This window comes from Streptomyces antioxidans (assembly GCF_000968685.2).
In the GTDB taxonomy this organism is placed as follows: Bacteria; Actinomycetota; Actinomycetes; order Streptomycetales; family Streptomycetaceae; genus Streptomyces; species Streptomyces antioxidans.
The window spans coordinates 56,217-96,667 of record NZ_LAKD02000002.1; the positions used below are offsets into that span (position 1 = coordinate 56,217).

Consider the following 40,451-nt stretch of genomic DNA (forward strand, 5'->3'; position numbering starts at 1 on the left):
AGCTCGATGAAGAAGTCCAGCGCGTCCAGGGGGAGTTCGGTGCCGGTCCGGTCGTGGCGGGTGATGCTGTCCGCCTCGACCAGCCAGTGGTCCAGGGCGAGGACCTGAGCGGCGAAGCGGTAGGTCACCGCCCCGTCGTCGCTGGTCACGGCGTAGCGGCCGTCGGGGCCGAGGAGCTCGGGCGTGAGCAGGCGCTCATGGGTGAACTCGGCGAGGGCCTTGCGGATGAGGAGGCGGCCCGCCCGGTCCCATAGGTCGGGGGCGAGGTGGGCGACGGCGTCGCGGGGGCTCATCGGGTCACTCCTTGGGCGTCGCGGGTGGTGTGGGTGGTGTGGGTGTCGCGGTCGGCCCGGTTGGTCTGAGTGGTCTGGGCGTCCCGGTCGGTCTGTCCGTCCCGACCACCCCCGTCGTCCCGACCACCCCCGTCAGCCCGTGTCCCCCGTCCCCTCCGTACCGCATCCGCGGCAAGCGCCGCGCGCGCCGTCTCGAATCGCTCGCGGGTGCAGATGCTGAGGTACGCGTCCTTCTCGGGTTTGGCGATCCGCTCGACGATCTCGAAGCCCACGGCCGCGTTGAGCGCGTGCACCGCGTCGTTGCGCACATCCGGCTCCACGACCACGCGCCGGACGTGCGGGTCGGAGAAGCAGAACTCCATGACGGCCGTGATCACGGCGAGGGTGAAGCCGTGCACCGGGGTGTCGGTCGGCGCGCACAGGAAGTGCATGCCGACGTCCCCGGGCCGGGACGGGTAGAGACCGGCGAGTTCCACCCGCGACGGGTCGTAGCGCTCGGCCAGGAACGCCGGGCGCCCCTCGTGCAGGCCCATGAACGCGTCATGGTGCGGATGCTCGTGGATCCTGCGGTACTCGGCGGCGACCTCCGCCTCGTCCGCCTCCCGCATCATCCAGTACGACGCCTTGGGGTGGGTCACCCAGCCGTGCAGCAGCGCGGCTTCGGTCGCCGGGTCCAGGTCGCGCAGGGCGAAGGTACCCAGGCGCGAGTCGGTGTGCTCGAAGAACGGCGAGGGGGTCATGACACGGCTCCTTCCGGTGCGCCGAACTCCTGGAAGGCGATGGACTTCTCCACCGGATAGTGCTCCCGCCCCAGCAGCTCACGGATGATCCACGAGTTGCGGTACGGGCCCATGCCCAGATCCGGGGAGGTCAGGCTGTGGGCGTGGGTGGCGCCGTTCTGGAGGAAGATGCCGCGCCCGGTGGTGTCGACGCTGTAGTTGCGGGCGACGTCGAAGCGGCCGTGGCGGTCCCAGCGGACGCGGTCGCGCACCGGGTCCAGGAAGGCGGGCACCTGGTAGCGGTAGCCGGTGGCCAGGACGAGGCCCTGGGTGGTGAGCGAGAAGTCCCGCTCCTGCTCGGTGTGGCGCAGCCCGAGGGTGTACGTGGCGGACTGCTCGTCGTACGCCGCGTCGGTGAGCGCGGTGTTGGTCAGCATTCGCGTGGGTACCGGGCCGGTCACGCTCTTCTGGTACAGGAGGTCGAAGATGCCGTTGATGAGGTCGGCGTCGATCCCCTTGAACAGGCCCTTCTGCTCACCCTCCAGCCGGTAGCGGGTGTCCTCGGGCAGCGCGTGGAAGTAGTCCACGTACTCGGGCGAGGTCATCTCCAGGGTGAGTTTGGTGTACTCCAGCGGGAAGAAGCGCGGGGAGCGGGTCACCCAGTTCAGCCGGTAGCCGTGGGTGTCGATGTCGGCGAGCAGATCCTGGTAGATCTCGGCCGCGCTCTGGCCGCTGCCGACGATGGTGATGGACTCCTTGGACTGCAGTGCCCGCTTGTTCGCCAGGTAGTCGGTGTTGTGCAGCAGATCGCCGCCCAGGCCCCGGCACACCTCGGGCAGATACGGCGGGGTGCCGGTGCCCAGCACCAGGTGGCGGGCGCGGTGGGTGGTGGTCTCGCCGCTGGCGGGGCGCAGGGCGCGCACCGTGTAGAGGCCGTCGGCCTCGTCGTACTCGACGCCGGTCACCTGGTGGCCGAAGCGGATGGACGGGAGCTTCGCGGCGGCCCAGCGGCAGTAGTCGTTGTACTCGGCGCGCAGCGGATAGAAGATCTCGCGTATGTAGAAGGAGTACAGCCGCCCCGATTCCTTGAGGTAGTTGAGGAAGGAGTACGGGGAGGTGGGATCGGCCAGGGTCACCAGGTCGGCCATGAACGGGGTCTGGAGGGTGACGCCGTCCAGCAGCATGCCCGGATGCCAGTCGAAGTCGGGCTTGCTCTCCAGGAACAGCCCGTCGAGTTCGTCGATCGGCTCGGTGAGGCAGGCGAGGCCCAGGTTGTAGGGGCCGAGCCCGACCGCGATGAAGTCATGGGTGTGCGGGGTGGGCACGAGGATCTCCGGCGGGGGTGAGGGGGCTCAGCTGGCGCGCGAGTGGCGGGGTCCGCCGAGCTCGGGCTCGATGTGGAGGGCCAGGTACTGACCGGCGTGTTCGGCCAGCAGGTCGAGGACGTACGCGATGTCCCTCAGCGAGGTCTCCGGGTTGAGCAGGGTGAACTTGAGGTAGTGACGGCCGTCGACGACGGTCCCGGCGACGACCGCCGCACCGGAGGCGGCCAGCGCCTCCCGGGCGTGCAGATTGGCGCGGTCGACGAGGTCCGGGTTCAACGGCCCGCCGGACGGCGGTACGTAGCGGAAGACCAGCGTGGACAGCTGGGGCTCGGTGACCACCTCGTAGCGCGGATCGGTGTCCAGCAGGGACCATGCCCCGGCGGCCCGCTCCACCACCTCGTCGAAGAGCGCCCCGACGGCGTCCGCGCCCATGATCCGCAGGGTCAGCCAGAGCTTGAGCGCGTCGAAGCGGCGGGTGGTCTGGATGGACTTGTCCACCTGGTTGGGGATCAGTTTCCGGGCGCTGCGCTCGGGGTTGAGGTAGTCCGCGTGGTACGTGGCGTGGCTGAGCGTGGCGCGGTCGCGGACCAGGACGGCGCTGGAGCTGACCGGCTGGAAGAAGGACTTGTGGTAGTCCACGGTCACCGAGTCGGCGCGCTCGATGCCGTCCAGGAGGTGGCGGCGGGTCGGGGAGGCCAGCAGCCCACAGCCGTACGCGGCGTCCACGTGCAGCCAGGTGCCGTGCCGCGCGCTGAGCTCGGCGATCTCGGGCAGCGGGTCGATGGAGCCGAAGTCGGTGGTGCCCGCGGTGGCCACGACGGCCATGACGATCAGGCCCTCGCGGCGGCAGCGGTCCAGCTCATGGGCGAGGGAGACGGTCCGCATCCGGCGGTCCTGGTCGCAGGGGACCGGGATGACGGCCTCGTAGCCGAGCCCCAGGATGGCGGCGGCCTTCTGGATGGAGAAGTGGCTGACCTGGGAGGTGAGGATGCGCAGCCGGGGCAGGAGCGCGGATTTGGCGATCGTCTCGCCGGCGGCGACGGCCTTCTTCTCGGCCAGGGCGCAGGCCTCGTCGCGGGCCAGCAGCATCGCCTGGAGATTGGACTGGGTGCCGCCGCTGGTGAAGATGCCGTCCGCGGCCTCGCCGAGGCCGATGCGCTCGGCGGTCCAGTCGATCAGCCGACGCTCGATCAGGGTGCCGCCGGCGCTCTGGTCCCAGGTGTCGAGCGAGGAGTTGACGGCGGAGAGTACGGCCTCGCCCAGCAGTGCGGGGATCACCACGGGGCAGTTGAGGTGGGCCAGATAGCGCGGGTGGTGGAAGTAGACGGCGTCCTTGAGGTAGACGCCCTCCAGCTCCTTGAGCGCGGCGTCCGGATCGCCGAGCGGGCGCTCCAGGTCGATCGCGGAGACCTCGGGGGCGAGGTCGGCGGGGGTGACGCCGGTGAAGGGGCGCTCGGTGCGGGCGACGGTGGCGGCCACCAGGCTGACGCCGTCGGTCACGGAACGCCGATAGCGTTCCGCCGTACGGCCGTTGAAGAGGTGGGCCCTGCCATCCGCCGCCCCGGGTATCGGCTCCGGCGACGGGTCCTCAGCGGTCTGCGCGAGGAAACTCACGGTCTGTCCCTTCTGGAAACGAGCATGCGGGCGTGCGGATGGCCCGGGCATGCGAATGGGTGGGGGGAAGCGGCCCGCGGGCTGTGGGGGAGGGGTGGCCCGCGGCCTGACGGCACGGTGGGCGTGCGGGGGCGCCGGACCTGGCGGCGGGCGCGCCGGGGGCGCGCCGAGCGGCCGGCCGCCTGGCGTCCAGCGGTCGGTCCTGTGCGGTCCTTGAGACGGATTCAGTTGTGGGGTTGGGCTGTGCGGTGTGGTTGTGGATCCGGCTGTGGGGCGGAGAGCGGGTACGGCGGTGGGGGGTCAGTCGTCGGTCGCGGGGCCGGTGCCCGACACGGCCTCCTCGACGAGCTGCTCCTCACAGGCGCCCAGCCGCCAGTAGCCGGTGAAGGTGACCGCCTTACGGTCGACGCCGCGCTCGCGCACCAGGTGGCGGCGGAGCGCCTTGACCGTTCCGGCCTCGCCCGCGATCCAGGCGTACGGCGTGCCGGAGGGCAGCTCGGCCGCGCCCACCGCGTCCAGCAGCAGGGCGGAGCGCGGGGTGCCGGGGGCCACGGCGTCCCGGACCAGCCAGGTGATCTCGGCTTTCGCTCCGGTGTGCAGCTCCTGGATGTCGTCTGCGTGCTGGACCTCGAGCCACACCCGTACGGGGAAGTCGGCGGGCAGCCATTCGAGGATGCCCGCGATGGCGGGCAGCGCGGTCTCGTCGCCGGTGATCAGGGCCCAGTCGGTCCCTGACGGCGGCCGGAAGTCCACCCCGCCGTTGTCCTCCACCACCGGGCCCAGCAGGGTGACGCGGTCGCCGGGCTCGGCGCGCGCGGCCCAGCGGGCGGCCGGGCCGCTGTCGTGGTGCAGCGCGAAGTCCACGTCGATCTCGTCGGGGTCGCGCCGCTGTTGGCGCACCGTGTACGAGCGCATGATGCCGCGTTCGGCCGGGTCCATCGCCCGCCAGGTGGTGAACCAGCCCTCCCCGGCCTCGACCGGCACCACCGGGGCGGGCTGGCCGGGGTGCGGCAGGAAGAGTTTGAAGCGCTGGTCGCGGCCGCCGCTGGTGAAGTCCTTCAGACAGGTGCCGCCGAAGGTGATCCGCGCCATGGACGGTCCGAGCGAGCGGGTCCTTACGACCCGCGCGTCGAAGAACCGGAACGGTACGGCGGTGGTGGCGGTCTTGATGGCTGCGGTGGTCATGGGAGGAGGGTCTTCCCTTCGCTTGCCGTGGGGAGGCCGGGGCCAGCCGGTCGGCTGACCGTCAGCTGACCTTCTTCGCGTCCTGGATGGCCTTGGTGAGGGATTCGACGAACGGGGCCGCGCCGGCGTACGAGAAGCGCGGCTCGCTGCTCCAGGGGGTGATCTGACCGGCCTTGACCGCGGCCAGCTTGGACCAGGTCGGCTTGGAGGTCAGGTCCTTGGGCTGGAGGGTCGCGGTGCGGTTGTCGAGGAAGAGCACATCGGCGTCGTACTTGTCGGCGTTCTCCCAGCTGAGGCTCTCAAAGTAGCCGCCCTTGTCGGTCTTTTGGGGGACGACGAAGTCGACGCCGAGCTCGCTGAAGTAGATCAGGTCGGCATTGATCTTCGGGTTGGAGACATAGAAGAGATCGGCGCTGGCGGAGCACGCCATGACCTTGATCTTGTGCGATTTGACGGTTTTGCGCAGGGTCTCGGCGGCCTTCTCGAACCGCGCCTTGGCGTCGGTGACCTTCTTGGCCTTCAGATCGGCGCCGAGCGCCTCGGCCAGCGCGGCGTAGCGCTTGATGGGCTCGAGCATGGAGACCCGGCCGGTGGCGATGGCGGCGCTGGGGGCCAGTTGCAGGATCTTCTTCTTGCTGTCGTCCGGTATGTAGAAGAGCGCTCCCGGGTCGTACATGTTGGTGATCAGCAGATCGGGGCTGAGCGAGGCGTACTTCTCGACGTTGAACTGCCCCCAGGTGTTGCCCAGGGACGTGGCCTGGTCGACGGGGAAGTCGCCCGCCTGGACGTCCGGCTTGCCGTTCTTCAGCGTGGTCGGGCCGAAGACGCCGGTGATCTGCTTCTCGATGCCGAAGTCGTAGAGCGCGGCCGCCGCGGCGATGTAGGCGACGATGTGCTGCGGCCGGCCGTCGAGGCTGATCTTCTTCTTGCGGTCATCGGTGAACGACCAGGAGCCGCCGCCGTCGTCACCGCCGGAGCCCGAACCGCCGTTGTCCCCGCAGGCGGTGACCAGCGCTCCGAGTCCGAGGGCGCCGCCAGCGGCGAGTAGACCGCGGCGGGAGAGGGGGAGTGCTCTGGCCTGGCGCATGAAGGTGCTCTCTCTCGATGCATACGGGGACGTGGTCACGGGACGGCAACCCGAAGACGTAGTTAGGCTAACCTAACCAACCTGTTTGTCCAGTGGGCGGGGTCGTTCCGAACCTCACATCGAGGGGTTCATACGGCCGTTCAGCGCGGAATCACAGGTCCAGCACCAATCGCGGGCCACGGCACCGTGAGACGCAGATCATCATCGTCTCGCCCGAGGCCCGCTCCTCGTCGGTGAGCACGGAGTCATGGTGGTCCACCTCCCCCTCGACCACGTCCGTCTCACATGTGCCACAGGTGCCCTCCTCGCAGGAGTACAGCACCGGTACCCCCGCCGCCTCGACCGTGCGCAGCACGCTGCGCTCCGGCTCCACGGTGAGCGTCAGCCCGGAGCGGTTGAGCACCAACTCGAAGGCCCGGCCTCCCGGTTCGCCGCCCGCCCCGTCGTCACGGGGCTGGAAGCGCTCGGTGCGCAGGGACCCCTCGGGCCAGTCGCGGCACGCCGCCTCGGCGGCCTGGAGCAGCGGCTCGGGGCCGCAGCAGTAGACGAGGGTGCCGGGACCGGCCGGGGCGGTGCCGGACCCGGCCGGAGCGGTGTCGGGGTCTACCGGGGCGGTGAGATGCGGCACGAGGTCGAGCGGCCCCTCCTCGTCCTGTGGCACCAGGCACACCTTGTCCCCGTGCCGGGCGGCGAGCTCGTCCGCGAAGGCCATCGAGGCGCGGGTGCGCCCGCCGTACAGCAGCCGCCAGTCGGCGCCCGCGGCCTCGGCGGCGGCCGTCATGGGGAGGAGCGGGGTGATGCCGATGCCGCCCGCGATGAACAGGTAGTGGGCCGCCGGGCGCAGCGCGAAGTGGTTGCGCGGCCCGCGCACCCGCACCGTGCTGCCCTCGGTGAGGGCGTCGTGCACATGGGCGGAGCCGCCGCGCCCGGCGGGGGCGCGGAGCACCGCGATCCGCCAGGAGGCGCGGTCGGCGGGGTCGCCGCACAGCGAGTACTGCCGGGTCGGGCCCGTGTCGAGGACGAGGTCGAGATGGGCGCCGGGCGCCCAGTCGGGGAGGTCGCGGCCCGCCGGGTGGCGCAGCGTCAGCGCCACCACATCCGAGGCCACCTCCTCCCTCCGGGCCACGAGCAGGGTGTCCTCGTACTCGCCGCCGGGGTTCATGAACGGGGCTCCTTACGGTGGCCGGTGGGCTGGTGTTCAGAGGGACCGGCGGGATGGTGCCCGCTGGGGTGGGCGAGCATCCACTGCCACAGCTCGACCGGGTCCTCGGCGGTGCGCTCGGCGCCGCAGTGGCAGATCCCGTGCAGTACATCGGTGCCGGGCAGCCAGTCGATCCGGTACACCTCGGCCGTGGGCGTGCCGCTCGTCGGCCTGTCGCCCGCCGCCCACCCGTCGCCCGCCGCCACCCTCAACGGAGGCGCTGCGCGCCGCTCGTTCATTTCGCGGCCACCAAGGGCGCGGTCTTCTCCCCTTCCGCGGCGAGGCGGGCGAGGATGCGGCGCGCGGCCAGCCCGCCGGTGTCGATGTTGATGCTGAGTTCCTGATAGCCCTCGCGCTCGGTGTCCAGCGCCTTCTGGAGCACGTTCAGCGCCGCCACGTCCTGGAGCACCACGGTCCGGTTGAGGTCGTGGAGGAAGGTGGAGACCTCCTCGTCGTCCCGCGCGAAGTCCCGTGAGACGGCCCAGAAGTCGTACACATGGCGGTCGGTGGACGGGGTGATGGCGTAGGTGATCTCCACATGGAAGGCGTGGGGATCGGAGCCGTCCGGCTCCGGCACCACCCCGACCGGGGCGATCCGGCTGTGCAGCAGATACAGACAGGGCGCGTGGTACTCGATGTCCTGCCAGCGGGTGATGCGGCCCTCGATGCCGGTGGAGCGGGCGTAGAAGGGCGGACACTCGGCGTCGTCCATGTGCCGGCTGACCCGGACGACGCCCGCGCCCTCGTCCACCTCGGTGGTGATCGGGGTCTCGGCGACCTCGGGGGTGCCGATGTAGCCGCCGTGCAGATACGTCTCGTGCGAGAGGTCCAGCAGGTTGTCCACCAGCAGGCCGTAGTCGGCGTCGATCGGCTCCATGCCGCCCACCGTCGTCCAGCGCGGACCGGCCAGCCACGGGGCGCGCGGCACCGCGCCGGGGTCGGCGAGCGCCGGGTCCCCGATCCACACCCACACCAGCGAGTCCCGCTCGACCACGGGGTAGGAGCGGACCCGGGCGGTGCGCGGAACGCGCTTCTGACCCGGTACGAACACACAGCTGCCGCCGGTGTCGTAGGTGAAGCCGTGGTAGCCGCAGACGACCGTGTCACCGTCGAGACGGCCGGCGGTGAGCGGATAGCGGCGGTGTACACAGCGGTCGGCGAGCGCGATGACCTTGTCGTCGGACTCGGCGCGGTAGAAGGCGATGGGCTCGTTGAGGATGGTGCGCCCCAGCAGCTCGCGGCCGATCTCGCGGCCGTAGGCGGCGACGTACCACTGGTTCTTCGCGAAGGCGGTCATGCGTGCCAGCGTGGTGACGCCCGTCACGTACGGGCAACGGCCCTTCCACTGAGTGGAAGGGCCGCTGGGGGGAAGGCCGCTGGGTGGCAGGGCCGCGGGGAGGTGTCCGCGGTGGACCGCCGGGCGGGTCAGCCGCCGAACTGCCAGAAGACGGAGTGGTTCAGCGTCAGCAGGACGATCAGCAGGACGACATCGGCGATGCCGAGGGTGATCCCGAGCAGTGCCCGGCCCCTGCGGTGGGTGTCCCGGGCGATCGCGAGCGTCCCCAGGACGATCGCGCAGGGCCCGAAGACCGCGTTGAACAGCAGCAGACCGATCAGACCGAGCACGAAGGAGGCGACTGCCATGCCGTCGGCGTCCCGGCGCGCCCGGACCGGGGAGATGCGGGACGGTGCGGTGAGTGCCATGGGTCTCAGCTCCCCTTGTGTCCGGTGCGTTCGCGGATGAAGAAGACCAGCAGCCAGGCGCCGATGGCGCCCGCGGCGGCGAGGAAGAGGGGGAGCGGGGTGTGCGCCGCCGCCCCCAGAAGCACTCCCATCAGGGCGAGTGCCGCGACGATGAAGAGCATGGGTGCCTCTTTCGAAGTGACGATCGGGATGCGGTTGGCGTGCGGGCCGTCATCGTTGGGTGAACACTTGGAAGCACAACTGTTCACTGAGTTTTAGAGTACCCCGCCGAAGCCTGGAAAAATTCAGCGAACGGCTGTTTACTGAATGATGTGAGTCACAGGTGCGGGGTCCGGCAGGCCCAGAAGGAGAAGACGCGGCGCGCGCTGATGGACGCGGCGCTGCGGCTGCTGGAGGACCAGAGCCTGAGCAGTCTGGGGCTCCGCGAGGTCACCCGGGCGGTGGGGGTGGCGCCGGCCGCGTTCTACCGGCACTTCCGGGATCTGAGCGATCTCGGTGTCGCGCTGGTCGAGGAGAGCCTGGGCAGCCTGCATCACATGATCAACGCGGTGCTGGCCGGTCAGGAGGGTGACGAGGAGCGGATCGAGGCCGCCGTCGACGCGGTCGCCGAGCATGTCCGCCGCTACCCCGCCCACATCCGCTTCATCGCACGCGAGCGGCACGGCGGGGTGCGCGCCGTGCGCGAGGCCATAGCCGCCGAGCTGGACCGGTTCGCGGACGAGGTGGCCACCGCCTTCTGTCCGCAGCTCCCGGCGGAATCCTGGCCACCGGAAGATGTCCGGATGCTCGCGGAGCTGTATGTGGACCATATGGTGATGACCGCCACGGCGTTCCTGGAGGCGCAGGCCGACCACCCCGGGGCCGCGGAGGAGCGGAAGGTGGCCGCCACGGCGCGCAAGCAGCTGCTGCTGATCAGCCTCGGGCGCCACCACTGGCACGACGAGTGATCTCCACGCCGTAGTCGCCCGCCGCGTCCCGGTCGGTGACGTGGACGCGTATCCGTATGCCGTTCGCCTCGGTGTCGAAGGTCTCGCCGGGCGCGTAGGCCGCGTCGCTCAGTCCGGGGTGGACATTGCGCTCCTTGGTGCAGCCGCGGCCGTGGGGGGTGGAGTCCACGATGCTGACCGGGCCGCCGCCGGAGTCGACACCGGTGTTCACCCGGGAGATCAGCACCCCGGGCTTGCATATGGCCTCGTCATTGCCGCCGGTCGCCCGCGCCTCGATGGCGTAGCCGCTGGACGGCGAGACGGGGACGAAGACCATCTTGGTCCCCTCCGGGCGGCTCAGCGGGGACAGGGTGTGGGCGAAGACACCGGAGCGGGCGGCGCACGCGATCTGCCGCGGGCCGAGCCAGCCCAGCTTCCACTTGTGCCAGGCCAGCAGGTCGTTGCCGGGTCCCCAGTCCTCGGACATCACATCCCAGTGGCCCGCCTTGTCGCCGCCGGCGTGGGTGTAGAGGTCGGGCAGCCCGAAGACATGGCCGTTCTCATGGGGCAGGACGCGGAAGCCGGTGCGGCGCAGCGAGCCGGAGCCGTCGTCCTGGCGGCTGTAGACGAAGGAGACATTGGCCAGCGGAACGCCGTCGGCGGCCGGGGCGCGCTGGTTGTCGGCGTAGGTGACGGACAGCACGGCATGCGCGGCCGGTGGTCCGGCGTTCGGGGTGACCAGGATGTTCACCAGGTCGTAGCGGCGGAAGTCGACCTTGGGGTCGGCGGACTTGGCGATGTCGGCGACGAGTTTCCGATAGCCCGGGTCGAAGGGGCTGCCGCGCTTGATGCCGTAGGCGCGGAACGGGTGCGGCATCCGCAGCCAGTGGGTGATCGGCATCGCGGGGCGGTAGTCCAGCCGTCCGTACGAGCTCTGCGCGAACCATCGGGTGGTCTGGGGGAAGAACTCCTCGAAGCGCTCGCGGGCGGTGCCCTGGCCGCGGACATCGGGGAAGTCGATCATGAGGTTGAGGGCGTGGACGGTGCCGGTGCTGTGGCTGTAGCCGCGGCCGGTGGGTATGCCCTCGGCCATCTGGAGCCCCGGTCCTGAGGCGAGGGCGCAGGGCGCGAGCGAGCCGAGGGCCGGGCGCGCGGAGGGCGCCGGGGCCTGCTCGGGGGGCGCGGGGCGCTCGGGTCGCGGAACCGCCGCCGGGGCGGCCATCGCCGCCGTGAGCACGGCGGCGATGGCGAACGCGCTGCCTCTGCGGGGGCGGCGTATTCGTATGCGGGGGCGGGCGGTCCCATGCGTCTGGTCCATTGCCGACCACGGTGTGACGGTGCGGACCGGGGCGCCCGTGGGGTGCCGCCGAACGGCGGAATGACCTGCTCCGTCCGGGCGGCGGGGGTGTTGCGAGGGTGTGAGGCAGGTCACCTACGGACCCGGAAATTCCGGGGACTCATTCCCCGTTTAACCGAGCGAACGCATAAACGGGGACTCACTCCCCGGAAAAGTTGAAGCTCGAAAAAGTTGAAGCCCGAACGTCATGGCCGGGGTGCGGCGCCGCCGCCAAGCCGCCGGAGCACCGGCCACCGAGAACCGTACGCGTGGAAGCCGTACGCAGAAGGGAGTGCTGTCATGGCCGCCGACACGACGACCGCGAAGTCCGCACAGCCCCGGCTGCGCGCGGACGCCCTGCGCAACCGGGAGCGCATTGTCGCCGCCGCCCGAGAGGTGATCGTCGAGTGCGGGGCGGATATCCCCCTCGATGAAATCGCTCGACGGGCAGGGGTCGGCAATGCCACGATCTACCGGCACTTCACGGACCGCCGTGAGCTGATCCACCATGTGGCGCTCTCGGTGATGTCCCGTGTCGCCGGCCAGGCCGAATCCGCCCTGGCCGAGGAGGCCGACAGCTTCTCGGCGCTGCGGCGCTTCGTCCACGCCGCGGCGGATGAGCACATCGGCGCGCTGTGCCTGCTGCTCTCCGACGGCCTCGACAAGGAGCACCCTGATCTCATCGCCACCCGCGACCGCCTTGCGGCCGGTGTCGAGGCCCTGACGGGGGCCGCGAAAGCCGACGGCAAACTGCGCACCGACATCGGCGTCGGTGACCTGATGGTCGCGCTCAACCAGCTCACCAGGCCGCTGCCCGGCAGCGCCTGTGTGGACTTCGAGCCCTTTGTGCACCGGCATCTGCAGCTGTTCCTGGACGGTCTGCGCACCCCGGCGCGCTCGGAACTACCCGGAAAGTCCGTGACCTTGGAGGATCTGCGACACAGGCCGTGACCGTGACATAAATCGCACGCGGCCGATCCCGGAGCACCGCTCATTCCGCGCACGTTGACAGGTCTTCCTTACGTGCGTCGGCGTCTCTCGCCATCTCTTACCCAACACCCTGTGCCGGTCTGACCTTGATCGGCCCCTTACGTCCCGTTTCTCACTCTCCGCACCGCTAGGTAGGCCCACCCATGCCTGAAACGGCTCAATTCGTCGATCCCCGGCGCTGGAAAGCGCTGATATTCATCGCCCTCGCCCAGCTGATGGTCGTGCTCGATGCGACCATCGTGAACATCGCGCTGCCCAGTGCCCAGGCCGATCTCGGCATCTCCGACGGCAACCGGCAGTGGGTCATCACCGCCTACGCCCTCGCCTTCGGCGGACTGCTGTTGTTCGGCGGCCGGGTCGCCGACCTGTGGGGACGGAAGCAGACCTTCATCGTCGGTCTGATCGGCTTCGCCGCCGCCTCGGCCGTCGGCGGCGCCGCGCTGAACACCGGCATGCTGCTGGGCGCGCGCGCCCTCCAGGGTGCGTTCGGTGCGCTGCTCGCGCCCTCCGCGCTCTCGCTGCTCGCGGTGATGTTCACCGACCCCAAGGAGCGCGCCAAGGCGTTCGGTGTCTTCGGTGCCATCGCCGGTGGTGGCGGTGCCGTCGGTCTGATCCTCGGTGGTGTGCTCACCGAGTACATGGACTGGCGCTGGACCTTCTTCGTGAACATCCCGTTCGCCATCATCGCCGCGATCGGCGCGGTCGCCGTGATCCGCGAGCCGGTGGAGAGCCACAACTCGTCCCGGCTGGACATCCCCGGTGTGATCCTGGCCACCACCGGTCTGGTCTCGCTGGTCTACGGCTTCACCCGCGCCGAGTCCGACGGCTGGTCCGCGGGGCCGACCGTCGGTCTGTTCGTCGCCGCGGCCGTGCTGCTGCTCGCCTTCGTGGTCGTCGAGTCGCGGGTGAAGGCTCCGCTGCTGCCGCTGCGCGTGGTCGCCGACCGCAACCGCGGCGGTGTCTACGCCTCGCTGGCCCTCGCCGTCATCGGCATGTTCGGCCTGTTCCTCTTCCTCACCTACTACATGCAGGTCGTCAAGGGGTACAGCCCGGTCAAGACCGGCTTCGCCTTCTTGCCGATGGTCGCGGGCATGATCACCGGCTCGACGCAGATCGGTGCCCGGCTGATGACCCGCGTCCCGGCGCGGCTGCTGATGGGGCCGGGCTTCCTGGTCGCCTCGGTCGGCATGCTGCTGCTGACCCAGATCGACCTGGACACCTCGTACCCGGCACTGATCCTGCCCGGGTTCCTGCTGCTCGGTCTCGGCATGGGTACCGCCTTCATGCCCGCGATGAGCCTGGCCACGCATGGTGTCCAGCCGCGTGACGCGGGGGTCGCCTCGGCGATGGTCAACACCTCGCAGCAGGTTGGCGGCGCCATCGGCACCGCGCTGCTGAACACGATCGCGGCGAGCGCCACCACCGAGTACGCCAAGTCGCATGCGGCGGGCGCCCCTTCGCGTACGGCGCTGCAGCTCCAGTCGATGGTGCACGGCTACACCTCCGCCATCTGGTGGGCGGTCGGCATCCTGGCGCTGGCCGCGGTCATCGCCATCACGTTCGTCAACGCCGGACAGCCGAAGGGCGGCGGCGCGGTCGCGGGCTCCTCCGGTGAGGGTGCGGCGGAGGACGCGGTTCCGGTGATGGCTCACTGATGCGCTGACGCCCGCTCGCTGGACTGTCCCGTTGGACTGTCCGTATGCGGTCTGACGTCGTCAGGTGAGGGCCCCGCTCCTCGAGGAGGAGCGGGGCCCTCGTGGGTGTGGCGCCTCGGGGCGTCAGCGCAGCCAGGGGAGGTCGGCGCCGACCGGTTGGAGGCCGTCCGCGATGATCTGGCATATGGCGCCGAACTGCTCGACCTGCTCGGGGGTGAGCCGGTCGAAGATGGCCGTCCGTACGGCGGTGACATGGCCGGGGGCGGTGTCCTGCAGCACCTTGAGCCCCTTGTCGGTCAGGACCGCGTTCTGTCCGCGCTTGTCGTCGGGGCAGTCCTCGCGCCGGACCCAGCCGTCCTTCTCCATGCGCGCGATGGCATGGGACAGCCGGGAGCGGGTGATCTTGGCCGCCTCGGCCAGTTCGGTCATCCGCATCCGGTGGCGGGGCGCCCAGGAGAGCTTCACCAGCAGGCCGTAGTAGACGTGGGGCATGCCCGCGTCACGCTGCAACTGGCGGTCGAGGTGGTCCTCCAGGAGCATGCTCGCCTGGACATACGCCTGCCAGCTGCGCTGTTCATCGTCGGTCAGCCAACGCGGCTCGTCGGCGTCTGAGGGGGTTTTCATGGCGTCGTCCACGCGTCCATTCTAGGGAATTCTCTTTGAAGCTTAAATAACTGTGCACTACAGTGATAACAACATGCTTGATACTTCAAGCATTTTGGTGAGGTCTGTCGACTGACGAGGAGTCCTCATGTCCGCGCTCGACGGGCGCATGCCCGCGCTCTACCTCAGCCATGGTGCTCCGCCGCTCGCCGACGATCCGGTCTGGCCGGGACAGCTCGCCGCCTGGGCCGCCGGGCTGCCCCGGCCCAACGCCATTCTCATGATCTCCGCTCACTGGGAAGAGGCTCCCCTGGCCATCGGCGCCACCCAACAGGTGCCTCTGGTCTATGACTTCTGGGGCTTTCCTCAGCACTATTACCAGGTGCGGTACGCGGCGCCGGGTGCCCCCGAACTCGCCGAGCGGATCCGCAAGACGCTGCGCACGGCGGGTACCCCGGTACAGGACATCCCCGAACGGGGGCTGGACCACGGGGCGTATGTGCCCCTGGTCGAGATGTATCCGGAGGCCGACATCCCGGTTCTCCAGGTCTCGATGCCGACCCTCGACCCGCGGAAGCTGATGGAGATCGGCCGGAAGCTGGCGCCGCTGCGGGACGAGGGCGTCCTGATCGTCGGCAGCGGCTTCTTCACCCACAACCTGGCCGCGCTACGGCATACGGGCCCGATGCCGCCCAGTTGGTCGGCCGAGTTCGACGACTGGGGGCAGCGGGCCCTGGACGCGCAGGACATCGACGCGCTGCTGGACTTCGAGCACACGGCCCCGGCGGCGGGGCTCGCCCATCCGCGCATCGAACACTTCGCGCCGTTGTTCGTCACGCTGGGCGCGGCGGAGGCGGAGCCGCGCGGCCAGCGGAGCGTGATCGACGGGTTCTGGATGGGGCTGGCGAAGCGGTCGTTGCAGTTCGGGTGAGGGGGAGCGGGGCTTCAGGGGCGGGGTTTCAGCGGGTGTGGTTGCTCAGCGTTGCTCAGTGTTGCTTAGCGGGGTGTGGTTGGGCGGGTGCGGCGCGGTGGGGTGTGGCTGAGCGGGCGCGGCCGGGCCGGGGCTCGTGCGTCAGAGCGCCGGGTCGATCATCGCGCAGGCGTGCAGCGCGGCGGCCAGGGCCGTCGGGTCCGTGCCCCGGGCGACATCGAGCGCGGTGTCGGTCAGCTTGATGGCGTGCTCATCGCCGTGCGCGGCGGCGCGGGCGAAGACCTCCTCGGGGGTGACGCCCGCCACGGGTGGCAGCCGGTCGGCCGGGAGCGGTTCCCGCGGCGCGTACACCGCCGTGACCGCCGCGCTCGCCGCCCATGCCGCGTCCAGGCTCGGCGCCCACAGCTCGCGCGGCAGCGCGGGCAGGGCGCGCAGGACGGCGTTGGGCGCGGTGGCGGCGTGGACCAGCATGATCGGTTCGCCGTGGCCGTGGGTGGCGTAGCGATGGGTCGCGGCCCGTACGAGCTCGGTGAGGCGTCTACGGGCCTCCTCGTGCTGGTCGGCGGGGTTTTCGGGACCCTCGGGCGCCGCGGAGCCATTCGGGCCGTCGGGGTCCGGGCCGGGAGTGGGGTCGGCCGTCCGGCCGGGCTGCGGGGCGGCGGGCGGCCAGGTGGGGAGGGCGGTGAGCCGGGCCAGCCGCTCCCGTATGCCCCCGCTCTGGTCGGCGATCGGCTCCACGGCGGCCAGCGCGTCGGCCGCCGACCCGGAGGCGGGGCCCGGCCGCTGGTGGAGGGGCGGCAGCGGGGCGTGGCGGGCGGCCCAGTAGCCGAGGGCGTGGGCCAGCTCGGCGGTGCGGGGAGCGGTCGTGGTGCCCGGGTCGTCCAGGAGGGTCCGTACGGCGTGGCCGACGCGGATCACCGGATGGGTCGCGCCGCCTGCGATACCCGGCAGCAGCCGTGGCCACCACACGGTGAGCACGTCCTGCCAGGGGCGGTCGGCGAGCTCCCGGTCGAAGTGGGCGGGCCAGTCGGCGAGCCGGCGCGGATCGCCGAGCGCCTGGCGCCAGTTCCGCTCGGTGATCGGGGCGTACGGGCGCGGCATCTCCTCCAGCTTGTGGCGATAGTGGTCCAGCCAGCGGTGCACGGTGCGTCCCTGGCCGTGGCGCACCAGTGCCTCCACGGCCATCGGCGCGTGATTGCTCAGCCAACCGTGACGCTCGGGGCCGGAGGCATGCAGTCGCTCGAGGGCTTCGTCCAGGGTTCCACTCGTGTCGTCTGTCATGGCCTCACGCTAGGGAGGGCGGGGCGGCGCCGGAACGGACCGGGGACGGAAGCGTGCGGGGACCAATGACCTAAGCCGGGCCGTCGGGTCGTCGGGCCCTCGGTTCCGGGGGCCGGTCCTCCGGGGGCTGGAGGTCACTCCCGGGCGCGTTCCGCCCGTACGTGGAAGACGTAGAACGACATGCCCAGCATCATGAGCCCCGCCCCCAGCCCGATCCCCGAGGCCCGGTACACCGAGCCCCCGCTCACGGAGTGCAGAAAGCCGATCGCACAGCCGAGGACCGTTCCGTAGAGCACGGCCCGGAGCTCCGGCATCAGGCCCCGCGTCATCCTGCCGAGGGCGTAGCAGAGGGCTCCGACCACCGCCGCCGAGAACACGCCGAAGACGGCGGCCGTGGGGATGGTGGAGCCCTGGTTGTGGGCCACGAACATCACCCAGCCGCCATAGAGCACCGCCAGGACGGCCGGGACGCCCCAGGAGGCGGAGGGGTGCGGGCGGAGGGGGAGCCGCGGATGAAGGCGCAGATGGAGCCTTGGATGGCGGCGGTGGCTCACGGAGGTGGTGGGGGCTGTGGGGGCATTCATGGCGGTACCTCCTCATCGCCGCGTCCCCGCCCTGGCCTGTCACTTTCCAGCGCACACCCATGCGGACGGCCGGGCAACCCGGTGCGATGCGCCATACGGGCAACCGGCAGCGCCCGAGATTCGTCTTGACAGGTGGGAGAGGGGCGGGAGAGCCGCGAGAGGTCGCCGCACACGGGGTCTGACCTGCGCTTCCCGGGATCTCGGCAGTACGCTGACCCGCGTGTGGCTGGACAGGATACTGCATGATCGTAAAAAGGTGGGGGCCTGATGGGAATTCTGTCCTGATTCCAGTCGTTGTTTCCATCGGACGGGGCACCCGATACCGGAGAGTCCGTCCATAGTCCGCGCCCGATCCATCTGTAAGGGAGCACGCATGGCAACCCGTGCCGTCGCCCGTAATCAGTCCGCCGCCGGTGGTGGCGCTGATGGGGCCAACAGCGTTCGCGCCTCAGGCGGGGAGATCGCCGATCGCGACCTGGTCGGCATGTATCTCGACGAGATCGCCCGCACCCCGTTGCTGGACGCGGCGAAGGAGGTCGAGCTTTCTCAGTCCATCGAAGCGGGGGTGTACGCCCAGCAGATCCTGGACGGGGAGGTTGAGGACACCCCTGCCGCAGGTGCGAGCCGCGAGGAGCTGGAGGCGATAGCCACCGAAGGTGCCCGCGCCAAGGACATCTTCATCCGCTCCAACCTGCGCCTCGTCGTGGCTGTGGCGCGCCGCTATCCGCGCAGTGGCCTTCCGCTGCTCGACCTGATCCAGGAGGGCAACGCGGGCCTGGTGCGCGCGGTGGAGAAGTTCGACTACACGAAGGGGTTCAAGTTCTCGACCTATGCCACGTGGTGGATCCGTCAGGCCATCACGCGCTCGATCGCGGATCAGTCGCGTACGATCCGGCTGCCGGTCCACCTGGTCGAGGAGCTCGGCCGGATCCGCCGGGTGCAGCGGGAGTTCAACCGTGAGCACGGCCGCGAGCCGGAGCACACCGAGATCGCCGAGGAGCTCGGCTCCACGATGGAGCGGGTCTCGGACGTGCTCGACTGGGCCCGCGATCCGGTCAGCCTGAACATGTCGGTGGACGACGAGGGGGAGACCCAGTTCGGCGATCTGTTGGAGGACACCTCGGCCGTATCGCCCGAGCAGTCGGTGATGACGCTGCTGCGCAGCGAGGAGCTGGAGGACCTGATCGGCCGCCTCGACGACCGCACCGCCTCCATCATCAAGGCGCGGTACGGCATCGATGACGGCCGGGAGCGCACCCTGACCGAGGTCGGCAAGCAGCATGGCCTCACGCGTGAGCGGATCCGCCAGATCGAGAAGCACGCATTGCTTGAGCTGAAGAAGATGGCCCGCCAGACCGGTTTCGACGCAGCGGCTTGAGATCGCAGGCCAGGAGAGCCCAGCCACCCCTTCCCCTCCAACCCCACCCCTGGACCGAGCCCCGGCGCCTCCCCCCCCGGCGCCGGGGCTCGCTTGTGTCTATCTGTCTGCCTGGGGCTGGTCAGGCGGCGAAGCCGCCGTCCACGGCGATCGACGCCCCGGTGAGGTAGCGGCCGCTGTCGCCCGCGAGATGGGCCACGGTCGCCGCGATCTCCGAGGGGCGGCCGTAGCGCCCGAGCGCGGTGAAGCCGCTCTGGAAGGCGGCGCTCTCGCCGTCTGCCGGGTTCATATCGGTGTCCACGGGGCCAGGGTGGATCAGGTTGGCGGTGATTCCGCGCGGGCCGAGCTCACGGGCCAGGGCCTTGGTGAGGCCGGTGAGCGCGGTCTTGCTGGTCGCGTAGAGGCTGCCGCCGGGGAAGGCGGCCCGCTCGGCCATGCAGCTGCCGATGTTGATGATCCGGCCGCCGTCGGCCATATGCGCGGTGGCCGCCTGCGCCAGGAGGAACGGCGCCCGGACGTTCACGGCGAGGGCCCGGTCCACATCGTCCAGCGACAGCTCGGCGAGGGGGCCGAGGGCGCCGACACCCGCGTTGTTGACCAGGATGTCCAGGCGGCCGAACTCGGCGGCGGCCCCCTCCACGGCGGCCAGCACCGCCTGCGCGTCGGCGCCGTCGGCCTGCACGGCCCAGGCGCGGCGGCCGAGCGCCTTGATCCGGTCGACCACATCCGCCGCGCGCCCGGCCTGGCTGTGGTAGGTCAGGGCGACATCGGCGCCCTCCTCGGCGAGCCGGATCGCCACGGCCTCACCGATGCCCCGGCTGCCGCCGGTGACCAGGGCCGCCTTGCCGTCGAGTGTCATGCCTACTCCTCTGCTCCTGTGCGCCTTGTATTTCTGTTATGCGGTGAAGGTCCCGATGTGTGGTGTTCTCGGGGAACATGACTCGATCCTGGCCGGGTGGGGCGCGGAAGTCCGGCGGGATTCGGACGGTGCGCTACGGCGAGACGGTGCGCTATGGCTATGGGCGGCGGTCCGGAATTCCTCGACGCGGTACAAGACATGCCCGGTCGAGTCTGCTTTGTGTCCGAGTCTGTTTACTTTCCTGCATCGCCCCCGTAATCTGGCCGCGAAATCACAGGTTCGGGCATGGAAGGGACGCAAACCCACATGTACGCACCGGAGCGTCAGCAGGAGATTCTCCGGCTCGCCCGCGAGAGCGGGCGGGTGGATGTCCTGTCCCTCGCCGAGGGATTCCAGGTCACCGCCGAGACCGTACGGCGTGATCTGCGCGCCCTCGACCGGGCGGGGCTCGTCCGCCGTGTGCACGGGGGCGCCATCCCGGCCGGGCGGCTGGACTTCGAGCCCGATCTCGCCGAGCGCGAGTCCACCGCCGCCGACGAGAAGGACCGCATCGCGCGGGCCGCCATCGCCGAGCTGCCGACCGACGGCAGCGTGATCATCGACGCGGGTTCGACGGCGGCCCGGTTCGCCGCCGCCCTCCCGCTGGAGGCCAAGCTCACCGTCGTCACCCATGCCCTGCCGGTCGCCGCCCGCCTCGCCGACCACCCCGGTATCGCGCTGCACCTCGTCGGCGGGCGGGTCCGCCACCGCACCCGGGCCGCCGTGGACGCGTGGGCGCTGCGCGGCTACGGCGAGATCAAGGCCGATGCGGTCTTCCTCGCCACCAACGGCTTCTCGCTGGACGGCGGGCTCACCACACCCGATCTCGCGGAGGGCGCCGTGAAGAGCGCCATGATCGCGGCGGCCCGGAGGGTGGTGCTGCTCGCGGACTCCGCCAAGTTCGGCCGGGAGCACTTCGCCCGGTTCGGCGGCCTGGACGATGTCGATCTGCTCATCACGGACATCGGGCTCAGCCCCCAGGACGCCCTGGCCATCGAGCGTCAGGGCACGGAGGTGGCACGCGCATGATTCTCACCGTCACCCCCAACCCCAGCCTGGACCGTACGTACGAGATCCCCGCGCTGGAGCGCGGCGCCGTGCTACGGGCCACGGCCGACCGGGTCGACCCCGGCGGGAAGGGCGTCAATGTCTCGCGCGCCGTGGCCGCCGCGGGGCAACGCACGGTGGCCGTGCTGCCGCTCGGCGGACCAGAGGGCGCGCTACTCGCCCGGCTGCTGGGGGAGTTGGGCATCGAGGCGGCGGGTGTGCCCGTGGCGGGCTCGACCCGGGTCAACATCTCCGTGGCCGAACCGGACGGCACCCTCACCAAACTCAACGCGGGCGGGCCCGTACTGAGCGCCGCCGAGGCCGAGGCGGTGCTGGAGGCCGTACGGACCAGGGTCGAGGGCGCCGACTGGATCGCCTGCTGCGGCAGCCTGCCCCGGGGGCTCGCGCCCGAGTGGTACGCCGAGTTGGTGGCGCGGGCCCACCGGGCGGGCGCCCGGATCGCCCTGGACACCTCCGGCCCCTCGCTGACCGCCGCCCTGCGCGAGCGCCCCGATGTGGTGAAGCCCAACGCCGAGGAGCTGGCCCAGGCCGTGGGCCGTCCGCTGGCCACCGTGGGCGAGGCGGTCAAGGCGGCCGAGGAACTGCGTGGGCTGGGCGCCCGCGCGGTGCTCGCCAGCCTGGGCGCCGACGGCCAGCTCCTGGTCGACGAGTCCGGCGCGTACTTCGGCACCGCACGGGTCACCGCCGTACGCAGCAACGTCGGCGCGGGTGATGCCTCGCTCGCCGGATTCCTCGCGGCGGGCGGCTCCGGGCCCGCCGCGCTCGTCTCGGCCGTGGCCCATGGCGCGGCCGCGGTGCGGCTGCCGGGCAGCGCCATGCCGACCCCGGCCGACCTCGACCCGTCCGCCGTGACCACCACGTCCGACATCCCGCTGGACCGTGTGCTCAAGGAGCCCGCGTGACCGGCCGACCCCACTCCCACCCCCCAATCCCCACTCCGTCCGCCCGCCTTCCCCAGGGCGGCACCGCATACAAGGGAGCCGCGAGATGAGTGAGCTGATCACCGCGGATCTGGTCGACCTTGACCTGTCCGCCGACACCAAGGAAGCCGCCGCCCGGTCGCTCGCCGAACGCATGGTCGAGGCGGGCCGGGTCACCGACCTCGACGGCTTTCTCGCCGATGTGGCGGCGCGCGAGGAGCAGATGCCGACCGGCCTGGACGGCGGCATCGGCATACCCCACTGCCGCAGCGCCCATGTCACTGAGCCGACCCTGGCCTTCGGGCGCAGCGCGGCCCGGATCGACTTCGGCGCGGCGGATGGACCGGCCGATCTGATCTTCCTGATCGCTGCCCCGGCGGGCGCGGACAGCGACCATCTGACGATCCTGTCGAGCCTGGCGCGGCAGCTGATGAACGCCGACTTCACCGATGCGCTGCGCTCGGCCGACCGGCCCGAACAGGCGGCCGCCCTGATCCGGGGCGAAGAGCCCGCCGCGGGGGAGCCCGCCGCTGCTGGACCCGCTGGGGTTGAGCCCGCTGGGGTTGAGCCCGTCGCCTCCGGCTTGGCCGCCGCCTCCGGCTCGGCTGCGTCCACCGGCGCCTCCCAGACCGGGTCGGAGCCCGCGGTCCCCTTCCGGATCGTGGCCGTCACGTCCTGCCCCACCGGTATCGCCCACACCTATATGGCCGCCGAGTCGCTGGAGAACGCCGCTCGTGAGGCGGGGGTCGAGCTGGTCGTCGAGACCCAGGGCTCGGCCGGATTCGACAAGCTCCCCACCGCCACCATCGCCGCAGCCGACGCGGTGGTCTTCGCGCACGATGTGGAGGTGCGGGAGAAGGCCCGCTTCGCGGGCAAGCCAACGGTGGACGTCGGGGTGAAGGCGGCCATTAGCCGCCCCGCCGAGCTCATCGCCGAGGCGCGCGGGAAGGCCGCGCGGGGCGAGGTCGCCGCACCGGCCGACGGCGCGTCGGAGGGCTCGGCGCCAATGGACGCGGATGGTGCCGCCGGTGACGGCTTCGGCACCCGGCTGCGCAAGTGGCTGATGACGGGCGTCAGTTACATGGTCCCGTTCGTCGCCGCGGGCGGTCTGCTGATCGCGCTCGCCTTCGCGATCGGCGGTTACGAGATCGCGAGTGCCAAGTCCGTGGCGGACCACTTCGTCTGGACCGAGACCAGCAGCTGGGCGGCGCTGCTCTTCCAGATCGGCGGTGCGGCGTTCACCTTCCTGGTGCCGGTCCTGGCGGGCTATATCGCCTACGGCATGGCCGACCGGCCCGGTCTGGTCCCGGGATTCGTGGGCGGCTACATCGCGACCACCATCAAGGCCGGATTCCTCGGCGGTCTGGTGGCGGGTCTGATCGCGGGCGCGGTCGTCATGGCCATCCAGCGGTTCAAGGTCCCGGCGTCGATGCGCGGCATCATGCCGGTGGTGGTGATTCCGCTGGTCTCCTCCGCGATCGTCGGTGTCCTGATGTTCGTGGTGATCGGCAAGCCCATCGCCTCCGCGCAGGAGGCGATGACCGACTGGCTCAACGGTCTCTCCGGTGCCAACGCCATCGGCCTCGGCGTCCTCCTCGGCCTGATGATGTGCTTCGACCTGGGCGGACCGGTCAACAAGGTGGCCTACGCCTTCGCGACCGGCGGTATCGCGGTGTCGGACCCCTCCACCGGAAGCCTCAAGATCATGGCCGCGGTGATGGCCGCCGGTATGGTCCCGCCGCTGGCGATGGCCCTCGCCACCACCGTGCGCGGACGGCTGTTCACCAGGGCCGAGCGGGAGAACGGCAAGGCCGCCTGGGTGCTGGGTGCCTCCTTCATCAGTGAGGGCGCCATTCCGTTCGCCGCGGCGGATCCGCTGCGGGTGATCCCCTCCTCGATGGTGGGCGGCGCCGTGACCGGTGCGCTGTCGATGGCGTTCGACTGCACGCTGCGCGCCCCGCACGGCGGCATCTTCGTGGTCCCGCTGATCGGCCAGCCGTTCCTCTACCTGTTGGCCATCGTGGCGGGCACGGTGGTCTCGACCGGTCTGGTGGTCTTCCTCAAGGGGCTGCGCAAGACGGCGGAGCCTGAGGCCCCGGGCCAGGCGGGCGGCGGTGCCGCCGCGGGCGGCACCACCGAGGACGAGTCGAAGGTGGCGGTGGCGGTCTGACCGCATCTCAGCCACCCCCTGTCCGGCCCGGCGGGCCGCCCACCTCCGTGGGCGGGCCGCCGGTCTCCGTGGGCAGACCGAGCGAGGCGTAGTAGGCACCGAGCGCGGCCTCGCCACCCGATCCCATGGCGGTCGCGATCCGCTGGAAGCGGACCGACCGCAGATCACCGGCGGTGAAGACCCCGGGGTGCTGGCTTCCCGGAGGGCAGTACCCGGACCGGTCGGCCACCACGGCCCCGGCCGGGGGCGCCGGGACGCTGCCCAGGTTGAGGAGGGCGAGATCGGCCGTGAGCGCCCGCCGCTCGCCCTCCACCGTCTCGACCTCGGCCGTGATCGGTGCCGATGCGGTCCCGGGCCTCAACTCCAGCCGCCGCACGGCCACTAGCTCCACCCGCGGGTCCCGCCGGATCTCCTCGGTCTTGTAGGCGTCCTCGGGCGGATGCGCCACCACAAGGCGGGCCCTGAGCTCCGGATGGGCCCGTGCCACGGTGCCCAGGGGCCGGTCCGCCCCCAGGACCAGCACCGTCCGGTCGTCGATGACCGCCGGATCCGCCTCCCACAGCTGCGGCAACGCCCGGCCCGCCACACCCCCGAGCCATCCCGCTCCCTCGGGACCCAGCGGCCCGACCCCCGTGGCAATGACCACATACGGAGCGGTCAGCCGCGAGCCAGCAGTCCGAGCGGACCCCGCATCCTCCTCGGTCTCCACCGGCTCCACGGTCTCCACCGACTTCATGGTCTTCACCGGCTCGATCGTGACCTCGACACGGTCGTCGAAGGCGTCGATCAGCGTGGCGCGGTGGCCCAGCTCCACCCGGCACAGATCACACCGCGCCAGATCGGCCCCGATCGCCGCCGCCAGATCCGGGCCGTTGGTGGCGGTAAGGACATTGCGCACCACCGGGATGCGCCGCAGCGCCCCGCACAGGGCGTCGCCCGACTCGATCAGCACCGAGCGCATCCCCACGCTCGCCGCCATCACGGCGGCGGCGCAGCCCGCCGGGCCACCGCCGACGATCAGCAGATCCGTATCCATCCGAAGCCCCCCTTCTCCTCATCGCGCCGGCCCGCTTCTCCCGGCCGGACGCATAACTTCCCTCCGGCCCCCGCGGATCAGAGGCCGTAAAGATCCCGGTAGTCGGGGAAGACACCGCCCGGGCCATCCACGGTCTCCGCCGCGAGCACCGCCTTGACGACCGCCCGGGTCAGCATGTCCGCCCCGGCCGCCAGCACCTCATTGAGCGCGCCGCTCTCCCGGTGCACCCCAAACGCCGGATCGCCGGCGTCCTCGGGGTCGCCCTCTGGTATCAGCGGGCGCCCGCAGGTGGCCAGGGCGAAGACTGTGTCGCCGTCGGACAGCAGATGCACGGGCCGGACGGCCCGCGCCAGACCGTCGTGGGCCGTCCCCGCGAGCTTCTGCGCCTGGGCCCGGGTGAGCACGGCGTCGGTGGCGACCACGGCCAGTGTGGTGTTCAGCGGAGGCCGTACCGACGCGGCCCACCGCCGCCCCGACTCGGTCCGCGCCGCGGCCAGCCGACGCATGGCCTCCACATGCACGGCCGCCCCGGGCCGGTGCGGCCCACCCTCCTCCGACGGCCCGTAGTGCTCCCCGTACAGCGCACCCGTACCCGGATTCACGACCGATCCCGCGGCGTTGGCCACGGCCAGCGCGGCCACCGTGACACCGGACGCCAGCGCCGTGGAGGCCGTACCGACGCCGCCCTTGATCCCACCGGCGACCGCACCCGTGCCCGCCCCCACATTGCCCTGGGCGACCGGAGCCCCCGTCTCCGATCCGGCCGCCGCCTCGACCGCCTCGCGCCCCAGCGCGGCGTCCGGGCGGGCCCGCCAGTCGCCGCCCCGGCCCAGGTCGAAGAGGGCGGCGGCCGGGACCACCGGAACGACCTGCGCCGGATCGGGGCCGACCCGGAAGCCCCGACCGTGGTCCTCCAGCCAGGCGGCCACCCCCGAGGCGCTGTCGAGCCCGAAGGCACTGCCGCCGGTCAGCACCACGGCATCGACGCGCTGCACCAGATTGCGCGGATCGAGGGCATCGGTCTCCCGGGTGCCGGGCCCACCGCCGCGCACATCGACGGCGGCGACCGCACCGCCCTCGGGGGCCAGCACCACGGTCGTCCCGGTGAGCCGTCCGCCGCCGGACCGCTGGGCATGGCCCACCCGTAGTCCGTGGACATCCGTCAGGCCGTCGGCCGGACCGGTGGGAGCTGATTCGGGTTGTGTCCGTTCGGCATCCATGGAAGCTATGCGTAGCACGGGAAGCCGTGGCAGGGTCGAGTAGCGAGCCGCGAGCCGCCCCCGTATCTGCCCTTCCGCGATCACCGCCGAAGAGCGCCGGACGGGATGAGGGCCTCTCATATAGGAGGCGTTCATCAGATGTTGATGGCCTGACAGCAATCTGAGCTGTATGCCGTTCGCCCCCGTCCGAAAGAAGACCGCCGTGCCCCGTACCTCTCGGACGGAGGGGCGCCCGACACTGGCCGCCGACTCTCGGCGGGCCGCCCGGGTGGCCCTCCGCTGGATCAGCGAGCCTGACCGCACCGAGGAGCTCACCCATGCCGAGCTGCTTGACCAGGCGGCCCGGGCCGCCGCCGCGCTCACCCGTCTCGGCGTCCGCGCCGGGGACCGGGTGGCGGTCCATCTGCCGCTGGTGCCCGAGTCCGTGATCGCCACGCTCGCCTGCGGCCGGCTCGACGTGGTCCGCGCCAGCCTTCCCGTGGGCCTGAGCCCCCGTGAGTTGCGCGGCCGGATCAGGGAGGTCGGCGCCAAGGTCGTCATCACCGCGGACGCCGGGCAGCACGGCGGGGAGATACAGCCGCTCAAGCGCCAGGTCGACCGGGCGCTGGTCGGCTGCCCCGAGGTGCGGTCGGTACTGGTGGTCCACCGGCTGGCCTGCCCGGTGTCCTGGAGACCCGGGCGTGATCTGTGGTGGCACGACGAGCTCGGCCGGTACACCGAGCCGCTGCCCGGGCCGTACTCTTGAGGCATGAGCACCGCCCCTGCCCCTGGACCGCGCGATCCGGCCGCCGCGCTGATCTTCGACGATCCCTTCGCGCAGCGGTCATCGGACGATACGGACCATGGGTGGGGCGAGCGGGTTCCCAGCGGCGACAGTGCCGACGATGCCGCTGAGCTGGCCCGGTTCCTCGACGAGAAGCCGCCCCACCACCTCTGATGGATTCCTAGGCGCTGGAGCCGCTGCCACCACCGTCGCGGACGGGGGCGCGCTGTGCCACCAATTCGTCGCGGATCTCGCGCAGCAGAATGATCTCCTCGGCGTCCACGACGGCCTGCTCCTCCTCCGCCTGCGCCGCCTTGGCGGCCCTCCGCGCCAGATAGCGCGACATCGGCAGCACCATCAGGAAGTACACCACCGCCGCGGTGATCAGGAAGGTCAGCACGGCGGAGAGCACACTGCCCCAGAGGATCGGGATGCCGTCGACGATGTCGCCCGTGGCATTGGTCTCGCAGGGCGCCTTGAGACAGGAGCGGTACTTCTCTAGGTCCTTCGTGCCGAAGGCTCCGATTATGGGGTTGATGAGGCCCTTCACTATCGAGTTCACGACGGCGGTGAAAGCGGCTCCAATGACGACCGCGACTGCCAGATCGATCACATTGCCGCGCATCAGGAAGGCTTTGAACCCTTCCAGAACGCTCACTTTCTCTTCGGCCATCTTTTCCTGGCTCAACCCACTGCCTCTCTTTCGCCGCTTCGGTGCTTGAGCGGACGGTCCCGCAACCTACACCCGCAGGTGAGAGGGGCATCAGGGGAGTCGGGGGAGTCAGCAGCGGCATAGCGTCACCGCCAATCGGGAGTCGGCCGCGGCTCCGGCCAGCGCGGTGGCGTCCGCTCGCGGCACCGTCAGCACCACCAGCGCCCCGCCGCCGTCCGCCGAGCCGTCGAGCACGCCGCCGCCGTAAGGCGCCTCATTGCTACTCGCGGCTGCGTCCGCGTCGGCCTTCGCATCGGCCTCCGGTGCGCCGCTGCCGTCGGCTCGGCCGTCCGTCGGGTGGGCGCTCCGCGCCCCCGGCACCTCGGCCACCCGGACCCCACGCGCGACCACCCGCGCCGTAGTGCGGGACGACCGGGCCCGTGCGGCGTCCGGAAGCGGTGTGGCCAGCACATCCACCCGGTCGCCGGGGTGCAGCAGCCGTACCGCCGCCGCGTCGGCGATCCGGATTGGCGCCGAGACCATGGCGGGGCGCGGGCCGCCCCGCCGCTCCTCGCCCGCGGGTGCGGGCGCCCGCGAGGTCACCGCGTCCGTGTGCCCCCGGCCCGACGGTGCGGCTGCCGCGAGCGCGGCGGCCGTCAGCGCCAGCCCGGCCGCCATCGCGCGACGGCGTCGCCGCACGGTCCGCCGCAGCCCGAATCCGCCGGTGCGCCCGGTGCGCACCGGATCGAAGCGTGGCACCACACGGGCCGGGGGAGCGGAGCGGGGTAACGCGAGGGTGGGGGACGGATGAGACATGGCACATCACCGCCTGCCGTGAGGGTCCGGGTGTTTCTGGCCCCCTCACCATGCCCGTCCCCGCCCGATCCCGCTCGGGCCTGTGGACGGCCACCGGGCTGTGGAAAACTCGGCCACCCGTGCGGGCGACACCCGCCCCGGGGCAGGCGTGAACCCCGCCCTGGGGCCAGGCCTGACCCCCGCCTCGCTGTGGGCACGATGCCCGCCCCGCGGCAGGCGCGGTACCCACCGCGCAGCGGGCGAGCACCAGTGTCGTCGTCCGGCCGCACCCGCACCGCGCTTGCCGGAGCTCGCCTACCGCACCGCGCTTGCCGAAGCCCGATTACGGAAGCTCGATCCCCAGGTCCCAGCCGTCGTGGGCGTGGGTGCACAGGCAGTCCCGGGTGGTGGTCTCCGGCAGCCTGCCCACCGCGTCGAAGAGCACCTCGCGCAGTCGGCCCACGTTCTCCCCGAAGACCTTCAGCACCTCGGTGTGGGTGACGCCCTCGCCGGTCTCCACCCCCGCGTCCAGATCGGTGACCAGCGTCAACGACGTGTAGCAGAGGCCCAGTTCACGGGCGAGCACCGCCTCCGGGTGGCCCGTCATGCCGACCACCGACCAGCCCTGCGCCGCGTGCCAGCGCGATTCGGCGCGGGTGGAGAAGCGCGGCCCCTCGATCACGCACATCGTCCCGCCGTCCACCGGCTCCCAGCCGCGTCCGCGCGCCGCGGCCACGGCCGCCTTCCGGCCCACCGGGCAGTACGGGTCGGCGAATGTGGTGTGCACCACATTGGGGATCCGGCCGTCCCGCAGCTGCTCGCCGTCGAAGTAGGTCTGCGTACGCCCCTTCGTGCGGTCCACCAGCTGGTCCGGGACGAGCAGCGTCCCAGGTCCGTACTCCGGCTGCAGCCCGCCGACCGCGCACGGGCCGAAGACCTGCCGCACTCCGAGCGAGCGCAGGGCCCAGAGGTTGGCGCGGTAGTTGATGCGGTGCGGCGGCAGATGGTGCTTGCGGCCGTGCCGCGGGAGGAAGGCGACCCGCCGCCCCTCGATGTCGCCGAGGACGAGCGAATCGCTCGGCGCCCCATAGGGAGTCTCCACGGTGATCTCGGTCACGTCGTCGAGGAACGTGTAGAACCCCGATCCCCCGATGACCCCTATGTCTGCTTGCCTGCTGGTCTCGACCATGTGATCACCCTAGCCACCCGTGGCCACGCGAACGACACCCCGCCGCCTCCCGGTGGAGGTGGCGGGGTGTCGATGGAGCTGAAGAACCAGGCGACCTGGTCAGGCGGCCGAACTCGACGTCGAGGACGACGAGGACGACGAAGACGACGAGGAATTCGAGGACGACGTCGACGACGAAGACGTCGAGGAGGACGAGGAAGAGGAATCCGAGGACGAAGACGAAGAGTCCGAAGACGAGGACGAGGAGTCCGGCGAGCCGGAGCTGTCGCTCTTCGCCCCCGACTTGCCTGAGCCGCCGCTCGAGCTGCTGGAAGAGGAGCGGCTGTCGTTCCGGTAGAAGCCGGAGCCCTTGAACACGATGCCGACCGCCGAGAACACCTTCTTCAGGCGTCCATCGCAGTTGGGGCACTCGGTGAGCGCGTCGTCGGTGAACTTCTGCACCGCCTCGAGGCCCTCGCCGCACTCGGTGCACTGGTACTGGTAGGTCGGCACGTTCTTCCTCCTGGCACTCTCACTCAATGAGTGCTAACGACGCTCCATAGTGCAGTATTCCTGCCCGTCAGTCCACTGGGACGAGACATACGGTGATCGAACGCACTGCCTGAGGCGGCCTCCGACAGGCCCCCTCACCCCGCTCCCGTGCCCAGCCAGTCCGCCAGCTTGCCGCCCCGGCCCACTGCCCGCAGCCGCCGCTCGGCCGAGTCGCGCACCGGATCCGTGGCCACCACCAGCAGCTCGTCGCCGCGCCGCAGCATCGTGGAAGGCAGCGGTACGAAGCTGGTCTCGTCCCGGACCACCAGGGTGACCGCGGCCCCCGGGGGCAGCCGCAGCTCGCCGACCTCGACGCCGTGCATCTTGGACGACTGGGGGATCGACACCGACAACAGATGGCCGCGCAGCCGCTCCAGTGGTGCCGACTCGATGCCCAGGTCGGCTGGCTCGGGCTCCTCGAGCCGCAGCCGGGGAGCGAGCCAGGGCAGCGTCGGCCCCTGGACCAGGGTGTAGACGATCACCAGCACGAAGACGATATTGAAGATCCGGCCGCTGTCGGGCACGTCGCTGACCACCGGGATGGTCGCCAGCACGATCGGCACCGCCCCGCGCAGCCCGGCCCAGGACAGCAGCGCCTTCTCCCGCCAGGGCAGCCGGAACGGCGACGTGCTGACCAGGACCGACACCGGACGGGCCACCACGGTCAGCACCAGCCCCACCGCGAGCGCGGGCAGGATGTCGTCGCCCAGGTCATGCGGGGTGACCAGCAGCCCCAGCAGGACGAACATCCCGATCTGGGCGAGCCAGCCCAGCCCTTCGGCGAAGCCGCGCGTGGCCGGCCAGTGCGGCAGCCGTGCGTTGCCCATGATCAGCGACGCGAGGTAGACGGCGAGGAAGCCGGACCCGTGCGCCAGCGAACCCGCCGCGTAGGCGGTCACCGCGATGGCGATCACCGCGATCGGGTACAGACCCGAGGCGGGCAGCGCCACATGGCGCAGGCCATAGGCGCCCAGCCAGCCGACCGCGATGCCGATCACCGCGCCGATCGCCAGCTCCAGGGTGATCGTGCCGAACAGGGCGTACCAGGATTCCATGGGGCCCTGGCTGGAGAAGGCGACCACAAGGATCACCACAGGGGCGTCGTTGAAGCCCGACTCGGCCTCCAGGACGCCCGTGAGCCGCTTGGGTAGTGGCACCGTGCGCAGCACCGAGAAGACCGCCGCCGCGTCCGTGGACGACACCACCGCGCCGATGATCAGCGCCTGCCGCCAGTCCAGCCCCACCGCATAGTGCGCCGCCGCCGCGGTGATCCCCACGCTCACCGCGACGCCCACGGTGGACAGGACGGCGGCCGTGGGCAGGGCCGGTTTGATCTCGCTCCACTTCGTGCCCAGACCGCCTTCGGCCAGGATGACGACCAGCGCGGCATAGCCGAGGATCTGTGTCAGTTCGGCGTCATTGAAGGTGACGCCGATCCCGTCCGTGCCGATGGCGACGCCGATCCCGAGATAGATCAACAGCGTGGGCAGTCCACTTCGCGATGACAGCCTTACGGCCGCCACCGCGAAGAGCAGGACCAGGGAGCAGATCAACAGCAGTTCGTTGAGGTGGTGAACAGTCAGGGGCCAACCCTTTCTCGCGGGAGCGGAGGGAACGCCGCGAAGGGCTCCCCGCCGACCGGAACTTCATTGCCTTACCTAACATTTTACGGGATCTTGACGCGAGCCTCCCATGAGAAGGCTTCGCCGAGGTGTACGAGCCCGGGCGATGGCCGGTGCGGGGCGTCAGTCATGACTCCGCGTAGGGGCGGTGACAGCGCTGCGCCTATGGTTGCTCCAGCACTCCAGGTTCACCCTGCCCCTCGAAGGACAGCGATGCCCGCCAACACAACCGGCTCTTCTCCCAAAAAGAAGAAGAGCCGACGTCTCCGCCTGATCGTGATCGCAGTCGTGCTGCTGCTCGTCGGGGGCGTCGGCTACGGCGCGTACTGGAGTATCAGTACCGTCAGAGCCTCATTCCCGGAGACCACGGGATCGCTGCAGCTGAAGGGTTTGTCCGGCCCCGTGCAGGTCAAACGTGACGGCTACGGGATACCTCAGATCTACGCCAGCACCTCCGATGACCTCTTCCGCGCCCAGGGGTTCGTCCAGGCCCAGGACCGCTTCTGGGAGATGGACGTCCGCCGCCATCTGACCGCGGGCCGGCTCTCGGAGATGTTCGGTTCCGGTCAGGTGGAGACCGACGCGTTCCTGCGCACCATGGGCTGGCACCGGGTGGCCAAGCAGGAGTACGACACCAAGGTGTCGGCCGACACCAAGAGGTATCTGCGGGCCTACTCCGACGGTGTCAACGCCTACCTCAAGGACCATCAGGGCGACGCGCTGTCCGTCGAGTACGCGGCGCTCGACTTCAAGAACGACGGCTACGAGCCCGAGAAGTGGACCCCGGTCGACTCGCTGGCGTGGCTGAAGGCGATGGCCTGGGACCTGCGCGGCAACATGCAGGACGAGGTGGACCGGGCCCTGGCCTCCAACCGGCTCAGCGCCAAGCAGATAGACCAGCTCTACCCGTCCTACCCGTACGGTCGGAACAAGCCGATCGTCCAGGACGGCGCCGTCAACGAGGCGACGGACGAGTTCGACCCCAAGGGCACCCCGGCCGGCTCCACGAGCGGCACGGGAGGCACCGGCTCGGTGGACGGAGGGGCCACCGGAGCCGCTCAGGGGCTGCAGACGCAGCTGTCCTCGCTCTCCAAGACCCTGGATGACGTCCCGGCGCTGCTGGGCCCGAACGGGACCGGGATCGGCTCCAACTCGTGGGTGGTCTCCGGCAAGTACACGACCACCGGCAAGCCGCTGCTCGCCAACGACCCGCATCTGGCGCCCCAGCTGCCGTCTGTCTGGTACCAGATGGGGCTGCACTGCAAGCGGGTCAGCAGCGCGTGTCCGTACGACGCGGCGGGCTTCACCTTCGCCGGTCTGCCGGGTGTCGTCATAGGTCACAATCAGGACATCAGCTGGGGCATGACCAACCTCGGCGCCGACGTCAGTGACCTGTACCTGGAGAAGGTCACCTCCGACGGCTACCTCTACGACGGCGAGCAGGTCCCGTTCACCACCCGCGAGGAGACCATCAAGGTCGCGGGTGGTGCGAGCCGTAAGATCACCGTCCGCACCACCAACAACGGCCCGATCGTCTCCGACCGCGACGACGAGCTCGACAACGTCGGTAAGAGCGCCCCGGTGGGCACCGGCGCCGATGATGTGGCCCCCGACCGCGGCGACGGCTACGCGGTGGCGCTGAAGTGGACCGCGCTGACCCCGTCCAACACCATGGACTCGGTCTTCAAGCTCAACACCGCCAAGAACTTCAGCGACTTCCGTAAGGCGGCCCGCGACTTCGCGGTCCCCTCCCAGAACCTCATCTACGCCGACACCAAGGGCAATATCGGCTACCAGGCACCCGGTCAGATCCCGGTGCGCTCCAAGGGCGACGGCCGCTACCCGGCGCCCGGCTGGGACTCGCGCTACAAGTGGAGCAAGTACATCCCGCAGTCGGCGCTGCCCTGGGAGCTCAACCCGGATCGCGGCTATATCGTCACCGCCAACCAGGCCGTCATAGACGAGAAGAACTACCCGTATCTGCTGACCGACGACTGGGGTTACGGCGCGCGGAGCCAGCGCATCACCGACCTCATCGAGTCGAAGGTCAAGGACGGCGGGAAGATCTCCACGGACGACATGCAGTCCCTCCAGATGGACAACAGCAGCGAGATCGCCAAGCTGCTGACGCCCTATCTGCTGAAGATCGACGTCAAGGACGACTACGTAGGCGAGGCCCAGAAGCTGCTGGAGAGCTGGGACTACACCCAGGACTCGGACTCGGCGGCCGCCGCGTACTTCAACGCCGTCTGGCGCAACACCCTCAAGCTGGCCTTCGGCGACAAGCTCCCGAAGGAGCTGCGGGTCAAGGGGGAGTGCCTGCGGGTGCGCCCGGCCGACGACTCGGGTCCGCTGGAGGATCTGAACGGTAACGCCCGGCTGGTGCGCGAATGCGGTAAGCGCGACCCCGACATGGCCCAGCCCGACGGCGGCGACCGCTGGTACGAGGTCGTACGCAAGATCATCAAGGACCCGAAGAACGACTGGTGGAAGACGGCGGGCACCCGCAACAAGCCCGGCGCCACCAACCGTGACGAGCTGCTGTCCCAGGCCATGCTGGCCGCGCGCTCGGAGCTCACCGCCAAGCTGGGCAAGGACATCAACAGCTGGAGCTGGGGCAGGCTGCACCGGCTGACCCTGAAGAACCAGACCCTGGGCACCGAGGGCCCCGGCGTGGTGCAGTGGCTCCTCAACCGGGGCCCGTGGAACCTCTCCGGCGGCGAGGCGGCGGTCAACGCCACCGGCTGGAACGCGGCGGGCGGCTACGACGTCACTTGGGTCCCCTCGATGCGGATGATCGTCAACCTCGACAACCTCGACAAGTCGCGCTGGATCAACCTCACCGGCGCCTCCGGCCACGCCTACAACGCGCACTACACGGACCAGACCGAGAAGTGGGCGAAGGGCGAGCTGCTGCCCTGGGCGTTCAACAAGAGCGCCGTGGACAAGTCCACGGAGGACGACTTGGCGCTCACCCCGTAGCGATCCATGGAGCACCCGGTGCCCCGCATGGGGCTCCGAGGGGCCCGGTGGCCGTCTGAGGGGCGTTTCCGCCCCCGGCCGGCCCCGGGCCCGTCGACCCTCGCGGCCCCGCCGACAGGCGCCTCCGGGCGCCCTCAGCGGGGCCGCGCTGTGAAGCGGTGGAGGCCCGACGGCGTCACCGCCGCGTGCACCGGACGGTCATGGCCCTCCTCGGGCACCTCGTCCAGCAGTTCACCGTCGTACAGCAGCACCACCAGCGCCGGATCCGCCCCCGCCGCCGCCAGCCGGGCCAGCACCCGGTCGTACGAGCCCCCGCCGCGGCCCAGCCGCATTCCGCGCCGGTCCACCGCGAGCCCGGGCAGCAGCACCACGTCCGCTCCGGTCACCGCCTCGGGGCCGAGCCGCGGGCCCTCGGGCTCCAGCAGGCCGCGACGGGCGGGCGCCAGCCGCCCGGGTCCTTCGTCCTCGCCCCAGTCGAGGTCGTCGTCCTCGAGCAGCACCGGAAGCAGCACCCGGACCCCGCGGGCGCGCAGGGCTTCCCTCAGGGCATACGTTCCGGGCTCGCCGCCCACGGACACATAGGCCGCCACCGTGGCCGCGTCGACGAGCTCGGGAAGCTCCAGGGCGCGACACGCCAGAGCGGCGCCGGCCGCCTCGATGTCATCCGCCGTCAACCTGGATCTCATCGCCAGGTGACGTCTTCGCAATGCGCGCTTACTAGCGTCGATGTTGATCACTGGGTGCGCAATCTTCCTGTCTCATGCCATATTCACCGAATGCTCATCATTCGCCCCAAAGGCACCGGATAGGGTTCGGTACATGACTCAATCGCGTACTCGGATCAGCAAGGCTGTCATCCCTGCCGCGGGACTCGGAACCCGCTTTCTTCCGGCCACCAAGGCCACCCCCAAGGAGATGCTGCCGGTCGTCGACAAGCCGGCGATCCAGTACGTCGTCGAGGAAGCAGTCACCGCCGGACTGTCCGACGTCCTCATGATCACCGGGCGTAACAAGCGGCCCCTGGAAGACCACTTCGACCGCAACTACGAGCTCGAAGAGGCCCTGACCCGCAAGGGCGACGAGACCCGACTCGCCCGCGTCCAGGAGTCCAGCGACCTGGCGACCATGCACTACGTCCGCCAGGGAGACCCCAAGGGTCTCGGCCACGCCGTGCTCTGCGCCGCCCCACACGTCGGTGACCAGCCCTTTGCCGTCCTCCTCGGCGACGACCTCATTGATGCCCGCGACCCGCTCCTGGCCCGTATGGTCGACATCCAGGAGCGCCACGGCGGCAGCGTCATCGCCCTGATGGAGGTGGACCCGGCTCAGGTCCACCTCTACGGCTGCGCGGCCGTCAAGCCGACCGTGGACGACGACGTCGTCCAGGTCACCGGCCTGGTCGAGAAGCCCGACCCGGCGGACGCGCCCAGCAACTACGCCGTCATCGGCCGCTATGTGCTCGACCCGGCCATCTTCGGGGTGCTGCGCGAGACCGAGCCGGGCCGCGGTGGCGAGATCCAGCTCACCGACGCCCTTCAGGCGCTAGCCTCCAGCCCGGACCTCGGCGGCCCGGTGCACGGCGTCGTCTTCAAGGGGCGCCGCTACGACACAGGCGACCGTGGTGACTATCTGCGTGCCATTGTCAGACTCGCGTGCGAACGTGAAGACCTGGGCCCGGAGTTCCGGGATTGGCTTCGCAGTTACGTCACCGAGGAGATGTAGCACCTTGAGCAGCACCGCAGAACGGGCCGCCGGCCGGGGCCCGGACCAGGACCGGGTCTGGACGGTGGCCGAGCACCTCGACGACATCCTCGGACACGTCCACCCGCTGGAGCCGATCGAGCTGCAGTTGCTCGAGGCCCAGGGCTGCGTCCTGGTGGAGGACGTCACCGTCCCCGGCGCGCTTCCGCCGTTCGACAACAGCTCCATGGACGGCTATGCCGTCCGTACGGCTGACGTCGCGGCCGCGACCGAGGACCATCCCGCGGTGCTGACCGTCGTCGGCGACATCGCGGCGGGCAGCGGTGACCTGCCCGCCGTGGGCCCGGGCGAGGCGGCCCGGATCATGACCGGAGCCCCGGTCCCGCCCGGCGGCCAGGCCGTCGTCCCCGTCGAGTGGACCGACGGCGGTCTCGACAGCGGGCCGGTCACCCATATGCCCGCGCGGGGCTCGGACCCCCACGGCGGAAGCGGCAGGGTGCGCGTCTTCCGACCGGTGAGGGAGGGCCAGCATGTGCGCACCCGGGGCAGCGACGCGGACGCGGGCGAGCTCGCGCTGCGCGCGGGCACGGTCCTGGGCGCCTCGCAGCTCGGGCTGCTGGCCGCGCTCGGCCGCGCCACCGTGATGGTGCGGCCCCGGCCGCGGGTGGTGGTGCTCTCCACCGGCAGCGAGCTGGTCCAGCCCGGCGAGGAGGTCGGCCCCGGCCGGATCCACGACTCCAACAGCTTCCAGCTCACGGCCGCCGCCCGGGAGGCCGGCGCGATCGCCTACCGGGTGGGCGCGGTGGCAGACGAGGCCGCCACGCTGCGCGCCGCTGTCGAGGACCAGTTGGTCCGTGCCGACATCGTCGTCACCAGCGGCGGGGTCAGCGTCGGCGCCTACGACGTGGTCAAGGAGGCGATGCACGAGGTGCACTTCCGCAAGCTGGCCATGCAGCCCGGCAAGCCCCAGGGCTTCGGCCGCGTCGGCCCGGAGAACACCCCGCTGATGGCCCTGCCCGGCAACCCGGTGAGCTCGTACGTCTCCTTCGAGCTCTTCGTACGCCCCGTGATCCGCACCATGCTGGGCAGCTCCGACGTCCACCGCCCCATCGCCCAGGCGGTCTGCCCCGAGGGCGTCGCCTCCTCGCCCAAGGACAGACGCCAGTTCCTGCGCGGCTGGTACGAGCCGGCCACGCTCGACGGCCCGGCCACCGTCAGCCCGGTGGGCGGTGCGGGATCGCACCTCATCAAGGCCATGGCGCACGCCAACGCGCTGATCGTCGTCCCCGAGGACGTCACCCAGGTCGCCCCCGGCGCCGAGGTGGACGTCGTCCTGCTGGCCTAGCCGCCGACCGCGGCGGGTACGGTGTCGTCCCACACAGGAGCCGCCTGGCCCGGACCGGGAGAACGATGAGCAGCGCCCAGGACCACCTCACCCATCTCGACCCGTCGGGCGCCGCCCGCATGGTCGACGTCTCGGCCAAGGACGTCACCGCGCGCACCGCCCGGGCGAGCGGCCGCGTGCGCGTGGCGCCGCGCGTCGTGGAACTGCTGCGCGGCGAGGGCCTTCCCAAGGGCGACGCCCTCGCCACCGCCAGGATCGCGGGCATCATGGCCGCCAAGCGGACCCCGGAGCTGATTCCGCTCTGCCATCCGCTCGCGGTGTCGGGCGTCACGGTGGACCTCGAGGTAGCCGACGACGCCGTCGAGATCACCGCCACCGTGAAGACCACGGACCGCACGGGCGTGGAGATGGAGGCCCTGACGGCCGTCTCGGTCGCCGCCCTGACGGTGATCGACATGGTCAAGGCCGTCGACAAGGGAGCCGTCATCACCGACGTCCGGGTGGAGGAGAAGTCCGGCGGCAAGTCCGGTGACTGGAGCCGGGCATGAGCGGCTCAGCGGCGCCGCGCCGCGCCCTGGTCGTCACCGCCTCCAACCGCGCCGCCGCCGGGGTCTACGCCGACACCGGGGGCCCGCTGATCGCCGAGGGCCTGGCCGGGCTCGGCTTCGCCGTGGACGGCCCGCGCGTGGTGCCCGACGGCGATCCGGTGGAGGCCGCCCTGCGGGACGCCGTGGCGGCCTCGTACGACGTCGTGGTGACCACCGGCGGCACCGGTCTCACCCCCACCGACCGCACCCCCGAGGCGACCCGCCGGGTCCTGGACTACGAGATCCCCGGGATCGCGGAGGCCATCCGGGCGGCGGGGCTCGCCAAGGTGCCCACGGCCGCGCTCTCCCGGGGGCTGGCCGGGGTCGCGGGCGGGACCCTGGTCGTCAATCTGCCCGGCTCCACCGGAGGGGTGCGTGACGGCCTTACGGTGCTCGGCGGCCTCCTGGTCCACGCGGTCGACCAGATCCATGGCGGGGACCACCGCAGACCCGCCGATTCCGCCTCTTCCTCCTCCGCCTCCGCTTCCGCCGATGATGCTTCCGATCCCGTCGATGGCCCCGCCGATTCCGCGGGGCAGGCCGGGAGAGCGCGCTGAACGCCCCCTGGCCGGTCGTGCTGGCGGACGGCGATACCGTCCTCCGCCCCATAAAGCTGCGCGACCAGCGCGCCTGGCGTGAGGTCAACCAGCGCAACCGGGAATGGCTGCGGCGCTGGGAGGCCACCATCCCGCCGCCTCCGCCGGGCGGCCCCGTCACCCATCGGCCCACCTACCGGCAGATGGTCCGCCATCTGCGGGCGGAGGCGCACGCGGGGCGGATGCTGCCGTTCATCATCGAGTACCAGGGGCGGCTGGCCGGGCAGTTGACGGTCGCCGGGATCACCTGGGGGTCGATGTGCTCGGGCCATGTCGGCTATTGGATCGACCAGGCGGTGGCCGGGCAGGGAGTGATGCCGACATCGGTCGCGCTCGCCGTCGACCATTGCTTCCGCACCGTCGGACTGCACCGCGTCGAGGTGTGTATCCGGCCCGAGAACCTGCCCAGCCGCCGGGTGATGGAGAAACTCGGATTCCGCCAGGAAGGGCTGCGCCCGCGCTATCTCCACATCGACGGCGCATGGCGCGACCACCTGGTCTACGCGCTTACGGTCGAGGAACTGTCCGAGGGACTGCTGAACCGGTGGCACCGGACCCGACCAGGCGCATCGCAGAAATAAAATATCTGTTCGAATAACGGGAGAACATTTCCAACCTGGTCATCCCAACAATCACAAAAAACTTTCGAGATATCAGCCAGATCGTGCGACACACCGCGCCAATTGGCAGATGGCCTCATGCGGACCCCTCTACCGTGTGAGCGTGAGCAGCAGTGGCCTCATCTACGCAGTCATCGTCGGGGCCTGGGCCGCCTATTTGGTGCCGATGTGGCTTCGTAGGCAGGACGAGCTCAATGAGGCCCGTCCGACGGAACGCTTCAGCACCGCCATCCGGCTGTTGTCCGGACGGGCGGGCATGGAGCGCCGTTACGCCAAGAGCCGAGCGGACCTCGAGCGCCCCGGGGACCCGGCGGAGGACCCCGCGGAGCGTGCCGCCGAGGACGTGGACGCCCCCACCAAGGGGGGCGGCCCGGCCGAGCCGGAGCGCTACGCGGCCGACCCGGAAGCGGTGACCGACGCGATCGACGTCCGGGGCTTCGCCGAGCCCGTAACCCTGCGCGCCCCCGCCCCCACGGGCGCCGACGCCCCCGCCGAGTGCGCGCCGGCACCGGCGGCCGGGAGCGCGAGCGGTGCGCGGGGCGCGAGCGCTGGGGGTACGCGTGGCGCGGGCGCCGGTGGTGCGGGCAGTGCGCGGGGGGCGGGCGCCGGAGGCTGGAGCGCGCTGGACCGCGGACGGCGCGCCCGAGTGCTCGCGCGCCGTCGCCGCACCACCGTGGTCCTCTTCGTCGCCTTCACCTTCGGCGCGATCGTCGCGGCCGTCGGCGGCCTCGCCTTCCTATGGGCCCCGGGCATCCCGGCCATACTGCTCAGCACCTATATCGCCTACCTCCGCGCCCAGGAGCGCCGCCGCTTCGCGTTCACCATGGACCAGCGCCACGCCGAGCAGGCGGCGCAGCGGCTGCGCGAGCGCCGTCCGCGGGCCCATCCGCCCGCCGAGGGCCCCTCCGCCGAGGGCGGTCCCGCCGACCCTCCCGCCCCCGCCG

Annotated in this window: 40 protein-coding genes and 1 pseudogene (1 of these 41 only partly in view); 17 read left to right on the forward strand and 24 right to left on the reverse strand. The window is 71.0% G+C overall.

Features of this window, described 5'->3' with window-relative positions:
- From VT50_RS02150 to VT50_RS39495, 11 genes and pseudogenes are all read right to left on the reverse strand, one after another.
- On the reverse strand, positions 1-293 hold the 5' end (the start) of the coding sequence (locus tag VT50_RS02150; RefSeq protein WP_046084924.1) for an IucA/IucC family protein. The gene continues 1,498 nt to the left of window position 1, outside the view; 293 of the gene's 1,791 nt are visible here — the first part of the coding sequence; the start codon lies at positions 291-293; its stop codon lies beyond the left edge, outside the window.
- A gap of 185 nt (positions 294-478) precedes the next feature.
- Positions 479-1,033 (reverse strand): annotated as a pseudogene (locus tag VT50_RS02155) (GNAT family N-acetyltransferase); the annotation flags it as partial.
- Positions 1,030-2,337 (reverse strand): lysine N(6)-hydroxylase/L-ornithine N(5)-oxygenase family protein, encoded by a 1,308-nt coding sequence (locus tag VT50_RS02160; RefSeq protein ID WP_046084923.1) that lies wholly within the window; start codon positions 2,335-2,337, stop codon positions 1,030-1,032. The pseudogene VT50_RS02155 and the gene VT50_RS02160, both read right to left, overlap by 4 nt.
- A 27-nt stretch (positions 2,338-2,364) precedes the next feature.
- Positions 2,365-3,951 (reverse strand): pyridoxal phosphate-dependent decarboxylase family protein, encoded by a 1,587-nt coding sequence (locus VT50_RS02165; RefSeq protein WP_276207293.1) that lies wholly within the window; start codon positions 3,949-3,951, stop codon positions 2,365-2,367.
- Between the two features lie 300 nt (positions 3,952-4,251).
- A complete protein-coding gene (locus VT50_RS02170; protein ID WP_046084922.1) occupies positions 4,252-5,136 on the reverse strand; it encodes a siderophore-interacting protein in 885 nt (294 codons plus the stop codon).
- 61 nt (positions 5,137-5,197) lie between these two features.
- Positions 5,198-6,223, reverse strand: a complete 1,026-nt coding sequence (locus VT50_RS02175; RefSeq protein ID WP_046084921.1) for an ABC transporter substrate-binding protein — start codon at positions 6,221-6,223, stop codon at positions 5,198-5,200.
- A 151-nt stretch (positions 6,224-6,374) separates the two neighbouring features.
- On the reverse strand, positions 6,375-7,385 hold the full coding sequence (locus VT50_RS02180; protein ID WP_046084920.1) for a PDR/VanB family oxidoreductase: 1,011 nt from the start codon (positions 7,383-7,385) through the stop codon (positions 6,375-6,377).
- Complete coding sequence (locus VT50_RS02185; protein WP_240529015.1) at positions 7,382-7,567, reverse strand: hypothetical protein; 186 nt, start codon at positions 7,565-7,567, stop codon at positions 7,382-7,384. The genes VT50_RS02180 and VT50_RS02185 overlap by 4 nt, the downstream gene beginning before the upstream one ends.
- A 92-nt stretch (positions 7,568-7,659) precedes the next feature.
- Complete coding sequence (locus VT50_RS02190) at positions 7,660-8,721, reverse strand: aromatic ring-hydroxylating oxygenase subunit alpha (RefSeq protein WP_046084970.1); 1,062 nt, start codon at positions 8,719-8,721, stop codon at positions 7,660-7,662.
- A 128-nt stretch (positions 8,722-8,849) separates the two neighbouring features.
- Positions 8,850-9,128: a DUF4190 domain-containing protein gene (locus tag VT50_RS02195; RefSeq protein ID WP_046084918.1), complete on the reverse strand. Its 279-nt coding sequence runs from the start codon at positions 9,126-9,128 to the stop codon at positions 8,850-8,852.
- A gap of 5 nt (positions 9,129-9,133) precedes the next feature.
- Entirely contained in the window at positions 9,134-9,289 is a 156-nt protein-coding gene (locus VT50_RS39495) for a hypothetical protein (protein ID WP_046084917.1), read from the reverse strand.
- A gap of 150 nt (positions 9,290-9,439) precedes the next feature.
- On the opposite strand from VT50_RS39495, the gene VT50_RS02200 reads away from it, so the two are divergent.
- Positions 9,440-10,075 (forward strand): TetR family transcriptional regulator, encoded by a 636-nt coding sequence (locus tag VT50_RS02200; RefSeq protein WP_046084916.1) that lies wholly within the window; start codon positions 9,440-9,442, stop codon positions 10,073-10,075.
- Here VT50_RS02200 and VT50_RS02205 read toward each other — a convergent pair.
- A complete protein-coding gene (locus VT50_RS02205) occupies positions 10,041-11,372 on the reverse strand; it encodes a M6 family metalloprotease domain-containing protein (protein WP_046084915.1) in 1,332 nt (443 codons plus the stop codon). The genes VT50_RS02200 and VT50_RS02205 overlap by 35 nt on opposite strands.
- A 318-nt stretch (positions 11,373-11,690) precedes the next feature.
- Between VT50_RS02205 and VT50_RS02210 the strand changes: the two genes are divergently transcribed.
- Entirely contained in the window at positions 11,691-12,341 is a 651-nt protein-coding gene (locus tag VT50_RS02210; protein ID WP_046084914.1) for a TetR/AcrR family transcriptional regulator, read from the forward strand.
- A 182-nt stretch (positions 12,342-12,523) separates the two neighbouring features.
- Positions 12,524-14,035 carry an MFS transporter gene (locus VT50_RS02215; protein ID WP_046084913.1) on the forward strand — a complete coding sequence of 504 codons (1,512 nt, stop codon included), beginning with the start codon at positions 12,524-12,526 and terminating at the stop codon, positions 14,033-14,035.
- A 123-nt stretch (positions 14,036-14,158) separates the two neighbouring features.
- On the opposite strand, the gene VT50_RS02220 is transcribed toward VT50_RS02215, so the two are convergent.
- Positions 14,159-14,659, reverse strand: coding sequence for a MarR family winged helix-turn-helix transcriptional regulator (locus VT50_RS02220; RefSeq protein ID WP_046084969.1), 501 nt, complete (start codon positions 14,657-14,659; stop codon positions 14,159-14,161).
- Between the two features lie 127 nt (positions 14,660-14,786).
- Here VT50_RS02220 and VT50_RS02225 point away from each other — a divergent pair, with 127 nt between their 5' ends.
- On the forward strand, positions 14,787-15,569 hold the full coding sequence (locus VT50_RS02225; RefSeq protein ID WP_046084912.1) for a dioxygenase family protein: 783 nt from the start codon (positions 14,787-14,789) through the stop codon (positions 15,567-15,569).
- 141 nt (positions 15,570-15,710) lie between these two features.
- Here VT50_RS02225 and VT50_RS02230 read toward each other — a convergent pair whose 3' ends face one another.
- Together VT50_RS02230 and VT50_RS02235 are read right to left on the reverse strand one after the other, a co-directional pair.
- Positions 15,711-16,850 carry a questin oxidase family protein gene (locus tag VT50_RS02230; protein ID WP_046084911.1) on the reverse strand — a complete coding sequence of 380 codons (1,140 nt, stop codon included), beginning with the start codon at positions 16,848-16,850 and terminating at the stop codon, positions 15,711-15,713.
- A 134-nt stretch (positions 16,851-16,984) separates the two neighbouring features.
- On the reverse strand, positions 16,985-17,434 hold the full coding sequence (locus VT50_RS02235; protein ID WP_053048453.1) for a hypothetical protein: 450 nt from the start codon (positions 17,432-17,434) through the stop codon (positions 16,985-16,987).
- A gap of 373 nt (positions 17,435-17,807) precedes the next feature.
- On the opposite strand from VT50_RS02235, the gene VT50_RS02240 reads away from it, so the two are divergent.
- Complete coding sequence (locus VT50_RS02240; protein WP_046084910.1) at positions 17,808-18,812, forward strand: sigma-70 family RNA polymerase sigma factor; 1,005 nt, start codon at positions 17,808-17,810, stop codon at positions 18,810-18,812.
- 121 nt (positions 18,813-18,933) lie between these two features.
- On the opposite strand, the gene VT50_RS02245 is transcribed toward VT50_RS02240, so the two are convergent.
- Positions 18,934-19,671, reverse strand: coding sequence for a 3-oxoacyl-ACP reductase family protein (locus VT50_RS02245; protein WP_046084909.1), 738 nt, complete (start codon positions 19,669-19,671; stop codon positions 18,934-18,936).
- A gap of 306 nt (positions 19,672-19,977) precedes the next feature.
- On the opposite strand from VT50_RS02245, the gene VT50_RS02250 reads away from it, so the two are divergent.
- From VT50_RS02250 to VT50_RS02260, 3 genes are all read left to right on the forward strand, one after another.
- Entirely contained in the window at positions 19,978-20,739 is a 762-nt protein-coding gene (locus VT50_RS02250) for a DeoR/GlpR family DNA-binding transcription regulator (protein WP_046084908.1), read from the forward strand.
- Positions 20,736-21,680 carry a 1-phosphofructokinase gene (gene pfkB / locus VT50_RS02255; protein ID WP_046084907.1) on the forward strand — a complete coding sequence of 315 codons (945 nt, stop codon included), beginning with the start codon at positions 20,736-20,738 and terminating at the stop codon, positions 21,678-21,680. Before VT50_RS02250 ends, pfkB begins: the two co-directional genes overlap by 4 nt.
- Before the next feature lie 85 nt (positions 21,681-21,765).
- Positions 21,766-23,868 carry a PTS fructose transporter subunit IIABC gene (locus VT50_RS02260; RefSeq protein ID WP_046084906.1) on the forward strand — a complete coding sequence of 701 codons (2,103 nt, stop codon included), beginning with the start codon at positions 21,766-21,768 and terminating at the stop codon, positions 23,866-23,868.
- 7 nt (positions 23,869-23,875) lie between these two features.
- Here VT50_RS02260 and VT50_RS02265 read toward each other — a convergent pair whose 3' ends face one another.
- On the reverse strand, positions 23,876-24,904 hold the full coding sequence (locus tag VT50_RS02265; RefSeq protein ID WP_046084905.1) for an FAD-dependent oxidoreductase: 1,029 nt from the start codon (positions 24,902-24,904) through the stop codon (positions 23,876-23,878).
- 77 nt (positions 24,905-24,981) lie between these two features.
- Entirely contained in the window at positions 24,982-26,124 is a 1,143-nt protein-coding gene (locus VT50_RS02270; protein ID WP_046084904.1) for a P1 family peptidase, read from the reverse strand.
- Between the two features lie 202 nt (positions 26,125-26,326).
- Here VT50_RS02270 and VT50_RS02275 point away from each other — a divergent pair, with 202 nt between their 5' ends.
- Both VT50_RS02275 and VT50_RS02280 read left to right on the forward strand, forming a co-directional pair.
- Positions 26,327-26,869 carry an AMP-binding protein gene (locus tag VT50_RS02275; RefSeq protein WP_240529010.1) on the forward strand — a complete coding sequence of 181 codons (543 nt, stop codon included), beginning with the start codon at positions 26,327-26,329 and terminating at the stop codon, positions 26,867-26,869.
- 3 nt (positions 26,870-26,872) lie between these two features.
- Entirely contained in the window at positions 26,873-27,061 is a 189-nt protein-coding gene (locus VT50_RS02280; protein WP_046084903.1) for a hypothetical protein, read from the forward strand.
- Positions 27,062-27,068: 7 nt separating this feature from the next.
- On the opposite strand, the gene mscL is transcribed toward VT50_RS02280, so the two are convergent.
- The 5 genes from mscL to VT50_RS02305 all read right to left on the reverse strand — a co-directional run bounded on the left by mscL (position 27,069) and on the right by VT50_RS02305 (position 31,637).
- Positions 27,069-27,560 (reverse strand): large conductance mechanosensitive channel protein MscL, encoded by a 492-nt coding sequence (gene mscL, locus VT50_RS02285; protein ID WP_046084902.1) that lies wholly within the window; start codon positions 27,558-27,560, stop codon positions 27,069-27,071.
- 108 nt (positions 27,561-27,668) lie between these two features.
- Positions 27,669-28,355 carry an RcpC/CpaB family pilus assembly protein gene (locus tag VT50_RS02290; protein ID WP_078840589.1) on the reverse strand — a complete coding sequence of 229 codons (687 nt, stop codon included), beginning with the start codon at positions 28,353-28,355 and terminating at the stop codon, positions 27,669-27,671.
- Positions 28,356-28,677: 322 nt separating this feature from the next.
- Positions 28,678-29,523 carry an S-methyl-5'-thioadenosine phosphorylase gene (locus VT50_RS02295; RefSeq protein WP_046084900.1) on the reverse strand — a complete coding sequence of 282 codons (846 nt, stop codon included), beginning with the start codon at positions 29,521-29,523 and terminating at the stop codon, positions 28,678-28,680.
- A gap of 99 nt (positions 29,524-29,622) precedes the next feature.
- Positions 29,623-30,015: an FmdB family zinc ribbon protein gene (locus VT50_RS02300; protein WP_075200277.1), complete on the reverse strand. Its 393-nt coding sequence runs from the start codon at positions 30,013-30,015 to the stop codon at positions 29,623-29,625.
- 134 nt (positions 30,016-30,149) lie between these two features.
- Positions 30,150-31,637 carry a potassium/proton antiporter gene (locus VT50_RS02305; RefSeq protein WP_046084898.1) on the reverse strand — a complete coding sequence of 496 codons (1,488 nt, stop codon included), beginning with the start codon at positions 31,635-31,637 and terminating at the stop codon, positions 30,150-30,152.
- A 252-nt stretch (positions 31,638-31,889) separates the two neighbouring features.
- On the opposite strand from VT50_RS02305, the gene VT50_RS02310 reads away from it, so the two are divergent.
- The gene (locus VT50_RS02310; RefSeq protein WP_046084897.1) at positions 31,890-34,658 is read left to right on the forward strand and encodes a penicillin acylase family protein; all 2,769 of its coding nucleotides are present in this window, start codon (positions 31,890-31,892) and stop codon (positions 34,656-34,658) included.
- Positions 34,659-34,792: 134 nt separating this feature from the next.
- On the opposite strand, the gene VT50_RS02315 is transcribed toward VT50_RS02310, so the two are convergent.
- Positions 34,793-35,395 carry a 5-formyltetrahydrofolate cyclo-ligase gene (locus VT50_RS02315; RefSeq protein WP_107424708.1) on the reverse strand — a complete coding sequence of 201 codons (603 nt, stop codon included), beginning with the start codon at positions 35,393-35,395 and terminating at the stop codon, positions 34,793-34,795.
- 82 nt (positions 35,396-35,477) lie between these two features.
- Here VT50_RS02315 and galU point away from each other — a divergent pair, with 82 nt between their 5' ends.
- The 6 genes from galU to sepX form a co-directional block, all read left to right on the forward strand.
- Complete coding sequence (gene galU, locus VT50_RS02320) at positions 35,478-36,380, forward strand: UTP--glucose-1-phosphate uridylyltransferase GalU (protein ID WP_046084895.1); 903 nt, start codon at positions 35,478-35,480, stop codon at positions 36,378-36,380.
- A gap of 4 nt (positions 36,381-36,384) precedes the next feature.
- Positions 36,385-37,704: a molybdotransferase-like divisome protein Glp gene (glp, locus tag VT50_RS02325; RefSeq protein WP_046084894.1), complete on the forward strand. Its 1,320-nt coding sequence runs from the start codon at positions 36,385-36,387 to the stop codon at positions 37,702-37,704.
- A 65-nt stretch (positions 37,705-37,769) separates the two neighbouring features.
- Complete coding sequence (gene moaC / locus VT50_RS02330) at positions 37,770-38,252, forward strand: cyclic pyranopterin monophosphate synthase MoaC (protein ID WP_046084893.1); 483 nt, start codon at positions 37,770-37,772, stop codon at positions 38,250-38,252.
- Positions 38,249-38,848 carry a MogA/MoaB family molybdenum cofactor biosynthesis protein gene (locus VT50_RS02335; protein ID WP_075200276.1) on the forward strand — a complete coding sequence of 200 codons (600 nt, stop codon included), beginning with the start codon at positions 38,249-38,251 and terminating at the stop codon, positions 38,846-38,848. Before moaC ends, VT50_RS02335 begins: the two co-directional genes overlap by 4 nt.
- Positions 38,845-39,468 (forward strand): GNAT family N-acetyltransferase, encoded by a 624-nt coding sequence (locus VT50_RS02340; RefSeq protein WP_046084892.1) that lies wholly within the window; start codon positions 38,845-38,847, stop codon positions 39,466-39,468. The genes VT50_RS02335 and VT50_RS02340 overlap by 4 nt, the downstream gene beginning before the upstream one ends.
- A gap of 142 nt (positions 39,469-39,610) precedes the next feature.
- On the forward strand, positions 39,611-40,451 hold an 841-nt coding region (gene sepX / locus VT50_RS02345), incomplete at its 3' end, for a divisome protein SepX/GlpR (RefSeq protein ID WP_079343751.1).

Coding starts and splice junctions, on each gene's coding strand:
- VT50_RS02170 (WP_046084922.1), bottom strand. CDS start 5,136: ATGACCACCGCAGCCATCAAGACCGCCACCACCGCCGTACCGTTCCGG.
- VT50_RS02175 (WP_046084921.1), bottom strand. CDS start 6,223: ATGCGCCAGGCCAGAGCACTCCCCCTCTCCCGCCGCGGTCTACTCGCC.
- VT50_RS02180 (WP_046084920.1), bottom strand. CDS start 7,385: ATGAACCCCGGCGGCGAGTACGAGGACACCCTGCTCGTGGCCCGGAGG.
- VT50_RS02190 (WP_046084970.1), bottom strand. CDS start 8,721: ATGACCGCCTTCGCGAAGAACCAGTGGTACGTCGCCGCCTACGGCCGC.
- VT50_RS02195 (WP_046084918.1), bottom strand. CDS start 9,128: ATGGCACTCACCGCACCGTCCCGCATCTCCCCGGTCCGGGCGCGCCGG.
- VT50_RS39495 (WP_046084917.1), bottom strand. CDS start 9,289: ATGCTCTTCATCGTCGCGGCACTCGCCCTGATGGGAGTGCTTCTGGGG.
- VT50_RS02205 (WP_046084915.1), bottom strand. CDS start 11,372: ATGGACCAGACGCATGGGACCGCCCGCCCCCGCATACGAATACGCCGC.
- VT50_RS02210 (WP_046084914.1), top strand. CDS start 11,691: ATGGCCGCCGACACGACGACCGCGAAGTCCGCACAGCCCCGGCTGCGC.
- VT50_RS02215 (WP_046084913.1), top strand. CDS start 12,524: ATGCCTGAAACGGCTCAATTCGTCGATCCCCGGCGCTGGAAAGCGCTG.
- VT50_RS02220 (WP_046084969.1), bottom strand. CDS start 14,659: ATGAAAACCCCCTCAGACGCCGACGAGCCGCGTTGGCTGACCGACGAT.
- VT50_RS02225 (WP_046084912.1), top strand. CDS start 14,787: ATGTCCGCGCTCGACGGGCGCATGCCCGCGCTCTACCTCAGCCATGGT.
- VT50_RS02230 (WP_046084911.1), bottom strand. CDS start 16,850: ATGACAGACGACACGAGTGGAACCCTGGACGAAGCCCTCGAGCGACTG.
- VT50_RS02235 (WP_053048453.1), bottom strand. CDS start 17,434: ATGAATGCCCCCACAGCCCCCACCACCTCCGTGAGCCACCGCCGCCAT.
- VT50_RS02240 (WP_046084910.1), top strand. CDS start 17,808: ATGGCAACCCGTGCCGTCGCCCGTAATCAGTCCGCCGCCGGTGGTGGC.
- VT50_RS02245 (WP_046084909.1), bottom strand. CDS start 19,671: ATGACACTCGACGGCAAGGCGGCCCTGGTCACCGGCGGCAGCCGGGGC.
- VT50_RS02250 (WP_046084908.1), top strand. CDS start 19,978: ATGTACGCACCGGAGCGTCAGCAGGAGATTCTCCGGCTCGCCCGCGAG.
- pfkB (WP_046084907.1), top strand. CDS start 20,736: ATGATTCTCACCGTCACCCCCAACCCCAGCCTGGACCGTACGTACGAG.
- VT50_RS02260 (WP_046084906.1), top strand. CDS start 21,766: ATGAGTGAGCTGATCACCGCGGATCTGGTCGACCTTGACCTGTCCGCC.
- VT50_RS02265 (WP_046084905.1), bottom strand. CDS start 24,904: ATGGATACGGATCTGCTGATCGTCGGCGGTGGCCCGGCGGGCTGCGCC.
- VT50_RS02270 (WP_046084904.1), bottom strand. CDS start 26,124: ATGGATGCCGAACGGACACAACCCGAATCAGCTCCCACCGGTCCGGCC.
- VT50_RS02280 (WP_046084903.1), top strand. CDS start 26,873: ATGAGCACCGCCCCTGCCCCTGGACCGCGCGATCCGGCCGCCGCGCTG.
- mscL (WP_046084902.1), bottom strand. CDS start 27,560: ATGGCCGAAGAGAAAGTGAGCGTTCTGGAAGGGTTCAAAGCCTTCCTG.
- VT50_RS02290 (WP_078840589.1), bottom strand. CDS start 28,355: ATGTCTCATCCGTCCCCCACCCTCGCGTTACCCCGCTCCGCTCCCCCG.
- VT50_RS02295 (WP_046084900.1), bottom strand. CDS start 29,523: ATGGTCGAGACCAGCAGGCAAGCAGACATAGGGGTCATCGGGGGATCG.
- VT50_RS02310 (WP_046084897.1), top strand. CDS start 31,890: ATGCCCGCCAACACAACCGGCTCTTCTCCCAAAAAGAAGAAGAGCCGA.
- galU (WP_046084895.1), top strand. CDS start 35,478: ATGACTCAATCGCGTACTCGGATCAGCAAGGCTGTCATCCCTGCCGCG.
- moaC (WP_046084893.1), top strand. CDS start 37,770: ATGAGCAGCGCCCAGGACCACCTCACCCATCTCGACCCGTCGGGCGCC.
- VT50_RS02335 (WP_075200276.1), top strand. CDS start 38,249: ATGAGCGGCTCAGCGGCGCCGCGCCGCGCCCTGGTCGTCACCGCCTCC.